The 52,862-nt window shown below is 70.9% G+C and carries 57 protein-coding genes and 1 tRNA gene (1 of these 58 running past the window's edge); 30 read left to right on the top strand and 28 right to left on the bottom strand.

The genetic code is table 11. The features are described from left to right. Positions 1–112: 112 nt before the first annotated feature. On the bottom strand, positions 113–535 hold the full coding sequence (locus tag ACFV3I_RS15055; RefSeq protein ID WP_136034660.1) for an Hsp20/alpha crystallin family protein: 423 nt from the start codon (positions 533–535) through the stop codon (positions 113–115). 124 nt (positions 536–659) lie between these two features. On the opposite strand from ACFV3I_RS15055, the gene ACFV3I_RS15060 reads away from it, so the two are divergent. Together ACFV3I_RS15060 and ACFV3I_RS15065 are read left to right on the top strand one after the other, a co-directional pair. Then, positions 660–974, top strand: coding sequence for a MerR family transcriptional regulator (locus ACFV3I_RS15060; RefSeq protein ID WP_136035688.1), 315 nt, complete (start codon positions 660–662; stop codon positions 972–974). Positions 975–1,004: 30 nt separating this feature from the next. Further along, positions 1,005–2,735, top strand: coding sequence for a sodium:proton antiporter (locus ACFV3I_RS15065; RefSeq protein WP_206252674.1), 1,731 nt, complete (start codon positions 1,005–1,007; stop codon positions 2,733–2,735). Between the two features lie 73 nt (positions 2,736–2,808). Here the strand turns inward: ACFV3I_RS15065 and ACFV3I_RS15070 are convergent, their stop codons facing one another. The 5 genes from ACFV3I_RS15070 to ACFV3I_RS15090 all read right to left on the bottom strand — a co-directional run bounded on the left by ACFV3I_RS15070 (position 2,809) and on the right by ACFV3I_RS15090 (position 6,405). Continuing rightward, positions 2,809–4,239 (bottom strand): dicarboxylate/amino acid:cation symporter, encoded by a 1,431-nt coding sequence (locus tag ACFV3I_RS15070; RefSeq protein ID WP_205812751.1) that lies wholly within the window; start codon positions 4,237–4,239, stop codon positions 2,809–2,811. Between the two features lie 143 nt (positions 4,240–4,382). Next, entirely contained in the window at positions 4,383–4,724 is a 342-nt protein-coding gene (locus tag ACFV3I_RS15075; RefSeq protein WP_136034667.1) for a hypothetical protein, read from the bottom strand. Positions 4,725–4,796: 72 nt separating this feature from the next. Continuing rightward, positions 4,797–5,033 carry a helix-turn-helix transcriptional regulator gene (locus tag ACFV3I_RS15080; RefSeq protein ID WP_136034669.1) on the bottom strand — a complete coding sequence of 79 codons (237 nt, stop codon included), beginning with the start codon at positions 5,031–5,033 and terminating at the stop codon, positions 4,797–4,799. Continuing rightward, entirely contained in the window at positions 5,030–5,782 is a 753-nt protein-coding gene (locus tag ACFV3I_RS15085; protein WP_378823442.1) for a hypothetical protein, read from the bottom strand. Before ACFV3I_RS15085 ends, ACFV3I_RS15080 begins: the two co-directional genes overlap by 4 nt. Next, positions 5,782–6,405 (bottom strand): hypothetical protein, encoded by a 624-nt coding sequence (locus ACFV3I_RS15090; protein WP_378823444.1) that lies wholly within the window; start codon positions 6,403–6,405, stop codon positions 5,782–5,784. The genes ACFV3I_RS15085 and ACFV3I_RS15090 overlap by 1 nt, the downstream gene beginning before the upstream one ends. Before the next feature lie 176 nt (positions 6,406–6,581). Here ACFV3I_RS15090 and ACFV3I_RS15095 point away from each other — a divergent pair, with 176 nt between their 5' ends. The 4 genes from ACFV3I_RS15095 (at position 6,582) to ACFV3I_RS15110 (ending at position 11,188) form a co-directional block, all read left to right on the top strand. Continuing rightward, positions 6,582–9,113 carry an ATP-dependent Clp protease ATP-binding subunit gene (locus ACFV3I_RS15095; RefSeq protein WP_136034677.1) on the top strand — a complete coding sequence of 844 codons (2,532 nt, stop codon included), beginning with the start codon at positions 6,582–6,584 and terminating at the stop codon, positions 9,111–9,113. Between the two features lie 105 nt (positions 9,114–9,218). Beyond that, entirely contained in the window at positions 9,219–9,719 is a 501-nt protein-coding gene (locus tag ACFV3I_RS15100) for an amino-acid N-acetyltransferase (RefSeq protein ID WP_136034679.1), read from the top strand. A 60-nt stretch (positions 9,720–9,779) separates the two neighbouring features. Continuing rightward, on the top strand, positions 9,780–10,424 hold the full coding sequence (locus ACFV3I_RS15105) for a hypothetical protein (RefSeq protein WP_136034681.1): 645 nt from the start codon (positions 9,780–9,782) through the stop codon (positions 10,422–10,424). Positions 10,425–10,777: 353 nt separating this feature from the next. Next, on the top strand, positions 10,778–11,188 hold the full coding sequence (locus tag ACFV3I_RS15110; RefSeq protein WP_136034683.1) for a dehydrogenase: 411 nt from the start codon (positions 10,778–10,780) through the stop codon (positions 11,186–11,188). Between the two features lie 15 nt (positions 11,189–11,203). Here ACFV3I_RS15110 and radA read toward each other — a convergent pair whose 3' ends face one another. Continuing rightward, positions 11,204–12,571 carry a DNA repair protein RadA gene (gene radA / locus ACFV3I_RS15115; RefSeq protein WP_136034686.1) on the bottom strand — a complete coding sequence of 456 codons (1,368 nt, stop codon included), beginning with the start codon at positions 12,569–12,571 and terminating at the stop codon, positions 11,204–11,206. Positions 12,572–12,671: 100 nt separating this feature from the next. Between radA and ACFV3I_RS15120 the strand changes: the two genes are divergently transcribed. Genes ACFV3I_RS15120 through cydC form a run of 5 tightly spaced genes read left to right on the top strand, consistent with a single transcriptional unit; the run spans position 12,672 to position 19,156 of the window. After that, positions 12,672–13,349 (top strand): ArsR family transcriptional regulator, encoded by a 678-nt coding sequence (locus ACFV3I_RS15120; RefSeq protein ID WP_136034687.1) that lies wholly within the window; start codon positions 12,672–12,674, stop codon positions 13,347–13,349. Then, a complete protein-coding gene (locus ACFV3I_RS15125) occupies positions 13,336–14,751 on the top strand; it encodes a cytochrome ubiquinol oxidase subunit I (protein WP_136034689.1) in 1,416 nt (471 codons plus the stop codon). The genes ACFV3I_RS15120 and ACFV3I_RS15125 overlap by 14 nt, the downstream gene beginning before the upstream one ends. A 14-nt stretch (positions 14,752–14,765) precedes the next feature. Further along, positions 14,766–15,794 carry a cytochrome d ubiquinol oxidase subunit II gene (gene cydB / locus ACFV3I_RS15130; protein ID WP_136034691.1) on the top strand — a complete coding sequence of 343 codons (1,029 nt, stop codon included), beginning with the start codon at positions 14,766–14,768 and terminating at the stop codon, positions 15,792–15,794. 30 nt (positions 15,795–15,824) lie between these two features. Continuing rightward, on the top strand, positions 15,825–17,492 hold the full coding sequence (cydD, locus tag ACFV3I_RS15135; RefSeq protein ID WP_378823446.1) for a thiol reductant ABC exporter subunit CydD: 1,668 nt from the start codon (positions 15,825–15,827) through the stop codon (positions 17,490–17,492). Further along, positions 17,489–19,156, top strand: coding sequence for a thiol reductant ABC exporter subunit CydC (gene cydC, locus ACFV3I_RS15140; protein WP_378823448.1), 1,668 nt, complete (start codon positions 17,489–17,491; stop codon positions 19,154–19,156). Before cydD ends, cydC begins: the two co-directional genes overlap by 4 nt. Before the next feature lie 36 nt (positions 19,157–19,192). Here the strand turns inward: cydC and ACFV3I_RS15145 are convergent, their stop codons facing one another. After that, positions 19,193–19,969, bottom strand: a complete 777-nt coding sequence (locus tag ACFV3I_RS15145) for a hypothetical protein (RefSeq protein WP_136034697.1) — start codon at positions 19,967–19,969, stop codon at positions 19,193–19,195. Between the two features lie 140 nt (positions 19,970–20,109). Between ACFV3I_RS15145 and ACFV3I_RS15150 the strand changes: the two genes are divergently transcribed. Together ACFV3I_RS15150 and ACFV3I_RS15155 are read left to right on the top strand one after the other, a co-directional pair. Beyond that, positions 20,110–21,156, top strand: a complete 1,047-nt coding sequence (locus ACFV3I_RS15150) for a hypothetical protein (RefSeq protein ID WP_378823451.1) — start codon at positions 20,110–20,112, stop codon at positions 21,154–21,156. Positions 21,157–21,201: 45 nt separating this feature from the next. Then, positions 21,202–21,292: transfer RNA gene (locus tag ACFV3I_RS15155), tRNA-Ser, on the top strand. A 300-nt stretch (positions 21,293–21,592) separates the two neighbouring features. Here ACFV3I_RS15155 and ACFV3I_RS15160 read toward each other — a convergent pair. Next, complete coding sequence (locus ACFV3I_RS15160; RefSeq protein WP_378823453.1) at positions 21,593–22,351, bottom strand: SDR family NAD(P)-dependent oxidoreductase; 759 nt, start codon at positions 22,349–22,351, stop codon at positions 21,593–21,595. An 80-nt stretch (positions 22,352–22,431) separates the two neighbouring features. Here ACFV3I_RS15160 and ACFV3I_RS15165 point away from each other — a divergent pair, with 80 nt between their 5' ends. After that, the gene (locus ACFV3I_RS15165; protein ID WP_247637752.1) at positions 22,432–22,986 is read left to right on the top strand and encodes a TetR family transcriptional regulator; all 555 of its coding nucleotides are present in this window, start codon (positions 22,432–22,434) and stop codon (positions 22,984–22,986) included. Positions 22,987–23,147: 161 nt separating this feature from the next. On the opposite strand, the gene ACFV3I_RS15170 is transcribed toward ACFV3I_RS15165, so the two are convergent. Then, the gene (locus tag ACFV3I_RS15170) at positions 23,148–24,515 is read right to left on the bottom strand and encodes an FAD-binding oxidoreductase (RefSeq protein WP_378823455.1); all 1,368 of its coding nucleotides are present in this window, start codon (positions 24,513–24,515) and stop codon (positions 23,148–23,150) included. A 122-nt stretch (positions 24,516–24,637) separates the two neighbouring features. Between ACFV3I_RS15170 and ACFV3I_RS15175 the strand changes: the two genes are divergently transcribed. Next, the gene (locus ACFV3I_RS15175; protein ID WP_378823457.1) at positions 24,638–25,840 is read left to right on the top strand and encodes a hypothetical protein; all 1,203 of its coding nucleotides are present in this window, start codon (positions 24,638–24,640) and stop codon (positions 25,838–25,840) included. 217 nt (positions 25,841–26,057) lie between these two features. On the opposite strand, the gene ACFV3I_RS15180 is transcribed toward ACFV3I_RS15175, so the two are convergent. The 5 genes from ACFV3I_RS15180 to ACFV3I_RS15200 all read right to left on the bottom strand — a co-directional run bounded on the left by ACFV3I_RS15180 (position 26,058) and on the right by ACFV3I_RS15200 (position 29,523). Beyond that, positions 26,058–26,780: a CPBP family intramembrane glutamic endopeptidase gene (locus ACFV3I_RS15180; RefSeq protein ID WP_378823459.1), complete on the bottom strand. Its 723-nt coding sequence runs from the start codon at positions 26,778–26,780 to the stop codon at positions 26,058–26,060. 8 nt (positions 26,781–26,788) lie between these two features. After that, the gene (gene bla, locus ACFV3I_RS15185) at positions 26,789–27,721 is read right to left on the bottom strand and encodes a class A beta-lactamase (protein ID WP_378823461.1); all 933 of its coding nucleotides are present in this window, start codon (positions 27,719–27,721) and stop codon (positions 26,789–26,791) included. A gap of 4 nt (positions 27,722–27,725) precedes the next feature. After that, complete coding sequence (locus ACFV3I_RS15190; RefSeq protein ID WP_378823462.1) at positions 27,726–27,971, bottom strand: hypothetical protein; 246 nt, start codon at positions 27,969–27,971, stop codon at positions 27,726–27,728. After that, the gene (locus ACFV3I_RS15195) at positions 27,968–28,582 is read right to left on the bottom strand and encodes a TetR/AcrR family transcriptional regulator (RefSeq protein ID WP_247637747.1); all 615 of its coding nucleotides are present in this window, start codon (positions 28,580–28,582) and stop codon (positions 27,968–27,970) included. The genes ACFV3I_RS15190 and ACFV3I_RS15195 overlap by 4 nt, the downstream gene beginning before the upstream one ends. A gap of 152 nt (positions 28,583–28,734) precedes the next feature. Further along, complete coding sequence (locus ACFV3I_RS15200) at positions 28,735–29,523, bottom strand: DUF4839 domain-containing protein (RefSeq protein WP_378823464.1); 789 nt, start codon at positions 29,521–29,523, stop codon at positions 28,735–28,737. Positions 29,524–29,559: 36 nt separating this feature from the next. Here ACFV3I_RS15200 and ACFV3I_RS15205 point away from each other — a divergent pair, with 36 nt between their 5' ends. Then, entirely contained in the window at positions 29,560–29,862 is a 303-nt protein-coding gene (locus ACFV3I_RS15205; protein ID WP_378823466.1) for a hypothetical protein, read from the top strand. Positions 29,863–29,920: 58 nt separating this feature from the next. On the opposite strand, the gene ACFV3I_RS15210 is transcribed toward ACFV3I_RS15205, so the two are convergent. From ACFV3I_RS15210 to ACFV3I_RS15220, 3 genes are all read right to left on the bottom strand, one after another. Continuing rightward, positions 29,921–30,616: a TMEM175 family protein gene (locus ACFV3I_RS15210; protein ID WP_136035220.1), complete on the bottom strand. Its 696-nt coding sequence runs from the start codon at positions 30,614–30,616 to the stop codon at positions 29,921–29,923. 47 nt (positions 30,617–30,663) lie between these two features. Further along, positions 30,664–31,824 carry a glutathione-independent formaldehyde dehydrogenase gene (locus tag ACFV3I_RS15215; protein ID WP_378823468.1) on the bottom strand — a complete coding sequence of 387 codons (1,161 nt, stop codon included), beginning with the start codon at positions 31,822–31,824 and terminating at the stop codon, positions 30,664–30,666. A 195-nt stretch (positions 31,825–32,019) separates the two neighbouring features. Beyond that, on the bottom strand, positions 32,020–32,637 hold the full coding sequence (locus ACFV3I_RS15220; protein WP_136034717.1) for a TetR/AcrR family transcriptional regulator: 618 nt from the start codon (positions 32,635–32,637) through the stop codon (positions 32,020–32,022). 75 nt (positions 32,638–32,712) lie between these two features. On the opposite strand from ACFV3I_RS15220, the gene ACFV3I_RS15225 reads away from it, so the two are divergent. Further along, positions 32,713–33,093, top strand: coding sequence for a DUF1761 family protein (locus ACFV3I_RS15225; RefSeq protein ID WP_378823470.1), 381 nt, complete (start codon positions 32,713–32,715; stop codon positions 33,091–33,093). A 17-nt stretch (positions 33,094–33,110) separates the two neighbouring features. Continuing rightward, positions 33,111–33,395, top strand: coding sequence for a DUF1905 domain-containing protein (locus ACFV3I_RS15230; RefSeq protein WP_378823472.1), 285 nt, complete (start codon positions 33,111–33,113; stop codon positions 33,393–33,395). 33 nt (positions 33,396–33,428) lie between these two features. Here the strand turns inward: ACFV3I_RS15230 and ACFV3I_RS15235 are convergent, their stop codons facing one another. From ACFV3I_RS15235 to ACFV3I_RS15245, 3 genes are read right to left on the bottom strand one after another with little or no spacing between them, the layout of a single operon-like run. After that, positions 33,429–34,931: a hypothetical protein gene (locus ACFV3I_RS15235; protein WP_378823473.1), complete on the bottom strand. Its 1,503-nt coding sequence runs from the start codon at positions 34,929–34,931 to the stop codon at positions 33,429–33,431. Beyond that, a complete protein-coding gene (locus tag ACFV3I_RS15240) occupies positions 34,928–35,557 on the bottom strand; it encodes an ATP-binding cassette domain-containing protein (RefSeq protein WP_378802802.1) in 630 nt (209 codons plus the stop codon). The genes ACFV3I_RS15235 and ACFV3I_RS15240 overlap by 4 nt, the downstream gene beginning before the upstream one ends. Before the next feature lie 12 nt (positions 35,558–35,569). Continuing rightward, the gene (locus tag ACFV3I_RS15245) at positions 35,570–36,463 is read right to left on the bottom strand and encodes an SDR family oxidoreductase (RefSeq protein WP_378823475.1); all 894 of its coding nucleotides are present in this window, start codon (positions 36,461–36,463) and stop codon (positions 35,570–35,572) included. A gap of 66 nt (positions 36,464–36,529) precedes the next feature. On the opposite strand from ACFV3I_RS15245, the gene ACFV3I_RS15250 reads away from it, so the two are divergent. The 4 genes from ACFV3I_RS15250 to ACFV3I_RS15265 all read left to right on the top strand — a co-directional run bounded on the left by ACFV3I_RS15250 (position 36,530) and on the right by ACFV3I_RS15265 (position 40,227). Further along, positions 36,530–37,183 (top strand): TetR/AcrR family transcriptional regulator, encoded by a 654-nt coding sequence (locus tag ACFV3I_RS15250; protein WP_378802800.1) that lies wholly within the window; start codon positions 36,530–36,532, stop codon positions 37,181–37,183. Between the two features lie 35 nt (positions 37,184–37,218). Further along, positions 37,219–38,385: a sensor histidine kinase gene (locus ACFV3I_RS15255; RefSeq protein WP_378823477.1), complete on the top strand. Its 1,167-nt coding sequence runs from the start codon at positions 37,219–37,221 to the stop codon at positions 38,383–38,385. After that, the gene (locus ACFV3I_RS15260; protein ID WP_378823479.1) at positions 38,382–39,038 is read left to right on the top strand and encodes a response regulator; all 657 of its coding nucleotides are present in this window, start codon (positions 38,382–38,384) and stop codon (positions 39,036–39,038) included. The genes ACFV3I_RS15255 and ACFV3I_RS15260 overlap by 4 nt, the downstream gene beginning before the upstream one ends. Positions 39,039–39,129: 91 nt before the next feature. Next, entirely contained in the window at positions 39,130–40,227 is a 1,098-nt protein-coding gene (locus ACFV3I_RS15265) for a hypothetical protein (protein ID WP_378802798.1), read from the top strand. Here the strand turns inward: ACFV3I_RS15265 and ACFV3I_RS15270 are convergent. Beyond that, entirely contained in the window at positions 40,200–40,649 is a 450-nt protein-coding gene (locus tag ACFV3I_RS15270; protein ID WP_136034738.1) for a MarR family winged helix-turn-helix transcriptional regulator, read from the bottom strand. The two genes, ACFV3I_RS15265 and ACFV3I_RS15270, sit on opposite strands and share 28 nt — an antisense overlap. A 91-nt stretch (positions 40,650–40,740) precedes the next feature. Here ACFV3I_RS15270 and ACFV3I_RS15275 point away from each other — a divergent pair, with 91 nt between their 5' ends. From ACFV3I_RS15275 to ACFV3I_RS15305, 7 genes are read left to right on the top strand one after another with little or no spacing between them, the layout of a single operon-like run. Beyond that, on the top strand, positions 40,741–41,043 hold the full coding sequence (locus ACFV3I_RS15275) for an MFS transporter (RefSeq protein ID WP_378823481.1): 303 nt from the start codon (positions 40,741–40,743) through the stop codon (positions 41,041–41,043). Next, on the top strand, positions 41,034–42,191 hold the full coding sequence (locus ACFV3I_RS15280) for an MFS transporter (RefSeq protein ID WP_378823483.1): 1,158 nt from the start codon (positions 41,034–41,036) through the stop codon (positions 42,189–42,191). The genes ACFV3I_RS15275 and ACFV3I_RS15280 overlap by 10 nt, the downstream gene beginning before the upstream one ends. A 13-nt stretch (positions 42,192–42,204) precedes the next feature. Next, positions 42,205–43,137 (top strand): aminoglycoside phosphotransferase family protein, encoded by a 933-nt coding sequence (locus ACFV3I_RS15285; RefSeq protein ID WP_378823485.1) that lies wholly within the window; start codon positions 42,205–42,207, stop codon positions 43,135–43,137. A 32-nt stretch (positions 43,138–43,169) separates the two neighbouring features. Next, positions 43,170–43,508, top strand: coding sequence for an ArsR/SmtB family transcription factor (locus ACFV3I_RS15290; protein ID WP_378823486.1), 339 nt, complete (start codon positions 43,170–43,172; stop codon positions 43,506–43,508). A 1-nt stretch (position 43,509) separates the two neighbouring features. Further along, complete coding sequence (locus ACFV3I_RS15295) at positions 43,510–44,154, top strand: dihydrofolate reductase family protein (protein WP_206252730.1); 645 nt, start codon at positions 43,510–43,512, stop codon at positions 44,152–44,154. 9 nt (positions 44,155–44,163) lie between these two features. Further along, positions 44,164–44,625, top strand: a complete 462-nt coding sequence (locus ACFV3I_RS15300) for an SRPBCC domain-containing protein (protein ID WP_136034748.1) — start codon at positions 44,164–44,166, stop codon at positions 44,623–44,625. Between the two features lie 55 nt (positions 44,626–44,680). After that, on the top strand, positions 44,681–45,208 hold the full coding sequence (locus tag ACFV3I_RS15305) for a hypothetical protein (protein WP_378823489.1): 528 nt from the start codon (positions 44,681–44,683) through the stop codon (positions 45,206–45,208). Positions 45,209–45,244: 36 nt separating this feature from the next. On the opposite strand, the gene ACFV3I_RS15310 is transcribed toward ACFV3I_RS15305, so the two are convergent. The 6 genes from ACFV3I_RS15310 to ACFV3I_RS15335 all read right to left on the bottom strand — a co-directional run bounded on the left by ACFV3I_RS15310 (position 45,245) and on the right by ACFV3I_RS15335 (position 51,907). Continuing rightward, positions 45,245–46,192: a carbohydrate ABC transporter permease gene (locus tag ACFV3I_RS15310; protein ID WP_378823491.1), complete on the bottom strand. Its 948-nt coding sequence runs from the start codon at positions 46,190–46,192 to the stop codon at positions 45,245–45,247. Beyond that, positions 46,189–47,154, bottom strand: a complete 966-nt coding sequence (locus tag ACFV3I_RS15315; RefSeq protein ID WP_378823493.1) for a carbohydrate ABC transporter permease — start codon at positions 47,152–47,154, stop codon at positions 46,189–46,191. Before ACFV3I_RS15315 ends, ACFV3I_RS15310 begins: the two co-directional genes overlap by 4 nt. Positions 47,155–47,160: 6 nt before the next feature. Continuing rightward, entirely contained in the window at positions 47,161–48,531 is a 1,371-nt protein-coding gene (locus ACFV3I_RS15320) for an ABC transporter substrate-binding protein (RefSeq protein ID WP_378823495.1), read from the bottom strand. A gap of 39 nt (positions 48,532–48,570) precedes the next feature. Next, positions 48,571–50,268 carry a glycoside hydrolase family 13 protein gene (locus ACFV3I_RS15325; RefSeq protein ID WP_378823497.1) on the bottom strand — a complete coding sequence of 566 codons (1,698 nt, stop codon included), beginning with the start codon at positions 50,266–50,268 and terminating at the stop codon, positions 48,571–48,573. A 140-nt stretch (positions 50,269–50,408) separates the two neighbouring features. Next, positions 50,409–51,413, bottom strand: a complete 1,005-nt coding sequence (locus ACFV3I_RS15330; RefSeq protein WP_378823499.1) for a LacI family DNA-binding transcriptional regulator — start codon at positions 51,411–51,413, stop codon at positions 50,409–50,411. 68 nt (positions 51,414–51,481) lie between these two features. Beyond that, entirely contained in the window at positions 51,482–51,907 is a 426-nt protein-coding gene (locus ACFV3I_RS15335; protein ID WP_378802792.1) for a VOC family protein, read from the bottom strand. Positions 51,908–52,011: 104 nt separating this feature from the next. Between ACFV3I_RS15335 and ACFV3I_RS15340 the strand changes: the two genes are divergently transcribed. Then, positions 52,012–52,862, top strand: the 5' portion of a protein-coding gene (locus ACFV3I_RS15340; RefSeq protein ID WP_378823500.1) for an MFS transporter. 466 nt of this gene lie beyond the right edge of the window; only the first 851 of its 1,317 coding nucleotides appear in the window; its start codon is at positions 52,012–52,014; its stop codon lies off the right edge, out of view.

Here is a 52,862-nt window from a genome sequence, read left to right on the forward strand (position 1 = left end):
GGGGGGGGGGGGGGGGGGGGGGGGGGGGGGGGGGGGGGGTTCGTGGGGGGGGGGGGGGGGAGGAGGGGGGGGGGGGGGCGTGGCCGGCGCGGGTCCCCCCCCCCTGCGCGGGTCAGGCGTCGATGGCCTGGCGCTGCTCGCCGGACTCCACGACGATCTTGCGCGGCTTGGCGCGCTCGCTCACCGGGATCACGACCGACAGCACCCCGCTCTCGTAGGAGGCGCTGATGCTGTCGAGGTCGACGCCGTCGCCGAGCGAGAACTGGCGCAGAAACGAGCCGGCGCCGCGTTCGCGGGCGAGCCACCGCACGCCCTCGCGCGTGTCGGCGGTGCGCTGGGCGCGGATGGTGAGCTGACCGCCGTCGAGGTCGACGTCGATCGAGCCCGGGTCGGCGCCGGGGAGGTCGGCGTGGAGGATGTAGCGGTCACCGTCGCGGTACAGGTCCACCGGCATCGACCGGGGTGCGCGAACGGAGTCCAGCACGCTCGCGGCGAAGCGATCGAGCTGGCTGAAGGGATCGAAGGTCAGTGCCATGAGGTTCTCCTTTCGTGCGGCCCGTATGGGCTGAGGTGGTGTGCAGATTATCTGCACGTGGGGTATAGATTTGTTATAGAACGAGATGACCGATCTCGCAACCCCGATCCGAGGACACGTCAGGATGACCGCACGCGACTCGCGCACACCCGTCTACGGCATCGCCGTGGCTGCCCAGCTCGTCGACCTGCCGGAGGCGACCATCCGCCTCTTCGAGAGCAAGGGGCTGCTCGTCCCCGCCCGCAGCGACGGTGGCACGCGCCGCTACAGCGACGACGACATCGAGCGGCTGCGACGCGCGGCCGAGCTCCGCGGCGACGGGCTCAACATCGCCGGTATCGCCCGCGTGCTCGACCTGCAGGACGAGAACGCCGGACTCCGCGACGCGCTCGACGCGGAGACCGCCCGCACGCCCGCGCGGCGTCGCCCCGCCCGCTGACCCGTCCTCGGACGACGCTACGCTTCCCCCATGGAAGCCGGGATCTTCTACGTCCTCGTCGGAGCCGTCGCCGTGGCCGCGTTCGCGCGCTGGCGCGGGTGGCCGGCGCCGCTGCTGGTGACGGTGGTCGCGCTCGCCGCCTCGTTCCTGCCGATCGTGCCCGACCTCCCCATCGACGGGCACCTGCTGCTTGGCCTGGTGCTGCCGCCGCTGCTGTACTCCGCCGCGCTGGATGTGTCGTTCGTCGGGTTCAAGCGCAGCCTGCCGCAGATCCGACGGCTCGGCATCTGGCTCGTCCTGCTCACCGCGCTCGCGGTCGGCCTCGTGGCGTGGTGGATCCTGCCGTCGCTGACCCTCCCCGGTGCGCTGCTGCTCGGGGCGATCGTCGCACCGCCCGATGCCGTGTCCGCCGCCGCGATCGGCCGCCGTCTCGGGCTCCCGCGGCGCATCATGACGGTGCTGTCGGGCGAGAGCCTCATCAACGACGCCACCTCGCTCACGCTGTACCGCGTGTTCGCCGCGATTCTCGCCGGGGCCACCCTGACGGTGTGGGACGGGGTCTGGCAGTTCCTGGTCGCGGTGGGCGTCGGCGTCGCGGTCGGGCTCGTGTTCGGGATCGTGCTCCACCAGCTGCGCATGCGCATCAGCGACCCCGTCGTGATCGGCACGTTCGGGCTGCTCGCGCCGTTCGGGGCGTACGGCATCGCCGAGCACCTCCTGGGCTCCGGTGTGCTCGCGGTCGTGGCGATGGGACTGTACGTGGGGTTCAACGCCCCGCGCACCGACTACACGACCAGGCAGCAGGAGGCGCCACTGTGGCTGTCGGCCGACCTGCTGCTGGAGAGCTTCGTGTTCGCGTACATCGGACTGCAGTTCCCGCGGGTGCTCCGCGACCTGAGCAGCGAGTCCGTGGGGCGCATCCTGCTGCTGTCCCTCGCCGTGCTGGTGGTGGTGCTGCTCGTGCGGCCCCTGTACATCTACCCCACCAGCGCGTGGGCGAACTTCCAGGACCGCCGTCGTCTCGCGCGCATGGACCGGGGGATCGCGTCGGGGGAGTTCGACGAGCGTCGGCGGCGGTCGCGGCGCTGGCGGCAGTACAGCGCGGACGAGCTGCGCACGCAGATCGTGCGGGAGCGCATGGCCGGACTCCAGCTCACGTGGAAGGACAACGCCGTGATCTCCTGGGCGGGGATGCGCGGCGTGGTCACGCTCGCGATCGCGGTGGCCGCGGCCGACCTCGCGACGCTCGACACCGAGGCCTCGCACGCGATCGTCGTCGTGGCGTTCATCGTGACGGTGGGCACGCTGCTGCTGCAGGGGCTGACGCTGCCGCTGCTCATCCGGCGGCTCGGGATCCGGGGCGACGCCGAGCACGCGGAGGACGAGGCCGCGCTCGAGGCGGTCAAGGCCAAGAGCCGGGAGGCGGGCAAGGAGTACCTGGCGCAGAAGCGCGTCGAGTGGGAGCAGAAGCACGGTGCGGTCGACCTGAGCGTGTTCGACGCCTTCACGAAGCGCATGACCAGGGTGGAGAAGGACACCGACGAGGCGCAGCGGGTGGAGGACACCTCGAGCCGTCCGTCCTTCGACGACCTGGTCGCGCTGTCGAAGGGGTGGTTGCAGGTGCGGAGGGAGATCCTGGTCGCCGAGCGCGACGCGGGCAACCTCGACGAGGAGGTCATGCGGGAGCTGCTGACCGCGATGGATGCGGAGGAGTTGGCGATGGACACGCGCGGCGCCACGCGTCAGCAGGGCCGCGTCTGACGCGGTCGCCCCGCGCCCCGCACACGAGAACGCCCCGCCTCCCGGAGGAGACGGGGCGTTCCGGCGTGACGGGTCAGCGGGCGCCGGCCGGCTCCGGCGCGGTGTCCGAGGCGGCGTCGGCCTCGGGGGCGTCGTCGTCGGACGAGTCGTCGGCGAACGGCAGGCCCTCGCGCGGCGCGTTGTAGAGCTCCTCGTTGAGGATGCCCTCACGCTTGGCGACGATGGTCGGGATCAGCGCCTGGCCCGCGACGTTGACCGCGGTGCGGCCCATGTCGAGGATCGGGTCGATCGCGAGCAGCAGGCCAACGCCCTCGAGCGGCAGACCCAGGGTCGACAGCGTGAGCGTGAGCATGACGACCGCGCCCGTGGTGCCGGCGGTGGCGGCGGAGCCCACGACCGAGACGATCACGATCAGCAGGTACTGCACGAAGTTCAGCTCGATGCCGAAGAACTGGGCGACGAAGATCGCGGCGATGGCCGGGTAGATCGCGGCGCAGCCGTCCATCTTCGTGGTCGCGCCGAGCGGCACCGCGAACGAGGCGTACGAGCGGGGCACGCCGAGGTTGCGCTCGGTCACGCGCTCCGTGAGCGGCAGCGTTCCGATGGAGGAGCGGCTTACGAACGCGAGCTGCACCGCGGGCCAGACGCCCGAGAAGTACTGCTTGATCGACAGGCCGTGCGTGCGCACGAGGATCGGGTAGACCACGAACAGCACGAGAGCGAGGCCGATGTAGATCGCGGCGGCGAACCAGCCGAGCGACGCGAGCTTCTCCCAGCCGTACTTGATGACGGCGGAGCCGATGAGGCCGAACGTGCCGATCGGGGCGATGCGGATGATCCACCACAGCACGCGCTGGATGACCTTGAGCAGCGACTCGGTGAAGACGAGGAACGGCTCGGCCTTCTTGCCCGCCTTGAGGGCGGCGATGCCGACGACCGCGGCGACGACGATCACCTGCAGGATGTTGAAGCCCACCGTGGAGGTGAACGCGCCCTCGGTCGCGCCGGGGGAGGTGCTGACCGTGAGGCCGAGGAAGTTCTGGGGGATCAGGCCGAGGAGGAAGTTCCACCACGTGCCGACCGTGTAGGGGTCGCCGGGCTCGAGGCCCTCGCCGGCGCGGTTGCCCGGCTGGATCACGAGGCCGAGCCCGATGCCGATGATGACGGCGATGAACGCGGTGATCGCGAACCACAGGATGGTCTGACCGGCCAGGCGTGCCGCGTTCTGCACGCGGCGCAGGTTGGAGATGCTCGCGACGATCGCGGTGAAGATCAGCGGGACGACCGCCGCGCGCAGCAGCGTGACGTAGGAGCTGCCGATCGTGTCGAGCGTGGCGGACAGACCGGTGGGGTTCTCGGCCGTGGCGCCGAGCTGACGGCCGATCAGGCCGGCGGCGATGCCGAGGACGAGGGCGGCGATGATCTGGAAGCCGAACGAGGTCAGCAGCTTCCGGACCGGCCCGCGGGTGTCTGGCGCCTTCTGGGCGCGTGCGGTGGTGCTCATCGAGGTGGGGACTCCAGAGATCGCGGCGCGCCGGGATGCGCGCCATGAGGCTCAACGCTAGAGCTGGCTGGGAATTCCCTGGGCGGATATGACGAAGCATGACGGCCGCCCCTCCGCAGCCGTCATGCTCCGGGTTCGGGGGGTCAGGGCGCGACGCACTCGTTCAGGTTGTCGGTGATGATCTGCGTCGTGAGCGCCTTGTCGGCTTCGTCCTTCTGCTTGTCTTCGCCGTTGGCGATGTAGGTGAGCGTCTCGTCGCTCAGCTCGGAGTCGACCAGGGCGTCGGCGAGGCAGCTGGCGGCCTCGTCGGTCATCGCCTGCTCCTGGCTCGTGCCGGCGAACACCTTCTGGATCCCCTCGGCCACCTCGTCGGACGACGGGCGGGCCGGTCCGCCGCACGCGGCGAGGGACAGGGCGAGCGCGACGGCGGGCACGAGGGCAGCGAGGCGGGCGGCCGGGCGGGCCGCGGGTGCTGGCTTCTTCATGCGGACGACGCTAGTGCGCCACAGCAGATTCATAGAAGGGGCTTGCGTGCGGAGGCGCATCCATGCTCCGCGTCAGCGGGCCGCGAGCACGAGCAGGTCGCCCACGTCGCACTCCAGCGCCTCGCAGATCGCCCGCAGCGTGGAGTAACGGATCGCGCGGGCGCGGTCGTTCTTGAGCACGGACAGGTTGACGATGCTCACGCCGACCGCGGCGCTCAGCTCGGTGAGGGTCATGCCGCGCTCGGCGAGCAACTCGTCCAGGCGGCAGTGGATGCCGGTGAACTCCTCGTCGCTCTCGGCCGGGCTCACACCAGCCCCTCCGTCTCCTTCTCCAGGGCGGCACGCTGCTGCTCCAGGCGCATGCCCTGCCGGAACACGGCGGCGAGGGCGAGCAGGCCGAGCGCGGCGGCGAACGGCAGCGGCGTCACGGTGAGCTGATACGCCGCGGGGTACCACGGGCTGCCGATCGGGAGGGCCTCCCGCAGGCCCGCCGTGGCGGCGATCCCGTTCGACAGGTCGGAGGCCACGCCGAGCACCACGAGCGCGACCGCGCCGCCGACGAGGGCACGGGTCACGACCAGGGAGAACGCGCGCCCGCGCAGCGTGTGGAAGCAGATGAGGGCGAGGACCACGGCGGGCACCGTGGCGAGCGCCAGGCTGCTGAGCTGTGCCGCCGCGGCGAGGAGGCGGAGTCCGAGCGAGGCGTTGCCCACGGTGAAGTCCGTCAGTTCCGTGCCGCCGCAGGTGAGGGCGGTGTTCGCACCGTCGCCGAACTCGGAGCAGGGGAGGGCGGCGGGCCAGTCGAGGAAGACGACGGTCCGCCCGTGCAGCTCCGCCCAGTCGACCGCGAACGCCTTGACCACGACCGCGATCGCGCCGAGTGCCGACAGGATCACCCACCATCCCGATAGCGTGAGCGCCGCATCGAGGGTGACCGTGCGGCTGCCGCGCCGGCGGCTGTTCCAGACGACGAGGGCGACGACGGCGGCGCCGACGGCGAGGGCGATCGCGATGTTGAGCAGCGAGGGCCAGACGGCCTCCGAGCCGAACGTGATCATCAGACCAGCCCCTCCGTGTCGCGCTGCAGGCGGCGGCCGACGGCGAACACGCCCGCCACGAGGGCCAGGGCGAACGCCCACCCCACGGGTGCCAGGTCGAACTGCACGAGCAGCGTCCACAGCACGTCTTCGACGCCGGGTTCGGTCGCGGCCAGATCCTTCACGATCTCGGCCCGGCCGATGCCGCCGGCGAACTGCCCGAGCAGCGTGCCGGCCATCAGCAGGCAGGCGGCGACCGCGAACATCCACCCGAGCGAGGCGCGGAACGGGCGGGAGCGGATGAGGGACACTCCCAGCCACCAGACCACCGCGCACAGGGCGACCGTGGCGAGCGCGGGCAGCGCCGTCTCCAGCAGCAGCAGCCAGCGGGCGGCGGTGGGCGGCGCGGTGAGGGTGACCAGTGCGGAGTCGACGGTGGCGCCCTCGATCCCGGCCACGCCGTCGAGGGCGGTGAGGTCGACGTCGTGCACGGGCATCGGGATCGTCGGCGACGGCGAGAACAGGGTGGCGGCGGCCTGGGCGACGGCGACGATCGCACCGATTCCGACGCTCACGGCTCCGGTCGCGATCAGTCCGAGGGCGATGCCGTCGGCGAGCGAGGGTCGTCTATCCGTGGCGAGCATGGGCTCCTCCTGGAGATCGGGGGGTTATCGACTTTCGTTAACATAACGACTGTCGATAAACGGGTCAAGCCCCCGCTATGCCCACGGCGAACACGGGCATACCCGGCATTCCTGGTCGTTACTCTCGATGTACAAGCGCTTCATGCGTCTTCGCCCCGTGCGAATAAGGAGTCAACATGTTCGAGAGATTCACGGACCGAGCCCGTCGAGTGGTCGTCCTCGCCCAAGAAGAGGCGAAGATGCTCAACCACAACTACATCGGCACCGAGCACATCCTGCTCGGCCTCATCCACGAGGGCGAGGGCGTCGCAGCCAAGGCGCTGGAGTCGCTCGGCATCTCCCTCGACGCCGTGCGCGAGCAGGTGCAGGACATCATCGGCCAGGGTCAGCAGCAGCCGACCGGCCACATCCCGTTCACGCCGCGCGCCAAGAAGGTGCTCGAGCTCAGCCTCCGCGAGGCTCTGCAGCTCGGCCACAACTACATCGGCACCGAGCACATCCTCCTCGGCCTCATCCGTGAGGGCGAGGGCGTGGCCGCCCAGGTGCTGGTCAAGCTCGGCGCCGACCTCAACAAGGTGCGCCAGCAGGTCATCCAGCTGCTGTCCGGCGCTCCGGGGCGCGAGCCCGCGTCGGTCGGCGCGCAGACCAACGACTCGCCCGCCGGCGCCCAGGGTGGCTCCGCGGTGCTCGACCAGTTCGGTCGCAACCTCACCCAGGCCGCGCGCGACAACAAGCTCGACCCGGTGATCGGGCGCGAGAAGGAGGCGGAGCGGGTCATGCAGATCCTCTCCCGCCGCTCCAAGAACAACCCCGTCCTGATCGGTGAGCCCGGCGTCGGCAAGACCGCCGTCGTCGAGGGCCTGGCGCAGGCGATCGTCAAGGGCGATGTGCCGGAGACGCTGAAGGACAAGCAGCTCTACTCGCTCGACCTCGGCTCTCTCATCGCCGGTTCCCGCTACCGCGGCGACTTCGAGGAGCGCCTGAAGAAGGTCACCAAGGAGATCCGCACGCGCGGCGACATCATCGTCTTCATCGACGAGATCCACACCCTCGTGGGTGCGGGTGCCGCCGAGGGCGCGATCGACGCGGCCAGCATCCTCAAGCCGCTGCTCGCCCGCGGTGAGCTCCAGACGATCGGCGCCACCACGCTCGACGAGTACCGCAAGCACTTCGAGAAGGACGCCGCTCTCGAGCGCCGCTTCCAGCCGGTCCAGGTGAACGAGCCGACGCTGCCGCACGCGATCAACATCCTCAAGGGGCTGCGCGACCGCTACGAGGCGCACCACAAGGTGCAGATCACCGACGGCGCGATCGTGGCCGCGGCGAACCTCGCCGACCGCTACGTCTCCGACCGGTTCCTCCCCGACAAGGCGATCGACCTGATCGACGAGGCCGGCGCGCGCCTGCGTCTGTCGATCCTGTCGAGCCCGCCCGAGCTGCGGGAGTTCGACGAGAAGATCGCCGCCGTGCGCGAGCAGAAGGAGCTCGCCTCCGAGGAGCAGGACTTCGAGAAGGCCGCGTCGCTGCGCGACGAGGAGAAGAGCCTGCTCGCCGAGCGGCTGCGCCTCGAGAAGCAGTGGCGTGCGGGCGACGTCGCGACCCAGGCGGTCGTCGACGAGGGCCTGATCGCCGAGGTGCTCGCGCAGGCCACGGGCATCCCCGTGTTCAAGCTGACCGAGGAGGAGTCCAGCCGACTCGTCTTCATGGAGAAGGCGCTGCACCAGCGCGTCATCGGTCAGGAGGAGGCCATCGCGGCCCTCTCCAAGACCATCCGTCGTCAGCGTGCGGGCCTCAAGGACCCGAAGCGCCCCTCCGGTTCGTTCATCTTCGCCGGCCCTACGGGCGTCGGAAAGACCGAGCTGGCCAAGGCGCTCGCGGAGTTCCTGTTCGACGACGAGGCCGCGCTCATCTCGCTCGACATGAGCGAGTTCGGCGAGAAGCACACCGTCTCGCGGCTGTTCGGTGCCCCTCCCGGGTTCGTCGGTTTCGAAGAGGGCGGTCAGCTCACCGAGAAGGTGCGGCGCAAGCCGTTCAGCGTGGTGCTGTTCGACGAGATCGAGAAGGCCCACCCCGACATCTTCAACTCGCTGCTGCAGATCCTTGAAGAGGGTCGCCTCACCGACGGTCAGGGTCGGATCGTGGACTTCAAGAACACGGTCATCATCATGACCACCAACCTCGGTGCACGCGACATCGCCGGCGGCCCCGTGGGCTTCCAGATCGAGGGCAACAACGCCACCAGCTACGAGCGGATGAAGGGCAAGGTCAACGAGGAGCTCAAGCGGCACTTCAAGCCCGAGTTCCTCAACCGTGTCGACGACATCATCGTCTTCCCGCAGCTGAGCAAGGACGAGCTGGTGCAGATCGTGGATCTGTTCACGAAGCGCCTCGGCGAGCGTCTGCTCGACCGCGACATGACGATCGAGCTGTCGCAGGCCGCCAAGGAGCGTCTGATCGAGATCGGCTTCGACCCGGCTCTGGGCGCCCGGCCGCTGCGTCGCGCGATGCAGCACGAGATTGAGGACCGTCTGTCGGAGAAGATCCTGCACGGCGAGCTCGACTCGGGCGACCACGTGAAGGTCGACGCGAAGGACGGGGAGTTCCTGTTCGAGCACGGTCCGCGCGGCGAGAAGGTCGCGGTCGGTGTCAACACCGGCGGCGGCGCCATCGCCGGTACGCCCGACCTGGCGATCACCGGCAACGACTGATCCCACCCGGGTCGTGAGCCCGGACGTGAAGGGGCGGATGCTGCGGCATCCGCCCCTTCCTCGTGTCTGGGAGGCGCACGGAGGGTGCGGTTCTAGGCTGGTCGGGTGAGCGACTACATCGTCCGGCCCGCCCGCAGCGCCGATATCGTCAGCATCCGCAACCTGCTCCAGCCGCTCGTGGAGCAGCGCATCCTGCTCGGCAAAGACCTGGCGGTGCTGTACGGCGCGGTGCAGGAGTTCGTGGTGGCGGAGGCCGACGGCGAGCTGATCGGCTGCGGCGCCCTGCACGTGATCTGGGAGGACCTCGGCGAGGTGCGCACCCTGCTCGTGCGCGACGACTGGCTGCACCACGGCATCGGTCGCGCGATCGTCGAGCGCCTGGAGGAGAACGCGCGCGCACTCGGACTGACGCGCCTGTTCTGCCTCACGTTCGAGGTGGATTTCTTCGGCCGCCGCGGCTTCACCCCCATCGGCGAGCAGGTCGTCGATCCCGACGTGTACTCGCAGCTGCTGCGCAGTGGAGACGCGGGTGTCGAGGAGTTCCTCGACCTGGCGCACGTCAAGCCGAACACGCTCGGCAACACCCGGATGCTCAAGGTGCTCTGAGGCCCGACGGGCGCACGACGCCTCCCAGGATCGCGGGGGTCGATCGCTTAACCTGGAAGCATGCCCCGTCGTTCCGCCGCCGTCTACCGTCGTCGGCGTCTGGTGGTGCTGCTCGGGCTGATCCTGGTCCTCGCGGTGATCGGGGTGTCGGTGTGGCTACTGGTCGCGCGCCCCTGGGCCGCCGCGACCGATGCGACCCCGGCGCCGACGTCCTCCTCGACGACCGAGACCACGCCGCCGCCCACGGGTTCCGCGAGCCCGGCGCCCACTCCGAGCGCCTCCGAGACGCCCGCTGTCGTGGCCTGCCAGGCGAAGGACATCGAGGTCACGGCTGTCACCGACGCCGACACCTACGCGGCGGGCGTCACCCCGCGCCTGTCGATCTCGCTGACGAACAAGGGCACCACGGACTGCACGATCGACGTGGGGTCGAGCACCCAGGTGTTCACGGTGTCGAGCGGCGCGGACGTGTGGTGGCGGTCGACGGACTGCCAGGAGAACCCGAGCAGCATGATCGCGACGCTCACCGCCGGATCGACCGTGGTGAGCAAGGAGCCCGTGGTGTGGGATCGCACCCGGTCGAGCGTGGAGACGTGCGCGCAGGAGAACCGGCAGCGAGCGCCCGGTGGCGGCGCGTCGTACCATGTGGCCGTGTCGATCGGCGGCTTCCCCAGCGCCACGACGGCGCAGTTCCTGCTCTACTGATCGCACGCTACGGCTTCGCGGGCGATCCGGCCGTGCGGCTTCGGATTGCTTCGTCTGCTGCGGCAACCGATCCGAATTGCGGCGACCTTCGCGTCGGAGGGCCTCTTGTGCTGACACGAGTCGTTCTTTGGGATACCATAGACATGACTCTCCGCCTATGCGGCATAAGCCATCCCCAGTGGCGTCGAACTACAGCGTCCCCAGCGCTTCGACACCGCCGCTCGAGAGTCCGAGGGCCCTCTCGAGTACCCCAGTCCCCAATGGAGGACTCGAGAGGGCCCCAATCTTTTTCCGGCGCCGGCCGGAGGTCGCCGCGGAGCCGCGATCGTCGTGTCGATGCCTAAGCTGGAGACATGGCTGCGAAGAAGGCGAAGTCCGGCAAGAAGAAGCCCGCACCCGAGGACTTCCGGTCCGAGGCGCTGGCGGTGGCCCTGGAGAAGCAGGACGTGGCCGCGGTCGCCCTGGCCCTGCGGCACGGCACGACCGTCGTCCCGCTCATCAAGCCCGGTGCGCGCGACAACCCGCTCGACGGCGGCGAGGTGTGGACGTACCGCGACCCGAACACGGGCGACCTGGCGCTGCTGCTCTTCAGCGACGCGAAGAACAAGCCGGCCAACCTGCCGCCCGGTGTGGGCATCTACGACGCGGCCTGGCTGCGGCGGTTCCTCTCCGCCCACCCGATCACGACCGTGTTCCTCGACATCGCCGGTCCCCATCCCATGCAGGCGGATCCGGTCGAGCTGCTCAAGGCGCTCGACGCCTGATCGCGGCGCCGCGGCTCAGAACGGCGGGATGTCGCGGTCGGGACGCCGGGCCGCGTTCCGCGAGCGGATGTCGCCCAGGGCGGCGCGCAGCGTCTTCGACCGGTCGTCGACCACCTGCTCGTAGCCCAGCCGCGCCGCCTCCGTCCGGCGCTGCGCGGCCTGCGTGACCGGCCGCACCTCACCCGCCAGGCTGAGCTCGCCCACCGCGGCGACCGTGCGCGGCACCGAGATCATCTGGATGGACCCCGCCACCGCGATCGCGATCGCGAGGTCGGCCGCGGGCTCGGTGAACCGCACGCCGCCCACCGTGGAGACGTAGACGTCGAGGCTGCCGGTGGGCACTCCGGCCCGGCGCTCCAGGATGGCCAGCACCATCGCGACACGCGAGGCGTCGAGCCCGTGCACGATGCGCCGGGGGTTCGGAGCGTTGCTGGGCACGGTGAGCGCCTGCACCTCCACCGGCAGCGCGCGGCGGCCCTCCAGCGAGATCGCGACGCACGTGCCGGGCTCGGACGCCCCCTGAGACAGGAAGAGGCCGGACGGGTCCGGCACCTCGGCGATGCCGTCGCCGGTCATCTCGAAGCACCCCACCTCGTCGGTCGGCCCGAAGCGGTTCTTGAGCGCGCGGATGAAGCGCAGCGACGTCTGCCGGTCGCCCTCGAAGTGGCACACCACGTCGACCAGGTGCTCCAGCACGCGGGGACCGGCGACCTGCCCGTCTTTCGTGACGTGACCGACGATGATGATCGGCAGGTCCCGCTCCTTGGCGACGCGGATGAGGGTCGCGGCGACCTCGCGCACCTGGCTGGGCTGTCCTGCCGCGCCGTCGGTCAGTGACGACGACACCGTCTGCACGGAGTCGACGATCACGAGCTGCGGCTGCACCTCGTCGATGTGACCGAGGATCGTGGCGAGGTCGGTCTCGCTCGCCAGGTACAGCTCGTCGTGCAGCGCGCCGGTGCGCTCGGCGCGCAGCCGCACCTGAGCGGGGGACTCCTCGGCGCTCGCGTACAGCACCCGCCGCCCGGCACGTGCCGCCTGCGCGGCGACCTCGAGCAGCAGCGTGGACTTGCCGACGCCCGGCTCGCCGCTGAGCAGGATGGCGGCGCCGGGCACGATGCCGCCGCCCAGCACGCGGTCGAACTCGCCGACCCCGCTCGTGCGCCGGGGTGCGTCCTGTGTCGTGATCTGCGTGATCGGTCGGGCGGCGCGATCGGCGGTGGGTGCGAGGGCGTTCACGCGTCGGAGGATGCCGGTCTGGGCGGCCTGCTCCTGCACGGTTCCCCACTGCTGGCACTCGCCGCAGCGGCCGACCCATTTCGCCGTCGTCCACCCGCACTCCGTGCACACGTACGCAGGGGGAGCGGGTTTCCGAGTGGCCATGCCCCCAGGCTATCGGCGGGATCAGACATCCCTATCGCCCGGGTGATTATTCACGGCCCGGTGCCCCAACAGGGGTGTGGATCGCCAGAATAATGGAGACATGTCCAACGGCGGGTCCGTCTGCGGACCGATCTCGAGCTACTCCCGGGTGCGCATCCTGCACCTGCTCTTCGAGGCGGGGGTGACCGGTGCGTCCCGGCACCTCACGATCGGCGAACTCTGCGCGGCCACCGGCCTGCACGCCAACACCGTCCGCGAGCATCTGCAGCGCCTCATCGAGGGCGGCTACGTGATCCCCGAGGTGGAGCACCGCACCACCCGCGGCCGCCCGCGCACGCTCTACCGCGCCGCGACCGGTGCGTCCGACGCATCGAGCCCGGTCGCCAGGGACAAGGCCAAGGCGGCCGCCCGTCGCGGCGACCTGCTGCGCAGCGTGGTGCCCTCCGCGGCCCCGAGCGCCCTCGGCCGCGACGCCGTGCACCAGCTCGACGCCCTGGTCGAGCACCTGGAGGAGAGCGGCTTCGAACCGGTCGTCGACGACCGGGTGCTGACGGTCGACCTGAGCCCGTGCCCGCACGCCGCCGGCCGTCCCGAAGACCGCCCGCTCCTGTGCCAGGTGCACCTGGGCCTCATGCAGAGCGTGCTGACCGAGGCCGGGGGACCGCTCGTCGCCGCGTGCGTGCGCGACGCTCAGAGCCCATCGGAGTGCACGGTGCAGCTGCGCGACACCACGACGCAGCAGTCCGACAGAAGAGGAGTCGCGCATGGAATGGCTTGATCCGCTCGTCCTGTCCCGATGGCAGTTCGGGCTGACGACCGTCTACCACTACCTCTTCGTGCCGCTGACGATCGGCATGGCCCTGGTGGCCGCGATCTTCCAGACGGCGTGGGTGCGCACCGGCAAGGTGCAGTACCTCCACCTCACCCGCTTCTTCGGCAAGATCTTCCTGATCAACTTCGCCATGGGCGTGGTCACCGGCATCGTGCAGGAGTTCCAGTTCGGCATGAACTGGTCGGACTACTCCCGCTTCGTCGGCGACGTGTTCGGAGCCCCGCTGGCCTTCGAGGGTCTCCTCGCCTTCTTCTTCGAGGCGACCTTCATCGGCCTGTGGATCTTCGGCTGGGACAAGCTGCCGCAGAAGCTGCACCTCGCGACCATCTGGTGCGTCTCGATCGGCAGCATCCTGTCGGCGTACTTCATCATCGCGGCGAACGCGTTCATGCAGAACCCGGTCGGCTACACGTTCAACGAGGCGACCAACCGTGCCGAGCTCACCGACTTCTGGGCGCTGCTGACCAACCCCGTGGCGCTCGCCGCCTTCCCGCACACCATCTTCGGTGCGCTCATGTTCGCCGCCGGTGTCGTCATCTCGGTCTCGGCCTGGCACCTGGCGCGGGGCCAGCACTTCGACACCATGCGCGTCTCCCTCAAGTTCGGGCTGTGGGCCATGATCTTTTCCACCGCGGGCGTGGTGCTCACCGGCGACCAGCTGGGCCTGGCGATGTACGCCGCGCAACCCATGAAGATGGCGGCCGCCGAGGCGACGTTCAACACCGTGTGCGGACCGGACGCCTCCTTCAGCCTGTTCACGCTCGGCACGCCGGACGGCAGCTCCGAGCTGTTCTCCATCCGCGTCCCGTACCTGCTGTCGCTGCTGTCGACGCACACGCTCGACGCGTGCGTGCACGGCATCAACGACCTCAACGCCGAGTACGCCCAGACCTACGCCGCCACGGGCCTGACCGACTTCGCCCCGATCCTGTGGGTCACGTACTGGTCGTTCCGCTGGATGATCGGCCTCGGCATGGCCGCCGCCCTCGTCGCGGTCGCCGGCCTCTGGGTCACCCGCAAGAACGCCAAGAAACCGGTCGCCCCGTGGATGTGGAAGGTCGCGATCTGGTCGTTCCCGCTCGCGCTCGCCGCCAACATCATGGGCTGGGTGTTCACCGAGATGGGTCGGCAGCCGTGGATCGTGTTCGGGCTGATGTCCACGCGAGACGGCGTCTCGCCCGGTGTCAGCGGTGTCGAGGTGCTCATCTCGCTGATCGCCTTCACCGCGATCTACGCCGCCCTCGCGGTGGTCGAGGTGCGGTTGATCGTGAAGGCCGCCCAGAAGGGGCCGGACACCGATGAACAGCCCCATGAGGAGACGGCTCAGCTGCCGTCGGTCGTGTACTGAGAGGAAGGAGCATCATGGATCTCGCAACGCTCTGGTTCTGGATCGTCGCCTTCCTCTTCGTGGGGTACTTCGTGCTCGACGGATTCGACTTCGGCGTCGGCATGTCGCTGCCGTTCCTCGGCAAGGACGACGTCTCCCGCCGGCAGGTCATCAACACGATCGGCCCGGTGTGGGACCTCAACGAGACGTGGGTCATCGTCGCCGGCGCCTCGCTGTTCGCGTCGTTCCCCGAGTGGTACGCCACCCTGTTCAGCGGGTTCTACCTGCCGCTGCTGCTCATCCTGCTCGCGCTCATCCTGCGCGGCGTCTCGTTCGAGTACCGCCATCAGCGGGAGAGCAGGAAGTGGAAGCAGGGCTTCGACCGGATGATCGTGATCGGCTCCGTCGTGCCCGCGCTGCTGTGGGGCGTCGCCTTCGGCAACATCGTGCAGGGCGTCGCGATCGACGAGAACCACATCTACGTCGGCGGCTTCTTCTCGCTGCTCAACCCCTACGCGCTGCTGGTCGGCGTGACCACCCTGCTGCTGTTCTTCCTGCACGGCGTGCTGTTCGTGGCGCTCAAGACCGACGGGCAGGTGCACGCCGATGCCCGGAAGCTCGCCGCCCGCGCGGCCGTGCCCACCGTGATCGCCGCCGCCGCGACCGTGCTGTGGACCTACTTCCTCGCCGCGGGGCGGGAGGCGCCGCTGCTGTGGCTGGTCGCGGGTGCCGGTGCCATCGCCGCGGTGTCGCTCATCGCCGCGATCGTGCTGTCGCTGCGGGGCCGAGACGGCCAGGCCTTCACCGCGGGCATCGTCACGGTGCTGACGGCCGTGGTGATGCTGTTCGCCGCGCTGTTCCCGTTCGTCATGCCGTCGACCATCGACCCGGCGTTCAGCCTGACGATCGCGAACGCGTCGAGCACCCCGTACACGCTGCAGATCATGACCTGGACCGCGCTGATCGCGCTGCCGCTCGTCATCGCGTACCAGACCTGGACATACTGGGTGTTCCGCAAGCGCGTCACCCGCAGCTCGATCGAGGGGGCGCCGGCCCACGCGTGACCCTGCCCCGCCCCCGATGATCGCCCCCGCATGAAACCCGTCGACCCGAGACTGCTGCGCTACGCGGCCGCCGCCCGTGGGTACCTCGCGGCCTCCGCGGTGATCGGCGTCGCCCAGACCGCGGTCACGATCGCGTTCGCGTGGCTGCTGACCGAGGCCATCACGGGAGCGATCGCCGGCCGAGACGTCACCGTGGTGCTGCTCACGCTGCTCGCGACGGCCCTGGTGCGCGGGCTGCTGATCGCCGCGTCCGACGCCGCGGGTACACGGGCGGCCGCGCGCACGGGCATGCAGCTGCGGTCCGCGCTCGTGGCGGCCGTCGGGCGCCTCGGGCCGGGGTGGCTGGCGCAGCGGAACCAGACGGCGCTCGCGGTGACCGCGGGGCACGGGCTGGAGGCGCTCGACGCCTACTTCGCCCGGTACATCCCGCAGCTGGTGCTCACGGCGATCGCGACACCCGTGCTGGTCGCGGTCATGTGGTGGCAGGACTGGCCGAGCGGGCTCACGGCCCTCATCACCCTGCCGCTCATCCCGCTGTTCCTCATCCTGATCGGCATCGCCACCCGCACCGTGCAGAAGCGGCAGTGGCAGACGCTGCAGCGACTGGCCGCCCGGTTCGCCGACACCGTGCAGGGACTGTCGACGCTGCGCCTGTTCGGCCGCGACGCCCGGGCGGCCGACCGCATCGAGGCCACCGCCGACGACTACCGCCGCGAGACCATGAAGGTGCTGCGGTTCTCGTTCCTGTCGGGCTTCTCCATGGAGCTGCTGTCGTCGCTGGCGGTGGCGCTCATCGCGGTCGCGGTGGGGTTCCGGCTGCTGTCGGGCGAGCTCACGCTCGAGGTCGGGCTGTTCGTGCTGCTGCTGGCGCCCGAGGCCTTCCTCCCCATCCGGCAGGTGGGCGTGCAGTTCCACGCGGCGGCGGAGGGGGTCGCCGCGACCGAGGACGTGTTCGCGGTGCTCGACGAGGCGCGGGGCGACGGCTCCGGCGTACACGACTCGGGAGCGCCTGCCGCGGTGAGCGCCTCCGGCGCGGTCCCCGGCGCAGCCGCCGTCCGTTCTCCGGAGTCGCGAACCCGCACGGACGGCGCCCTCGTCGTGGATCAGCTGCGCGTGCGCGACCTGCCGCCCGTGTCGTTCACCGCCGAGCGCGGCACCATCACCCTCATCGAGGGGCCGAGCGGCGCGGGCAAGTCGAGTCTGCTGGCGGCCCTGCGGGGCGCGGTGCCGTTCGCGGGCGAGGCGACGTGGTCCGGGCGTGACGTCCGCGGCCTCGCGTCGTCGGAGTGGCTGGCGTGGGCGGGCCAGTCGCCCGGACTCATCCGCGGCACGGTGGCGGACAACGTCGCCCTCGGCGACCCGGAGCCCGATGCCGAGCGGGTGCGGAGGGCGCTCGACGCCGCCTGCGCCGAGGGCATCGACCCCGCGCGGGAGCTCGGCGTGCAGGGCAGCGGCCTGTCGGGCGGGCAGGCGCAGCGGGTCGCGGTGGCGCGGGCGCTCTACCGCCAGGCGGGGATGCCGCACGCCGTGCTCGCGCTCGACGAACCCTCCAGCGCGCTCGACCCCGCCACGGAGGAGCGGCTGTGGTCCTCGCTGCGCGCGCGGGCGGACGCCGGAGCGACCGTGGTGCTGATCTCCCACCGCCGGTCGGCGCGCGACATCGCCGACCGCGTGGTCGCCCTGGGGGTGAGCGCATGAGCGAGACCACCAGGGCCCGGCGGGTGCGCGAGGTGCTCCGCCTGGCGCAGCCGCCCGTCGCGCGGTTCCTGCCCGGCCTGATCTGGGGCGTGCTGTCGGCGGGCGCGGCCGTGAGCCTGCTCGCGGTGAGCGGCTGGCTGATCGTGAGCGCCTCGATCGTGGACTCGCTCGTGCCGCTGTCGGTGGCCGTGGTCGGGGTGCGGTTCTTCGCCGTGACCCGCGCCGTGACCCGCTACCTCGAGCGGCTCAGCGGGCACGATGCGGCGCTGCGGCAGCTGGCCTCGACGCGCTCCGACCTGGTGCGCCGCCTCATCCCGCTCTCTCCCGCGGGGCTCGGCGCGACCGACCGGGGACAGGTGCTCGCGGCGCTCGTCGACGACGTGGAGAATCTGCAGAACCTGCCGTTGCGGGTGGTGCAGCCGCTCGCGGTGTCGGCGCTCGTCGCCGTGGGAGCCGTGGGGTTCCTCGCCTTCGTGTCGCCCGCGGCCGCGCTGACCCTCGCCGTGTGCCTGGTCGTCGCCGCGCTCGCCGCGATCGGGCTCGGGTGGGTGTTCGGCTCCCGGGCCGAGTCGGCCGTGTCTGCCCGTCGCGCCGAGGTGTCGGCGGCACTGGTCGACTACCTCGGCAGTCTCGACGTGCTGCTCGCCTACGGGGCGGAGGGCCAGGCGCGCGAGCGCATCCGGGTGGCCGACGCCGCCCTGCGCCGGGTCGTGAGCAGGGCCTCGGTCGCCCAGGCCGTCGCCGCGGGCACCGTGTCGCTCGTGGCGGGGGCTGCGTCGGTGTGGGCGCTCGCGGCGGCCGCGCCGGGACTCGCGACCGGGGCGATCGATGCGCCGTGGCTCGCGGTCGCGGTGCTCGTGCCGATGGTGGTGTTCGAGGTGTTCGGGGTCGTGCCGATCGCCGCGGCCTCATGGCGCAGCGTGCGGGCGAGCGCCGAGCGCATCGTGGACGTGCTGCCGGAGCGCATGCCGTCGGAGCTGCGGACGGACGCGGGGGAGGATGTCGCGTTCGACGGCACACCGCGGGTCACGCTCCGCGGGGTCGCGGCGCACTGGCCCGGAGGGGTTCCGGCACTGCGCGGCGTCGACCTCGACCTCCGGCCCGGGGAGCGCGTGCTCGTGACCGGTCCGAGCGGTGCGGGCAAGAGCTCGCTCGCGGCCGCCCTGGTCGGGTTCCTCCGCGTGACAGGGGAGTACCGCATCGACGGGCGCGACGCCGCGGCACTGTCGGGTCCGGCGCTGCGCCGCACGATCGGCCTGTGCGAGCAGCACCCGCAGCTGTTCGACGAGGATCTGCGGCAGAACCTCCTGTTCGCCAGGGACACCGCGACCGACGCGGAGCTCCTCGACGCGCTCGACCGCGTGGGGCTCGGGGCGTGGGCGCGCGAGCGCGGGGGCCTCGACGCCAGGGTGGGCGACCGCGGGGCGCTGGTGTCGGGCGGCCAGGCGCAGCGCATCGCCCTCGCCCGCGCGCTGCTCCGGGGGTTCCCGGTGCTGGTGCTCGACGAGCCGACCGCTGGCGTGGACCCCGACGCCTCGGACGCCCTGCTGCGCGACCTGCTCGACGCCGCGGGCGACCAGACGGTGCTGCTGATCTCGCACGTGGATCCTCCCGCGGGAACGGTGGACCGGGTGGTGCGGCTCGACGGCGGTCGCACGCTCTGAGGCGTCGCGCGACCGGCGCGGCGGTGGGGCCCCTGGTCAGACGCTCATGTCGACGGGCGGCTCCATCACGATGCCCTGCGCCTCGAACGCGCGGCGGCGCTCCTCGATGCGGCGGTGCATCTCCACCTGCGCGGCCTCGACCAGGCGCGGGTCGAGCTCGACGGTGGGCGGGTGCGGGTCTCCGTGGTGCGCGGCGATGTAGGCGTCGAGCTCGGGGCCGCTGGTCCACGACGTGATGAGGGCGTACCGCGGGGCCGTGCCGCGGTGCCACACGGCGTGCCAGAACCGCTGCGTGTCGATCACGATGCGGGAGCCGGCGTGCAGGGGCAGACGCACCTCGGTCGCGGGGTCGAAGCGGTCGGAACGGAGGATGAGCATCGACTCCGTGTCGTCGGTGAGGTTGACGTAGCCGCGCACCACCCAGCCCGTGCCCGGTTCGTTGAGCCGGTTGTTGTCGTCCTGGTGCAGGTTGTAGATCGCGTCGGCGTAGTCGTTGGGCTGCAGCTCGATCACGCGGCACCGGCCGATGCCCGCGCCCGGCTCCAGCGCCCGGCTCTGCAGCGTCGGCGCGATCGCGACCTGCGCGTCGATCCACACGCCGTCCTTGTCGGTGCGGGGAGGCGTGCGGTTCCAGAAGCCGTTGCAGTCGATGTCGCCCGCGTAGCTGGTGAGCGGGGCGAAGCGGGTGATGCCGGACGAGCGCCAGCCGACGTACTCCAGGTCGCGCCACTCGGCGGGATCGATGGGGCTCGTGTCGTCGTCGAGGACGACGTAGCCGGTGTCGGCGAGAGCCTCCGAGGTGATGAATGCCATGCTGCTGTCCTTCCCGTCGATGCCACCCCAAGACGGCGGGTTCTTAGGCAATCCTAACCGGCTGGTGCGGAGGTGCCGGGCGCCACGACCGGGCAAAAGGCGCGGGCGGTCGCGCCGCACCCCACCGATATCCTGGGGCGATGACGCAGCCCCAGGGTGCCCTTCTCGTGGGCAGTGTGAACTACGACGACGCCGAGACCACCATGCGCACGGCGGCGGAGCTGCTGGGCGACCGCCTGCGCCGCCTCCCCGACGGCGAGGTCGGCAAGCGGTTCCACTGGATCATGTTCCAGCCCGACGTGATCGGCCGGGCCGACGGCATCGAGCGGATCGGCGACGAGCCCATCCCGTTCCCGGCCGGCATCGACGCGCGGGGGCTCCGCCTCGCCGAGGGCGTCGACCCCGCGCGCATCGAGCTGCCCCCGCTCGGGTATGCCGAGGCCGCTCTCGAGTCGTACGCCCTGTTCACCCGGCTCCGCGAGGAGGGTGCCGTGGCGCCGGGCACCCGGTTCCAGGTGTCGCTGCCCACGCCGCTCGCCGTGATCTCCTCGTTCTTCCACGGCGACGACCGCGCGGCGATCGAGCCGGTGTACACCGCGGCCATCCTGCGCGAGCTCGATGAGATCCTCGCCGGGATCCCGCACCACGACCTCGCCGTGCAGTGGGACGTGGCCAGCGAGATGGGCATCATCGAACGCGCGTCGGGCTACGGCGCGGTCATGGAGGCGTGGTGGCCGGGCGATCCGTTCGACGGGCTGGTGTCGCGCCTCGCCGCCCTCGTCGACGCGGTGCCCGCCGACGTCGAGGTGGGGGTGCACCTCTGCTACGGCGACGCGGGGGAGAAGCACTTCTTCGAGCCGTCCGACGCCGGGAACCTCGTGCGCTACGCGAACGCCGTGGCCGCCGCGAGCTCCCGACCGCTCACGTGGCTGCACCTCCCGGTGCCGATCGCCCACGACGACGCGGCCTACTTCGCCCCGCTCGCACAGCTCGAGCCCGTGGACGAGCTGTACCTCGGCCTCGTGCACCGGGAGGACGGCGAGGAGGGCGCGCGTCGACGGATCGCCGCAGCGACCCCGTACGTGCCGGCGTTCGGCGTCGCCACCGAGTGCGGCATCGGCCGCGCACCCGCCGGCTCGACCGAGGGCATCCTCCGCACCCACGCCGCGGTCGCCGCGGCCTGGTGACCGCTCGATTCGCGCGGCCGCCCCGTGTGTCGTAAACTGATCCGCGGTGACGTGTCCGAGCGGCCGAAGGTGCAACTCTCGAAAAGTTGTGTAGGGTAACCCCCTACCGTGGGTTCAAATCCCACCGTCACCGCCACCACGAAGGCCCCGACTCCCGTTGATATGACTGGGATGCGGGGCCTTCGTCATGTTCGACGAAGCGGTTGCGGTAAGCCCAGTCTCTCCACTCGCTCGGGCTCAGGATGGATGACATTCACTCGCAGACTCCGTGGCTGGCGGGTTGCTCGTGCGGGTGAGGTCGGCGGTGGCAGTCCGGACGCCGAGGGCGCTGCCGCCGGTTCGGCGGCTGATGGCCAGGACATCCTTTCCGTCACGTGCGAGGCGGTCGACGATGCGGCGGCCGGTCTGCCCGGTGGAGCGAAGACGGCGATCGTGCTCACAGGAGGACTCCACCGGAGACCTCGAGGCGCTCACCTGTGACCCACCGCATGCCGGGCGCGACGAGCGCGACGATGGCATCGGCGATCTCCGCCGGTTCGCCGACCGCGCCGAGCGCGGTCTGCTGGCTCAGCCCGGCGCGCAGTTCTGCGTCGTCGCGCATGGCGCCGCCATTGAAGTCGGTGGCCGTCGGACCGGGGGCGATCGTGTTGATGCGGATGCCGCGTCGTCCGAGCTCGAGCGCGAGACTCCGCGACAGGGCTTCGACGGCCGCCTTGGATGCCGCATAGACGGCGGTGGCGGGACTCACATGACGACTCAGCGAGCTCGACAGGTTCACCACCCGTCCGCCTCTGGCGAGGTGCGGTGCGAGTGCCTGGATCAAGAGGAACGGCCCGCGGACATTGACGGCGAACGTGTCGTCGAAGTCGGCGGCACCCACCTCACCCAGAGGGGCGAAGCGTCCGATCCCCGCGTTGTTGACGAGCACCGAGAGGGGAGACCCCGGCCACCTCGCGGCGACCGCGGCGAGAAGTGTCGTCGTCGCGGAGTCGATGGACTGCGGGTCCCCGATGTCCAAATGCAGCGGCAGCGCCTCGCCACCGGCTTCCTCGATGCGGCTCACGACGGCGCGGGCCGACGCCGCGGAGCGGGTCGCCACGACGACGCGGTATCCGTTCTCGGCGAGGGCCAGCGCGGTCGCTTGCCCCAGCCCCCGGCCTGCGCCGGTGACGATCGCGATCTCTGGATGATCCATGCTGACTCCTCGATAAGTAAATAACTACTTACTGATAACGTAGAAGCGCGGTCGGAGATCGTCAAGTCGAAGGGCAGCGCATGAGAGACGCGGAAGCCACCCGGTCACGGATCCTGGCCGCGGCCATCGAGGAGTTCGCCGCGCACGGTTTCGCCGGCGGCCGGGTCGATCGGATCGCGCGGGGCGCCGAGAGCAACGTGCGGATGATCTACGCGTACTTCGGGGGCAAGAGCGGTCTTTTCGATGCTGCACTCGAGACCGCGTTGCGCACGCTCGCGAACGATGTGCCTCCGGATCCCGACGACCTGGCCGGATGGGCGGGGAGAGTGTTCGACCATCACCAGGAACGTCCTGACATTCTCCGCCTGAGCATGTGGGCACGGCTGGAGCGACCTTCCGCGCTGTCTGAGCCCAGCGACGTGTATTCCGCCAAGGTGGAGGGGGTGCGGGCGGCGAGCCCGGGCGCTCTGTCGCCGGTCGACGTCCTCGTCTTCATCTACGCGATCGCGCAGGCCTGGCAGCTCTCTCCGACCGGCCTCACGGGCCTCGAGGGTGCGCACGACGATCCTCGCCGAATCGCGGCGCATCGGCGCGCGGTCGTCGCAGCCGTCGAAGGCATGCTCCGAGACGCGTGAAGCCCTCGGGCGCGAGCGAGTCGCATCCGAGGTAATCGTGACGATCACGACGGACGGTCGGCTGGGCCGTTCAGGGCCGGGGTGCGTGCAGGGCCGGTCCTCCGCGTGATCCACCACACGGCAGCGGTGATCAGGTCAGACGATGTCGTGCTTCCCCGGTGTCATCGACCGCGAGGAGTCGACCCGATGGGGATGCCGGTGAACCTGCCTGTCGGGTCCACGTCTCGTTTCACGGCGTCGAGGCGGGAGATGTTGTTACCAAAGGTCGCGGCGGCACGTGCGGTGTCGCGGGGTGGGAGAAGGTTCGGGTAGGCGGCAGGGAGGGCGAGGGGGTGGAGCGCGTCGAGAATGCGATCCGCCCAGGCGATCTGCTCGTCGTGACCGTCCGTGTCGGCGGTGGCTGCGATGATCTCGACCATGAGGTGCGGTTCCCGGAGCGCCCATGCGGAATGGTCGGCGCTGATGCGGGTGGCGGCGCCGTGGAAATGGTGGATGTTGATCGCGCTCAGAGGAGACGTGCGGCGTCGCTCTCCGTCCGCCAGGACCTCGATGACCTCGGGTGTGAGGCCGGTCACGGACGCCGTGCGGAGTGTGTAGTGACGCCCGGAGGGGAACATGCCGTCGAGCGCGTGGAGCGCCTGCTGTGGCGTGGCGGGTCCGATCGTGGATGCCAGAGGCGTTCCCAGGCGTTCGATCACTCGCACCCACTCGGAACCCTCGTCGGCTTCGCCGCTCCAGTGCAGCGTCACGAGCAGCGCGGCGTGGCCGTCGGGGCTGCTGCCGATCGCGGGGCTGACGGCGAGCTGATCGGGGAAGGTGGGGAGGGCTCGGTCGAGGGAGGCGAGCACTTCACTCATGTCGGCCGGCGAGAAGACGACGGTCCCGGCGAGCATGGTCGGGACTTCCTCGAGGGAGATCTCGAGAGAGGTGACGACGCCGAAGTTCCCGCCCCCTCCGCGAAGTGCCCAGAGGAGGTCCGCGTTCTCCGCGTCGGAGGCTGCCACGATCGACCCGTCGGCAAGAACGACTTCTGCCGAGATGATGGTGTCGGCTGCGAGGCCGAGAATCCCGAGATAGGGGCCGTATCCGCCGCCGAGGGCGAGCCCGGTGAAGCCGACCTCATTGACCGTGCCCACTGCGGCGACGAGGCCGTGTTCCCCTGCGGCATTGATCACGTCCTCCAGGCGGGCCCCGCCCTGGACCGTGGCGGTTCGTGCCGTCGCATCGATCCGGACGCCGCGCAGCTGCGAGAGGTCGAGGGTGAGGCCGCTCTCCGCCCGCGCTCGGCCGACCCAGTCATGGCCGCCGCCTCGGACGGCGATCGGCACGTCGTCCGGGACCGATTCGAGCACGTATCGGACATCTGCAGTGCTCGCGACTCGGGCGATGATCTCCGGGCGATGCGTCGGGTGTGCGCTCCAGAGTGCGACGGCCGTCGCGAACGAATCGTCTCCCGGCTGGAGCACCCGCTCTCCCATCACATCGCGCAGACGGCTCGCCAATGCGTCCCAATCGATGTCTCTCGTCATCGTCTCTCCTCTTCGTTCGAGCGGGTGGAAACCGAGTCGAGCGGCAGGCCCTCCCCTCCGCGAGCTAGCACGCCGTGCTAGCTTCTGAGTACGCTAGCACGCCGTAATAGACCGGAGAGCCGATGAACATGCCCCCCACGTCCACCCTTCGCCCGTTGGGAGCGTTCGAGCGGATCATCGATCTCTACATCTCCCGCAATCCCGTGCAGTTCTCGCTCGCCGTCGAACTTGCCTCGCCGATCTCCCCGGGACGGCTGAGGCGCGCGCTCTTCGAGCTGCAAGCTCTCCATCCGCTCCTGACGGCCCGCATCGACCGAGGTGACGACCGCCCGACCTTCCGCCGAGACCATGCCCCGATCCCCGTGAACCACGTGTGGGAGAGCGATTGGCAGACCGAAGCCGCCGCCGAACAGACCCGCCCCATCGACCCCGAGGGCAGCCCGCTGGTTCGTGCCACGTTGATCACCGACGCCGGGCCGACGCGCGCCTCGTCGGTGGTGCTCACGTTCTCTCATCAGATCAGCGACGGACGCGGAGCCCTCCTCGCCGTTCACGATCTGGTCGCCCTGCTGGCAGGACGAACGCGGCGCGCGCGCACCGTCCCGGACGCTCAAGAGGATCACGTGCAGCTCTTGCCTTCCGCCGAAACGCCGGCGGTCGGCCTGTCTGCCGACGAGGAGGCGCCGAGGCCCGCTGCCGTCCGACCCTTCGATGCCGCATCGCCCACGATCGACGTCGCCGAGCTCGACGACGTCACGACGGGACGCCTTCGTGCCGCTGCCCGAGCGAATGATTCGACCGTTCAGGGGGTCCTGTGTGCTGCTGCGGCATTGGAGCTGCTCGCGGGCTCACCGCAGGAGCAGGTCCGCATCAACGTGCCCATCGACCTGCGTCCGCTCCTCGGGCTCGACGATGCCGTGGTCAATCGGTTCGTCGCGACCACCGTGATGCTGAGTGCGAACGCGGAAGACGACCTGTGGTCGCTGGCGCGGCGTGCCTCCATGCAGCTGCGGTCTGCCCGGGAGCGCGCGGCGGAATCGATCGCGATACTCGCGTCGCTCCCGCCCGGCGACGCGGCGGCGGCCGAGGCGGCGATGCTCACCGCGACGGCCGCCGACCTGGAGATCAGCAATCTCGGTGTCTCCGCCGACGAGGGCTCCGGCGTGCTTTCGATCTGGGGTCCGACGATGACCACGCAGGTGAGAGGCGAGCGCATCCTCGGTGTTCTCACGCAGGGGGGTCGTCTTCGGCTCACCCTCACGACGCACGAGCAGATCGGAACACTCGTCGCCGGCATCGTTCGCAGGGTGACGTCTGCCGTCTAGCGCGACCGCTCCTCCTATAGCGTGGGGGTGATGCCGACGTCGACGCGGTACTCGGCGCCGGTCAGCCACCCCGCTCGATCCGGAGGGCACGAGATGCCTGCTCTCGTTGCGGACCGTGGACCTCGAGAAGCGGTTCCCCGGTCTCGTCGACACCGTGGGCACGCTCGTGCAGGGGGCGAAGGCCTAGACACCACGATCCCCGCGGACGGACGTGCCTTCAGCCGGCGATGAGGTGGACGTAGACGACGGAGACGATCGATGAGGACGCGTTGTTGACGGCGTGCACGACGACTCCGGGCCAGACCGACTTCGTCTTGTGCATCAGCCAGGCGGACGCGAGGCCGACGATGACGGCGACCGGCGTCGACAGGTTGAGTCCGTGGCTGAGCGCGAAGACGATGCTGCTGAGGATCGCCGCGAGCCAGACGCCATAGCGGGTGAGCAGGGTGAAGAGCACTCCGCGAAACAGCAGCTCCTCGCCGATCGGGGTGAGGACCGCTCCGAGGAGGATGGCGCCGAGGAACCCGCCGATGCCGCTGGTCGCCGCGGACTGGTAACCGCTCTGGAGATTGGCGGCGTCCGTGGTCATGCTCACCAGCGTCGTCACGGCCAGGTTGAGAGCGACGACTCCGATGCCGATCATGAATGCGATCGCGAGCCATTTCGGCGCCACACGCGTGATGCCGAAGAGCGCTGCCGGACGCCTGCGAAGGGCGATCATGACGAGTACTCCGCCTGATGGCGCGAGCCCCGAGATCGCGAACAGCGCCAGGCCCTTGGCGCCCGCGTCATCGTCCGGCATCTGGAGGTAGAGCAGGATCCCGATCGCGTAGAGCGCGATGGCGACGCCGGCGGCCAGCCAGAGGTCGGGCCAGGTGACCCGACCGTTCCTAACGCTGTCATGCAGGTTGGCGGCGGTGGTCCGATCGCTGTGCGACATTCTTCTCCTCAGGTGCTGCGGTCGAGTGCGTGCAGGGCGATGGAGGCGGCTCCGGCCACGAGCGTGTTGTCGAAGTCTGCATGTGGATCGTTCCGCGACGTCAGCACCGTGATGATGATGGGGTCTTCTCCGGGTGGCGTGACGAGGGCGATGTCGTTGCGGATCGGACCTGCGCCTCCGGATTTATCGGCGACCGTCCAGCCTGCTGGTGCACCGGCGCGGATGAGGGCGTCTCCGGTGCGGTTGTCGCTCATCCAGTCGACGAGCAGCGCCGTGTCCGCAGCGGACAATGTAGAGCCGTCCAGGATCCTCGCGAGCGAGGCCGTGAAGGCGGCAGCGGTCGTGGTGTCCTCGGCGCTGCCCGGTTCAATCGTGTTGAGGGTCGGCTCGTCGTTCACGACCTCCGTGGTGGCATCGCCCAGCTCGGCGAGTGCATCGTCGAGGGCTGCGGGACCGCCGATCCGGTCGAGGATGAGATTGAGAGCCGCGTTGTCGCTGACGCGCACGGCGGCTTCGGCGAGCTGCGCGTAGGTCAGGCCGTCCTCGACGTATTGCGAGGTCACGGGTGCATGGCCGGCGGCGGCGGCTTCTTCCGTCGTCCACCGCACGATCTCGTCGCGGGCTGCGCCCGACACGGACTGGAGGAAGACCGCCGCGGCGAAGGCCTTGATGGTGGAGGCGAAGCCGAAGCGACGGTCCTCGCCGTACGAGACGGATTCACCGCTTCCGGTGTCGACCGCCATGACGCCGACGGTCGCGTCGTACTCCCGTTCGAGACCCGCGAGTTCGTCTGCCACGAGCGCGTCGAGGTTCGATGAGGTCGCACGGGCCGGAGGAGACGCCGGGGCGGATTCGGCGGCAGGCGGAGGCGCGCCCACGCAGCCCGTGAGTGCGAAGCCGGCGAGAAGGCAGCAGAGGCCGAGGGTCAGATTTCGGCGCATGCCCTCACGCACCTCCGAACGCCCCGGTGGGCGCGAAGACGAGGTCGGCGAAGCGTGTGCCGATGAGGCGGTGGGTCTCGCTGTCCGGGTGCAGGGAGTCGGATGGTTGCGCCTCCATCAGGCGCAGCTGAAAGTCGGCGTCACGCTGATACACGTGTGAGGGGAGCCTGTGCGGCCTCATCCCGCGTTCCACCTTCTCGAGCCGCGCCACGCCGTCGACGAGTTCGGGTGTGATGGGGGTGGTGATCATCGCGCGACGGGCCACTCGCTCATGACCGCGTGCACGGCGAGCCGCAGACTCGCCATCTCGGCGTCGACGCCCACGGCATCGGAGGGCAGCGCACGTTCGGTCATGAGCCCCGCCAGCACGGTCGAGAGGAATCGCGCTCGCTCCTCGACCCGACCTCCGGAGATCGCACCCTCGTCGATCAAGGTGGTCAGCCATTGCGCGATGCGATGCCGCCCCATGCGGTCCAGCGCGATGTAGGTCGCTGCCTCGTCCTCGGATGGAGCCGTGGCCACATACGCCTCGTACAGCGCCCCCCATTGCTTCCGGACGCTCTCGCCCACCCCGACCTGACGGAGGATCAGCTGTAAGCATGCGATGAGTCGTTCCTCCGCCGTCGAGGAATGATCATTGATCGGATCATCGGGGATCTCCAGGTCATACATCGCGGCCACCACCGTGTCGATGAGTTCCCGCTGTGTCGGGAAGAAGTGGCGGAGCGAGCCCGTGCTCACCTGAGCGCGGGCTGCCACTGCTCTCACACTCAGACGTGCTGTGGGGTTCTCGCCCAGCATGGTTGCCGCAGCGATGAGTATCTTCGCCCGCGTTCCCGGTTCCTTCGATGCTTCGTCCATTTCCCTCACGAGCCATCCGTCTATAACAGTGTGCTAGTTTAGCCGACTTTGACTATCACACTGTATTAGATTTCGGGAAGTCGAGATGGCGGCGGGAACTGGACGCGTGGGAAGCGAGCCATGGCAGTGCCCCTGGCTACCGGGCGGAGACCTCAGCGCACGCTGGTCTGCACCGGCGTGAGAAGGAAGAGCTGACCGTCGGTCGAGCCGACGCGAGCGATGACGTGGAGGTTGTCGCCGACGCCGATCGTGTCCGGCGAGTCATCCGTCAGGTGCAGGTCGTTCGTGATGGAGACGTCGCGGAACTGGAAGCTCGGGCCACCGTTCGAATGGGTCTCGCTGTAGTCGCCGCTCGCGATGAGGATGTCGTAACGGGTCGTGGAGCCCTCATGGCGGTTCATCGCCCCGATCGCGCCGTCGAACTCGATCAGCTGGCCCGCGTACTGCGCGGCGAAGGCCTCGACGGTCGGGCCATCCTGGGGACCCGTGAGCAGAGCCGCGAGGTCGGCGTTGTTCTCGACGGTCAGCGGACTCTCCTCAGCGGGAGCCGGCGCGGTGGACTCCTGGGGCTCCGTCGACGACTCGTCTTGCGGCGCGACGGCTTCGGAGCGGGGAGTGTCCGCCGGTGCCGGGCTGCCCTCTTTGTCATCGCCGGTGACCGCGACCATGATCCCGATGAAGATGCCGAGGACCACCAGCACGCCGCCGATGATCGCGAGCGGCTTCCACGGGAACGCAGGCTTGGGGCGGCGGAAGACGAGCTCGGTGCGGACCTTGCCGGTGTTCTGGGTGACGAGCTCCCAGCCGTCTTTCTCCCACTTCGCGGTCATGAGCTTCTCGGTGCCACGGACTGTCTGAACGCTCCTGGTCTCGTACTCCACCGTCTCGGCGGCAGCGTCGGATACCCTGGCGAGGATCTGAGGGGCGAACTGCCCACGCATCTTCCCTGGCATCGCTCATGCGAGATGGACGACACGGTGAACACTCACGACCGGCACGAGATCGACCCCGAAGAGACGGGTGAGTTGCGGCGGCAGCTCGAGGAGATCCGCATCGAACTCGAGAGCATCTCGCGCGATCGAATGCGATGGCCGGAGGGGTCCCCCCTCCACCTGCAGGATCGCTCGGAAGAGCTCGAGTCCAAGGCAGACGCGATCCGAGCGCGGCTGGGCATGCCACCGGCGACCGGCAGGCCCCCGAAGGGGAGTTGGTGGGGATGGCCCGCGTTGATCGGGGTCACTGCGGCGATCTTGGCCGGTGTCCTCTTGTTCACGCGCTGATGATGCGTGGCCCAGGACGGGGGTCACAGCCCACCGTCACCCTCGTCCCGTCCTGGGGTCAACGCTCGTCCTGCTTCCCCCGGGGGAAAGGCCGGGGCGCCCGGTCGTGCCCGTGGCTGGTGATGCCGTAGAACACGGGGATGGCGAGGAAGATCACGGACGCGACCAGCGGATGCACGAGGACTCCGAGCAGCCCGGCGGCGAGGTAGAGGGCGACGCCGATGAGCGCGCGCGGTCGCTCGTGCGCGAAGTACGAGTCCTCCACGTCGTCGTTCGTGAGGTCGGGATGCCGCGCCAGATGCGAGAAGAAGACGAGCCAGGCCGAGCACAGCAGTGCTCCGATGAGGGCATACAGCGCGACCGCGACCCGCTCGTCGGTGAGGTTGCCCGTCCGCGCCGTCTCGGCGATCACCGCGGTGGGCCACGGGATCAGGGCCAGGGCTGCGAGGATGCCGAGGTTCGCCCACTGCAGACCGCGGTCCATCTCGCGGATGCGGGTGAAGGCGGCCTTGTGATTCAGCCAGATGACGGCGAGGTAGGCGTATGACGCCGCATAGGCCAGGTAGGTCGGCCACTCCTCGAGCAGCGCGGTCAGCAGCTCGCCCGGCTCCGCTCGGGGTGGTCGGAGGTCGAGCACGAGGAGGGTGATGACGATCGCGATGATCGCGTCGCTGAACGCCACGGCGCGTCCGGGTTCCGCGCGCGTGCTGCGGCCCTTCTGCGGTCGGGGCTCCGGTGCGCCGCTCGTCGCCATCGCCTCACCCTCCTGTTCGACTCCTGCTGCGACTCAGTCCCGGTCCGTCACGCCGCGTCCGGTGCCTGGTCGGGGTGGAGGACGACCTTCGTCCAGCCGTCGTCGCGCTTGTCGAAGTGCTCGTAGGCCTCCGGGGCCTCTTCGAGGGAGAGGTCGTGGCTGACGATCCGTGACGGCGTCGCCTTCTCTCCGGCGATGAGGTCGCGCAGCGCCCGGTTGTACTTCTTCACCGGGCACTGGCCGCTGCCGAGCTTCTGGCCGCGGAACCAGAACTCCCCGAAGTCGAAGGCGAGCTTGCCCTGTTTCGCCAGCTCGTCCGAGGCGCCGGGGTCCTGCGGGATGAACACCCCGACCACGCCGATCTCACCGGTGAACCGCACCGACTTCACGAGCCGGTTCAGCGTGAGGGTGGGATCCTCGGCGCCGCCGGGGTCGTGGGCCTGATAGCCGACGCACTCGCATCCGTTGTCCGCGCCGAGCCCCATCGTCATCTCGGTGACCGCCTCGACCGGATCCACCGCCGAGTCGTCGATCGCGATCGCTCCGATCTCCTCGATCTTCCGCAGGCGGTCGGGGTGCCGGTCGACGACCATGACCTTGCCGGCGCCCTTGATGATCGCCGAGTATGCCGCCATGAATCCGACGGGCCCCGCTCCGTAGATGACCGTCTGGTCGCCGGGCTTCACGTGCGCGAGCTCGGTGGCGTGGTAGCCGGTGGGGAAGATGTCGGCGAGCATCACGTAGTCGTTCTGCTTCTCCTCGGCATCCTCTCCCAGTCGCAGGCAGTTGAAGTCCCCCCACGGCACGCGCAGGAGTTCGGCCTGCCCGCCCGCCCACGGACCCATGTCGGCGAAGCCGTACGCGGCACCCGCCCATTCGGGCACCGGCTGCGCGGTCAGACAGTAGTTGGTGAAGCCGCGCTCGCAGTTCTTGCAGTGCCCGCAGGCGACGTTGAAGGGGATCGCGACGTAGTCGCCCACGCTCACCTTGTCGACTCCGTCGCCGACCTCGATCACCTGGCCCAGGTTCTCGTGACCGAACCATCGGCCGGTCTCGAAGCTCGTGCGGCCTTCGTACATGTGCAGGTCCGACCCGCAGATGTTCGTGGTGGTGATCCGGACGAGTACGTCCGTCGGACGTTCGATCCGTGCGTCCGGTACGTCGGTGACGTTGACCGAGCGCGGACCCTCGTAGACGACTGCTCTCATTTCCTCTTCCTTTCAGCGATGTGAAACGTCGATGGGGTGTCGCAGTGAATCGGGGTCGGGCTGATCACCTCGCTTCGTCCGTGTCGTGACGTGGCTCTCGGGGCTGCGGAGAGCCCGGCCAGCGTGGCCCCGCACCCGGGGGCGAACTGAGGGCCTTTCCAGATCCGCGCCGACGGAGGACAATGCAGGCGCGGGTCAGGGCCGTCCGTAGCGGGCGAGGAACGCGTCCACCGCGCGGGGCGCTGGGCCGCCCGTCTCGTCGACCCCCAGCAGTTGTGCGTTCAGGGCGGGCCCGATCACGAGCCACGTGAACTCGGAGGCCGCGGCGTGCGCATCGTCGATCTGCAGCCCGCGGTCGACGGGGAGCTGCGCGAGCGTGTCGGCGAGGTTCTGGATGTTCCGGTTCCAGCTCTCCTCGAGGTAGAGCCGCGCGACCTCGGGGTGGGCCGGGGCCTCGGCGATCACGAGGCGTCGCATCCGCAGCACGGGCTCGCTCAGGATCCCCGCGCGCATGGTCTCCGCGAGCTCGGTGAGGCCGCGGCGCACATCGTCGTCGGCGGCGAGCCGTTCGAGCGCCGGGCGCATCGCGTCGCGGCCCGCGGCCGCCCACTGCCGCACGACCGCGGTGTACAGCTCGGTCTTGGAGGAGTGGTCGCGGTAGAGCGAGGCCTTGGAGATGCGGGCCCGTCGGGCGACCTCCTCCATGGACGCCCCGGCGTATCCGTGCTCCAGGAACACGTCGCGCGCGGTGGCGAGGAGGGCGTCGCCGGTGAGTCCGGGCGGGCGGCCGGGGCCGGAGGCGCGCGAGGTCATACCGCCCACTTTAGTACTTGACAGTTCTCTATGCCGAGCGTAGTTTCGTACCAATCGGTACTAAAGGAGCCGCTCATGATCGTCCTCGGCATCGCCCTCGCCACGGTGGCCTCGTTCCTCGCCAGCGCCGCGCTCTACGCCATCCCCGCGGTCTCGACGCTCATCGCACGGACCAGTACCCCGCGCCCCGGGCTCCCCGTCGCCGTGCAGATGCTCACGGTCGTCGTCCGCAGCCTGCTCGCCGCCGGGCTGATCGCCGGGCTCATGGCGACCGCGGGGTGGCACGGCGCCGGAGCCGGAGCGCTGCTCGGGCTCGCGCTCTCCGTGCTTCCCCTCGCCCTGCTCTCGGGCGGCGTGATCCACGAGAACACGGCCGTGCCCGCGGCCGGTGTCCACCTGCTCGACTGGGTCGTGAAGCTCGTGCTCACCGGCGCCATCGTCGGGCTCTTCCTCTGAACGGCACGGGAGCGACCATGACGAACAGCACTCCGCTCGACATCACCTTCACCGCGACGCTTGGCAAGGTCCGCGACGGCGACACCTGGACGTGCGTGCAACTGCCCGACTCGGCGACGGTCTTCGGAACGCGCGGCCTGGTGAAGGTCGCGGGAACGGTCGACGGCGAACCCTTCCGCGGCGCGTTCATGGCCCTCGGCGACGGCACGCACAAGCTCCCCGTAGCGGCCGCCATCCGCCGGCGCATCGGCAAGTCCGACGGCGACAGCGTCACGGTGCACCTGACCGAGCGCCTGAACTGACCGCGGGTCTCGGCGCGGCCCCCACCGGTGATCCTAGTACCGGTGGCGCCAGCGGCGCACGCAGAGCCCGATCAGGACGACCGCGGTCCCCAGTGCGAGACCGGGCGTGACGGCGATCATCGCGGTCGCGGCGCCCGCGAGCCCCGCGAGCAGCACCCCCTGGAGTGCCCAGGCGAAGCGCACGGCGCCACCGAGGTCGCCCATCGGCGTCGGCATCGGCGCGAGCAGCGCGGGCGGAAGCGGCCCCTGGAGTGCGGTCGCCAGCCGCGTGAGGACCCCGAACAGTCCGAGGAGCAGCACTCCGAGGACCGGTGGCCAGACGGTCGACCCCGTCGCGGCCGCGCACACGGCCGCCACCACGAGCAGCACGGCGGTCGAGACGGACACCGGGAAGAGGGCGTGTCCGGCGAGGAGTCGTTCGTCGCTCATCCCATAGAGCGGCAGATCGGCGGCCGCGGCCACGGCGTGCCGGATCCCGTCGGTGAGGGGACCGAGCCCGGCGAACAGGAGCACGCCGGCCGCCGCACCCCAGGCCCACTGCTGCCCCGACGCGCCCACGGCGAACGCGCCCAGCACGCCGGCGCCGGCAACGGCGACCACACCGAGGAGGAGCCGACCGGGCGTGCGCACGGCTCCGATCGCGTCGCTGCGCAGCACCACGACCGCGGACCATCGGTGCGGCCGCACGGCACGAAGCCGTCGACCGAACCGCGGGGGAGTCCGGTAGACCGCGGCCGCGGCCCCGAAGTCCATCCCCGTCGCCCGCACGGTCGCCGAGTCCCAGCGCAGCGACTGGGCGAGCAGGTCGGTGAGCTCCAGCCGATCCAGCAGCATCGGCACCGTCGCGGACAGCGCGGTGGCCAGCGCGCTCAGCGCGACCAGCGCGGCGAGCGCGGAAAGTGCGTCGCCGGCGGGGAACGCGAGCCCGGCCCAGCCCCAGGGCGTGAACGGCCGCAGACCCGGTGTGGCCGTGGTCGCGGCGCCGAGGGCGACGACCGCCGCCGCACCCGGCAACGCCGCGCGAGGAAACACCTGGCCGATCAGCCACAGGATCGTCGCGATGACGCCGACCAGCGCGCCCGCCACGACGAACACGGTGACATCGAGCATCCCCGTTCCAAGGCTCGCGGCCACGGCAAGGCCCACCATCGCCGCCGACGCGGTGGTCAGGGTCGCGACGACGACGCCGGCCCGCAGCACCGGACCACGGAACACGTCCGCGCGGGCGAGCTCGGCGGAGGCGAGGGCATGCGTCAGGAACGGTGCCCGCAGTGCCGGTCCCCTCTTCGGGCCACAGAGCAGGGCCCCGCCCCACAGCCCGGCGACGATCGCGACGGTCGCGCCAGGCGCTTCGCCCGAGGTGAGCGCGAGCGTCGCCTTCGGACCGGTCAGACCCAGCCACGCCGCGCGGACGAGGGGGACGACCGCCACCAGCGCCACCAGGAGCCCGAGGTACGCGGCGTACGCGTGGTCGGCGCGGGTGCGGGCGCTCCGAGAACGCCAGACCCGCACGGCCGCGGTGACGCGGGTGCTCACGCTGCCGCGTCCAGCCAGAGCGTCTGGTCGGCGATCGCCTCCGCGAGCGTGGGGCTGTGCGTCGACACGACCACGGCGGCACCGTCGGCGCGGCGCGCCCGCAGCACGCCGATCATCGTCTCCAGATGCTCAGGGTCGAGGCGCTGCTCCGGCTCGTCGAGGATCAGCACCTCGAACGGCCGCGCGAGCACGAGCGCGATGCCGAACAGCTGCGTCTGACCGGACGACAGCTCGTGGGGGAAACGTTGCTCGAGGGGGGTGAGCCCGAGCTCGGCGAGCACGCGCCGCGCCTGCTCCGCGGCGCCGGCGGCATCGGCCGTCCACGTCGTCGCCACCAGGAGGGCGTGCTCGAACACCGTGAGGTCGGGCGCGGTCGGCGGCAGGCCGATCATCGCGGCGACGCGGCGGCGGAACCCGGGATCACGCGGCGCCACCGGCTCTCCGCCGATGCGGACACGGCCGTGCGAGGGCATGCGGGTGCCCGCCAGCACACGCAGCAGCGTCGACTTGCCCGAGCCGTTCGCCCCGCGGATCACCAGCGCGGAGCCCCGCTGCGCGGACACCGTGACGGCCGGGAGGAGGGTCAGGTCGCCCGTGCGCACCGTGACACCGTCCACCTCGATCATGGACACATCCTTTCAGCTGCCCGCCCCCCGAGCGGGGTCCGGGCGGGTCGGCGACGGCGGCGCGCTGAGCCGGCGCGACTCCCGCAGCAGTGTCCGGATCTCGCGGGGGCGGTAGCGCAGGAAGATCCGCTGCGGTCGGGTGCCCCGCGTCAGGGCATCGGTCCCGCCGTCACAGTAGATGACCTGGCCGGTCAGAAAGCGGTTCTCGGCGGACACGGCATGGGCGAGCAGGGCGGCGACGGATGCGACCGGCCCCGGTGCCCCCAGCGGCTGCGGCAGCGCCGTCTCCAGCAGGCGCCGCTCGCGCTCCCAGTTCCGCATCACCAGTTCCGTGGCGATGATCCCCGGTGCGACCGCGTTCACGACAATGCCGCGACCCGCCCACTCCGGCCGCACGGAGGCGGTCCGGATCCACTGGTTGAGAGCGATCTTGCTGGAGCGGTAGAGCTGGCTGCCGCGGCGCGTGCGGATGAGCCTTGCGGCCACGCGCCGCGCGGTCGCCTCATCGCCCCGCAGGCACGCCCGCACCAGTGCCCCGCTCCCGCGGTTCAGCGTCGACGACGAGGACACGACGGCGGCGGCGGGGGCGGCTGACCGGGCGAGAAGCGGCCGCAGGTCCTCCAGGACGGCGACGGCGCCGAAGTAGTTGAGGGCCACGGTCTCCACCCGCGGTGCGCCGATGCCGGCCGCCGCGACGACGCCGTCCACGCGGCCGCCGCTGCGCGCGTCGACCTCGATGCGCAGCCGCGCGCGGCCCTCGGGCGTCGCCAGGTCGGCACGGACGTCGACCGTGTCGCCGATGCCGCACGTGATCACCCGGCCCTGAGCGGAGAGCCGGTCGGCGACGGCGCGGCCGAGGCCGGAGTCCGCTCCGGTGACCACGTACAGGCGGGGGTCGGCAACCATGATCACAGCATGGACGAAAGATTGCAGATCTGCAAACTTATGGCGGGGCGACGCTAGGCTCGACCCATGCGAGAGGCGCACGAGAACGGGCACGAGGCCCGACGCCGGCGGACCAGACAGGCCGTGCTGGCCAGCGCGTCCGAGCTCTTCCACGCCCAGGGGTACGACGCCACGACGGTCGCCCAGATCGCGCGCCACGCGAACGTCTCGGAGCGCACCTTCTACGTGCACTTCCCCGCGAAGGAGGACGTGCTCTTCGCCCACGTGCACGACTTCACGGCGCTCGCCCTGGGCGCCGCCCACGACAGTGCCTCACCGCACGCCGCCGACCGCGTGCAGGAGGCCCTGCGAGTGCTCATCGACGCCTCCACCACCGACGAGGCGCTCGCTCGGCAGGCATCGATCCGCGCGGCCCTCGGGGCTCGCGGCGAGTTCCCGCGCGCCCTCGCCACTCAGCTCCTGGCGCTGGCGCGCGCGCTCACCCGGGAGATCTCGGCGCGCACCGACGCGGGCGCCGCCGACGTCGCGCCGATGGTGGGAGCGGCGCTGGGAGCGGTCGAGGGCGCCGGAATCGACGCCGCTCTCCGCGGCGTCGACGGTGAGGGGAGGCGCACCGCGATGCGCGGGGCGCTGGACGCGGCCCTCCGCGGGTTCCGCCCATCCGCCGCGACACCGGGTGGGCACGGCGGCGGAGGCCGCGGAACTCACCCGTCCGGGTGAGCCGCGCGAGCCCGCGGGATGGAAGCATGAGGACGATGAGGTCGGACACCAGGGCGGTCGAGTCGACGGGGCGCGCCTGGGTGCGCGTGGACCTCCTCGTCGCCGTGATCGCCGCAATCGTGCTGCTGCCATCGAGCCTCGCCGTGCTGGGGGACCCGGCGTTCCGCCCCGAGCCGTTCGCGTTCGCCATCGTCGTCACCCTCTGCCTGCTCGTGCATGCCGCGACCTTCGTCGCGATCCGTCATCCCCTCGCCGCCCTCGCCGCCGCCGACGCGGTCGTGCTCGTCCTCGTCCTCCTGTCGCAGACCGCCGCCGTCCCCACCGCCTTCCTGCCGTCGGCCGCGGCCTACCTGCTGGTGGTCGGCCAGGTGGCCGCGCGCTCGCGTCGGCCGTTCCCGATGCTGGCGCTGGCGGGCGGCATCGGCGGCGCCGCCCTCATCGCGGTGGTCGAACCGCACCTCGGCGACTTCCGGCTCGGCACGTTCGTCGGCCTCTGCGGCGCGATCGCGGCCGCCTGGGCGCTCGGCCTCGTCGTCCGCGTGCGCAGGGATCAGACGGAGGAGCGCGCCACGGCCCGCGTCGCGCGTGCGATCACGGATGAGCGCGCCCGCATCAGCCGGGACCTGCACGACGTCGTCGCCCACGCCGTGACCGTCATGATCGCCCAGGCGGAGGTCGCTCGGCTGACGCGCGACGACGATCCCGCCCGCAGCGACGCCTCCCTCGCGATCGTCGTCGACACCGGCCGGGAGGCGCTGCGCAGCATGCGGTCGACCGTGGCACCGGAGGCGCCGCGTGAACCGCTGCCCACGGTCGACTCCCTCGCGGCCCTCGTGGAGAGCGTGCGCACTCCGTCGGTGCGGGCGCTGCTCGAGGAGTCGGGCGAGCGGGGTCCGCTGCGCGCCGACGCCGCCCTCGCGCTGCATCACGCCGTGCGGGAGGCGCTCACCAACGCCCTGCGGCACACGTCGGCCCCGGTCGTGATCGACGTGCGCCTCCGCTGGCTCCCCGGCCGGCTGCGGGCGACGGTGACCGACGACGGCGGCACTGGTCCTGCCGAGTCCGACCTCGGCAGCGGCATCGGGCTGATCGGGATCGCCGAACGCGTGCGGCTGGCGGGTGGCACGCTCACCGCACGACCCCGGAGTCCCGCGGGCTGGTGCGTGCAGGTCGACCTCCCTGTGACGCGGAGCGCGGCATGAGTGTGCGGGTGTTGCTCGTGGACGACCAGGAGCTGCTGCGCACCGCGATCGCGCTGGCCCTCGAACGGGACGCGCGCATCGCGGAGGTCGTCGCCGTCGCGTCGGGCGAGGCCGCCGTCGAGCACGTCCGCGCCCACGCCGTCGACGTGGTCCTGATGGACATCCGCATGCCCGGGATGGACGGGATCGCCGCGACGCGCGAGATCCTGCGCATCCGTCCCCGCCTCCGCGTGCTGATCCTCACCACGTTCGACCTCGACGAGTACGTGTACGCCGCGATCCGCGAGGGCGCGAGCGGCTTCCTCACGAAGGATGCGACACCGCAGGCGCTCGCCGACGCCGCGGTCACGGTGGCCGAGGAGGGGTCCGTGCTGTCGCCGCGCGCGACGGCGGCGCTGCTGGGGTTCGTGCGTGACGGGGCACCGACGGTCGATCCGGCCGAGGTGCTGGCACAGCTCAGCCCGCGGGAGCGGGAGGTGGCGCGCGCGCTGGCCACCGGCGCCTCGAACGACGACATCGCGCGTCGGCTCTTCCTGTCGGCGAACACCGTGAAGACGCATGTCAAGGCGGTGCTCGCCAAGCTCGACGTGCCCGACCGCGTGCACGTCGTCATCTGGGCGTACGAGAACGGGCTGTTGCGTCCGCGCGGGTGACCGGGCGGGCCCGGAAGGATCACCCGGACGGGTGAGGGTGACGCCTCCTGCGGGCGAGGTCGGGGGATCCGCGGATTCCTAGCGTGGAGGCATGTCACCTCTGAGTCGCCCCGTCACTCTCTGCACTCTCGTCGCCGTGGCCGCCGGCGCCCTGGCCGTCGCCGCCTTCACCCTGGCGACGATGGTCGTCCCGGGCATCGATCCGCTGCCTTCCAGTCTCGCGGGCCACCTCGGCGCCGGGGTCGAACGCGCCCTCTCGCTCATCGGTGCGCTGGCCGCGCTCGTCCTCTCGGTCGGTGCGCTGGTCGCCAGGGCGGTGTTCCGCAGTGTTCCTCCGTGGCTCGTCCGCACGGCGGCGCTGGTCGCCGCGCTGCTGCTTGCACTGACGACGCCCGGCGGCATCATCCCGGCTGCGGGGTACGCCTTCGCGGTGAGCGTGGTCGGGGGAATCGTCGCCCTGGTGGTGTTGGTGGCGCTTCGCCGTCCCTGGAGGGGGCTTCTGCTCGGGGCTGGGCTGATCGGTGTCGCCGCGGCGGCGCTCGCGACCGGATCGGGCGAGCTCGTGCCGCGGGTCGCGGAGGCACTCGGTGCGATGCTCCCGGGCGCCGCCGTCCCGCTCGTCCACGTCGTCGCGTCCGCCGGTCTCTTGATCTGGACCATCGGCGAGGCCGCTGGTGCCCGGGGGCGGCTGGCCATCGCGGTGCTCCGACACCGCCGGTCGCTCACGGTCGCCGCGGGGGCCTGCGCCCTGCCCTATGTCGTCGCGCGGGCAAGCTGGCTGACGCCGTGGCCGCTCTTCGGGGGGAGCGCGGAACTCTTCGCCGCAGAGCCCACCGTCCGGGTGGTGGGTCTCGTGCTCGGTGCGGGGATGCTGGCGGGCGGTGTGCTCACGCTGGGCCTCATCCGTCCGTGGGGTCTACGGTTCCCGCGCAGCCTCGCCGGCCTCGGAGGGCGACGGGTCCCGCCCGCGCTGGCCATCATCCCCGCGAGCGTCGTGAGCGTCCTGTTCACGGCTGCCGGGCTGCAGTTCGCGGTCGAGGGGACGGGATCGATCGGTGAGACCGGTTATCTGCTGCTCATGTTCCCGTTCTGGCTCTGGGGTCCGCTGCTCGGTCTCGCGACGTGGGGATACGCGATGGTCAGGGCCACGCGACCGGCCCGTCAGCCTGCGACGGCGTCCGCCGGCTGAGGCGACGGGGCCTGCGTGAGCCGGGACAGGGAGCGCAGGAAGGGCTCCCTGTCCTCTTCCGGGAGGCGGTCGAGCAGCGACGAATAGAGGTCGTCGAGGGCGCCGGCGGTGGACGACACGATCGCGTGCCCTCGGTCGGTGACCTCCACGATCCGCACACGGCGGTCCTCCGCCAGGACGCGCCGCTCGGCCAGTCCCGCGCGTTCGAGGGCATCGAGGGTGTTCACCATCGTCGACTTGTCGAGGCAGGCCAGTTCCGCGAGTTCCTTCTGCGTCTTCTCGCCGGCTGCGGCGCAGAGGAGGACGCTCACCGTGCGCAGCGTGGTGTCCTGCGTCTCCAACTGCGCGGTGGCCTGCTGTTCGATCGACCGGGTCAGCAGCTGCAGCTGCACCACGAGGTCGCTCACCGTGCGCGCGATCATGTCGACAGAATAGCATCGCACTTATATCGTCTAGAAATAGATCATCTGCTACTGTCTGACCACCTCACTTCCCTATCGAAGGGCCACCACCATGAATTCCGCCCGCGCCCGCTGGACGGCGCTCAGCGTCCTCTGCATCGGCACCCTGATGACGGTCCTCGACGAGACCATCGTCAACGTCGCGCTGCCGGTGATGCAGCGCGAACTCGGGTTCACCCAGGCCGGGGTGTCCTGGGTGATCAACGCCTACCTCCTCGCGTACGGCGGTCTGCTGATCTTCGCCGGACGCCTCGGCGACCTGATCGGGCATCGGCGCGTGCTGCTGATCGGCGTGTCCGTCTTCACCGTCGCCTCGGTGTCGGCGGGCTGTCGTCGAACGCCACGATGCTCGTGATCTCGCGCTTCGCCCAGGGCGGCGGCGCTGCGATGATCACCGCGGTCACCCTGGCCCTGATCGTGACCATGTTCACCGACCAGCGGGAACAGACGCGGGCCATCGGGTTCTACAGCTTCACGTTCGCCGGGGGCGGTGCGCTCGGGCTCCTCGTGGGCGGGGTGCTGATGCAGCTGACCAGCTGGCAGTGGCTGTTCTTCATCAACCTCCCGATCGGACTGCTCAGCCTCGTCGTCGGTTGGCGTCTGCTGCCCCGCGGTCGCGGCCCCGGTCTGACCGCCGGACTCGACATCCTCGGTGCCGGTCTGCTCGTGTCGGCGGTGTCGCTGTCGGTCTACGGCGTCATCACGGCCGAGCACCTCGGCTGGGGCGGCCAGACCCTCGTTGCCCTCGGCGTCGCCGTCGTCCTGCTGATCGCGTTCGTCGTGCGGCAGCGCACCGCGCGGGTACCACTGCTCGCCCTGCGCATCCTGAAGGATCGCGACGTCGCGGGAGCGAACGTCGTGCAGTTCCTGGTCACCGGCGCCCTCTACGGCTCCTTCTTCCTCGCGACCCTGCTTCTGCAGCAGGTGCTCGGATACGCCCCGATGCAGATGGCGCTGTCGTTCGTTCCGCTGACGGTCGTCACCGCGATCGCCTCGATCCTCCTCGCCCCGTTCGTCACGGCGCGCTTCGGCGAGCGGATCGCGCTCGTCCTGGGACTCCTGGTCTTCCTGGCGGGTGCGCTGCTGCTCTCGCACGTGCCCGTCGACGGGGGCTACCTGGCGGACGTGCTCGTTCCGCTGCTCCTGCTGGGCCTCGGCATCGGCACCGTGCTCCCGCCGATCATGGGCCTCGCGATGTCCGGCGCCGCGCCGGACCAGGTCGGCGTGGTGTCAGGGCTCGCCAACTCGACCGGGATGATCGGCGGTGCGGTCTGGACGGCGGTCGTCGCGTCTCTCAGCGGGGCGGTCACGTCGACGCTCGTCGCTGCCGGCGCCGACGAGCGGGTCGCACTCCGCGACGGGCTCGCGGTCGGAGCCCTCGCGATCGCGGGCGTCCTCGGCGTCGCGCTCGTCGTCGCGGGGGTCGTGCTGCGGCGACGGATCCCGGAGGAGGCCCAGGGGTCCGCGGACCGGGATCGACGCGACGTGCCGACCGCGCTGTGATGGACTGGCGAGCATGACCAACGAGGACCGACTCGCTCTTCCGCGTCCGATCCGCGAGCGGTTCGAGGCCGGCGACGCCGCGACCAGGGAGTGGGTGAGCGCCGTCCCCGCGGTCGCGCGCGAGCTCTTCCAGCGGTGGGTGCTGCGACCCGACGGCGAGGTGCGGGCGGGGGAGGCGGGCCTCGTCGTGCCGGTGCGCGACGAGGAGGGCGCCCCGGCCGCGCTGAAGCTGCAGGTGCCGCGTGCCGAGACCACGGCGGCGATCCTCGGTCTCACCCGCTGGGACGGACGGGGTGCCGTCCGCCTTCTGGACAGCGACGAAACCCGGGGTGCCATGCTGCTCGAGCGCCTGGATGCCGAGCGGCCTCTCGCCGCGATCGACGACGACGACGAGGTCGTCCGGGTCATCGGCGACCTGCTGTCGCAACTGCATCGCGCACCCGCCCCGGAGGGGCTTCCGCGTCTCGGGGTGGTCGCGGCGGAGATGATCGAGGCGGCGCCGGCCGCGGCGCGGGTGCTCGACGGCGACGACCGCACGCGGCTCGACCGGTGGGTGCGCACCGTCGCGGAGGTGCAGCCCGAGCCCGGAGATCGCCTCCTGCACTGGGACCTGCACGACGGCAACGTGCTCGCCGCCGACCGTGCACCGTGGCTGGCGATCGACCCCGAGCCGCTCGTGGGTGATCCCGGATTCGACCTCTGGCCCGCCCTGGACAGCCGGTGGAGTGCCGGCGGGGCGGCCGATGCCGGGCGTCTCGTGCGCCGCCGCTTCGACATCCTGACCGAGATGCTCGACCTGGATCGCCGCCGTGCCGCCGCGTGGACGCGCGCGCGGCTGCTGCAGAACACGCTGTGGGACATCGAAGACGGTCACACCGCCGTCGGTGTCCCGGCGAAGGTCGTGGACGAGGCGCTCGCCTCCGTCGGCGTCGGCGAAGGGTCTTGACGGGAGAGGCGCCCCGCCCAATACTTAGGTACATGCCTAGGTATCCCGACGACCTCGACGCCGTGCTCCGCGCCCTCGCGGACCCCACGCGCCGGGCGATCGTCGAGAGGCTCGCCTCATCGCCCGCCATCGTCTCGGAGCTCGCGGCGCCGTTCACGATGACGCTGCCCTCGCTGCTGCAGCACCTCGGAGTCCTGGAGGCCGCGGGGGTGATCACGTCGGAGAAGCAGGGCAGGGTCCGCACGGTCACCCTGCGCCCCGGCGGCCTCGACGTGCTCCACCTCTGGCTCGGCCAGCAGCGCACACCGGCCGAGCACAGGGCCGACCGGCTGGGCATCCACCTCGCCCGCACCGCCCCGAAGGAGCACTGACATGACCCGCGTCCGCATGGACCTGTTCGCCTCCCTGGACGGCTACACGCCCTCCGACCTCACACCCGACAGCCCCATGGGGGAGGACTGGGGGCGCCTCACCGCGGCCTACGCGGGCACCCGCACGTTCCGCGAGAGGATCTTCGGCGACACCAGCGGCGCCGGAACCACCGGTGTCGACGACCGCTACGCCCGCGCGTTCTTCCAGGGCGTCGGTGCCGAGATCATGGGCGCGGGGATGTTCGGCCTCCACTCCCACCCCGACGACCCCGACTGGAAGGGATGGTGGGGCGACACCCCGCCGTTCGGCACGCCCGTCTACGTGCTCACCCGCACCGCGCCCCGCCCGTCGATCCCGATGGACGGCGGCACCACGTTCCACTTCCGCGACGCCGCGATCGAGGACGTGCTCGCCGAGGCGTCCGACGCCGCGGGCGACCTCGACGTGCGCATCGGCGGCGGGTACCGCACGGCGCAGGCGTTCCTGCGCGCGGGACTCGTCGACGACCTGCACCTCCTGGTCGCGCCGCTCTTCCTCGGCCGCGGATACCGCCTGTGGGACGACCTGACCGGCTTCGAGAACACCTACACCGTGACGACGGAAGCGGCCGAGAGCGGCGTCGTCCACGTCACCCTGACGCGATAGGACACCGCGATGACGACGGAGCACCGGCTCGCGCACTCCGGATTCACCCTCACCCGCGACTACCCCGCTCCACTCGACCGGGTGTGGGCCGCGTTCGCGGACGAGGACCAGAAACGCGGATGGTGGGGCGACGCGGACGCCATCGAGGAGCGGGAGTGGGCGTTCGACTTCCGCGTCGGCGGGCGCGACGTCCACGAGGGGCGGTTCCACGACGGACCCGTGTCGCGGTACGTAGCCACCTACACCGACATCGTCGACCGGGTGCGGATCGTCACCGCGTACGACATGTGGCTGGACGGGGAGCACATGTCGACCTCGGTCGCATCCCTGGAGTTCGAGGCGGTCGACCTCGGCACGCGCTTCACCCACACCGAGCACGGCGTCTTCCTCGACCGGTTCTGGGACGACGGACCAGGGCGCGAGGCCGGGACGCGCGGCCTCCTCGACGCCCTCGGCTCCTTCCTCGCCTGAGCCCGAGGCCACCCAGGCCGCCTGAACGCCGTCCCGTGTTGGTAGCATCCCGCACATGAGCTCGCCGGAACCCGCCCCCTCTCGGCCGCCGCGCGACGAGGCCGTCGAGCGGGCCGCGCTCAAGGAGCGCGTGTACGCCACCTTCACCGGGCTCGCCATCGTGCTCGTGCAGAACGCGAACGCAGAGCACACCAGCGCCGCGCGGGCCACGGTCACCCTGCTGGTCGGCATCGTGGCGATCGCCCTCGCCGGGTTCGCGGCCGACCTGATCGCGCACCTCGCGACCCACGGCCGCTTCCCGCGCGGGGCTGAGCTGACGGAGCTGCTCCGGCTCACCGGCACGGCCATCGGCTCGGCCGCGGTTCCCCTGCTCGTCCTGCTGGCGGCGGTGCTGGGCTGGGTCGAGCTGCAGACGGCGCTCACCATCGCGTCGGTGGTGTACCTGGCGATCCTGGGACTCATCGGCTACGTCGCGGTCCGCCGTACGGGCCTGAGCGGATGGAAGCAGCTGATCGCGATGGGGATCCTCGTGGGGCTCGGCGCCCTCGTCGTCGTCGTGCAGCAGCTCGCACACGGCCACTGAGCGACGGTCGCGGCGCCGGCCCCGTCGGGGGCACGGTCAGCCCTTGACCGCGCCGCCCAGTCCCGCCGAGCGCAGGAACACCGACTGGAACAGCAGGAACATCGCGATCGGGATGAGCGTCGCGATCGCGAGGGCCGCGAGGAACACGTCGAGCTCGGTCTGCGACTGCACCGCCGGGAGCCGCACCGACAGCGGCTGCACCGCGGGGTCGGGCAGCACCAGCATCGGCCACAGGTAGTCCTTCCACGCCGCGATGATCGCGAACACTGACACCACGCCGAGGATGGGCTTCGACATCGGCAGCACGATCGACCAGAACAGCCGGAACGGCCCGGCGCCGTCGGTGCGTGCCGCCTCGAACACCTCGCGCGGCAGCGAGTCGAAGAAGCGCTTCACCAGCAGGATGTTGAACGCGTTCGCCCCCATCGGCAGCCACACCGCGAGGTAGTTGTTGAGCAGGTTCACGTCCCCGGGCAGCGGCGGGTTCACGATCGTCAGGTACAGCGGCACCAGCAGCACGATCCCGGGGATGAACAGCGTCGCCAGCACGAGCGCGTTCAGGATCGGCGCGTAGCGGGGTCGCAGCACCGACAGTGCGTACCCGGCCGTGGTCGCGACGAACAGCTGCACGAACCACGCGCCGAGCGCGATCACCACCGTGTTCAGGAAGTACTGGTCGATGTGGATGTCGTTCCAGGCGGTCTCCAGGTTCGCCCAGTCGATGCCGTTCGGCCACAGCGCGAACGGCTGCTGCAGGGTGTCCTGGGTGGGGGTCACGGCGGACTTCGCGAGCCACAGGATCGGCCCGAGACCGGCCACCACGAGACCCACCGCGAGGAACACGTGCGTGAGGGTGAGGCCGACGCGGATGCCGGGGCGCCGACGCTCGGAGGCGGAGATCACGGTGCGGTCGCCCACGGCGTCGGCGGCTCGGGCGGCCGCTCGTTCCGCGGCGCGGGAGGACAGGCGGGTAATGAGGCTCACGTCGTGCTCCAGCGGTCGGTCAGTCGGAAGTAGAGCCAGGACAGGACGGCCAGCACGATCGCCAGCAGCACCGAGACCGCCGTGGCCTCGCCGTAGTCGCCGCCCAGGCTGTTCCGGAACGCCTTGTCGTAGATGTAGAGGAGCACGGTCTTGGTCGCGCCCGCCGGCCCGCCGCCCGTGAACAGGAACGGCTCGAGGAACACCTGCGCGGTGGCGATCACCTGCAGGATCAGCATGATGAAGAGGATGCCGCGCAGCTGCGGCAGCGTGACGTGCCACACCTTCTTCGCGATGCCGGCGCCGTCGACCTCTGCCGCGTCGTACAGCTCAGGCGGCACGCCGAGCAGCGCGGCCAGGTAGATGATGATCGATCCGCCGGCCCCGGCCCAGGTGGCCTCCAGCACGAGAGACGGCATCGCCTGCACCGCGTCCTGGATCCACGGCTGCGGCGGGATGCCCACCCACCCGAGCACGGTGTTGAACACGCCGGACGGGTCGGCGCTGTAGAAGAACTTCCACAGCAGCACCGCGACGACGGGCGGGATCACGACAGGGAGGTAGGCGAGGGCGGAGTAGATGCCCTTGCCGCGGCGCACCTCGCTCATCAGCACCGCCATCAGCAGCGGCAGCGGGAAGCCGAACAGCAGCGCGAGCACCGCGAACCAGAGCGTGTTGAGCACGGCGCGGCCGAGCTCCGGGTCGCCGATCACCGTGAGGTAGTTGTCGAACCCGACCCACTCGGAGACGATCAGGTTCGTCTTCTGCAGGCTCATGATCACGGACTGCACGATCGGCGACCACGAGAAGAACACGAACACGAACAGCATCGGCAGCACGAACACGAGGTTCGCGAGCCCGCCGCCGCGCAGCCACGTGAGCGGCGAGCGGCGACGGGTCGGGCGCACAGCGGGCGGCGGAGGGGTGTCCGCCGCCGCCCGCTGCTCGGGGAGCGTCATCGTCATGGAGCGTTACTCGTCGAGCTTCGCCTGGGCGTCGGTCTGCGCCTGGGCGAGCAGGGCGTCGATGTCGGCGTCCTGCTGGGTGAGCACGGTCTGCACCACCGCGTCGAGCAGCGCGTAGACCTCCTGGGTCTTCACCTTCGGCTCGCCCACGGGCGTCTGGTCCCAGATGCGGTCGCTGAACGGCTTCATCTGGTCGACCGGAACGTTGATGTAGTCCGCGATCCACACCTGCGACTCGTCGTACAGCTCACGGCTGAGCACCGGCAGCAGCGGGGTGCCCACGGCCTGCCCCGACTCGTCGAGGGTCTTCGCGTCCTGCACGGCCGCGTCCTCGTCCATCAGCTTCTGCATGTAGTACCAGTCGATCCAGGTGACAGCGGCGTCCTTGGTGGCGTCGTCGACCGTGGGGCTGATCACCGCGATGTCGCCGCCGCCGAGCGTGCCGGGGTCGTCGCCCTCCATTGGCACGACCGTCATGCCGTAGATCTCCGAGTCCATGCCGAAGTCGCGCACCAGGGCGGTGTAGATGTCGGAGCCCGAGGTGTACATGCCGATGTTGCCCGCGGCGAACTCCTGGTTGATGGTGCCCCAGTCGAGGTCGACCTTGGAGCCGAACGCCCCGTCCTCCCACTTCACGTCGTGGAGGAACTGGAGGGCGGCCTTGGTGGCGTCGTTGTCGATCGTGGACTCGGCGGTGCCGTCGCCGTTGTCGGTCTGCGTGCGGCCGCCGCGCGCGACGGTCTGCGAGGTGAGCTGCCAGCCGCCGGTGTTGTTGATCGCCATCTGCGCGTAGCCGGCCTTACCGGTGGCGTCGGTGATGGCCTTGGCGGCCTCGCGGATCTCGTCCCACGTCTGCGGCGGGTCGTCGGGGTCGAGTCCGGCCTGCTCGAACAGGTCGCGGTTGTAGTGCAGCGCGGCGGCGTAGGCCTGGCGGGGGAAGCCGTAGATCTTGCCGTCGTCGCCCGTGACGCCCTCGAGGATGATCGGGTTGAACTTGTCGGTGTACCCGAGCTCGTCGATCGCGTCGGTCACGTCCATGAGCTGGCCGTTCTCCAGCAGCGTCTTGGAGTCGGTGAACGGCACGGTGAACACATCGGGGAGGCTGCCGCCCGCGAGCTGCACGGCGAACGTCGGACCCTCCCACTCGTACTCGACACCGATGATGTCGATGTCGGGGTGCTCCTTCTCGAACTGCTTCTCCTGGGCGGCGAACGCGTCGTACGCGGCGGCGTCGGCGCCGGGCGGGAACGTCGCGACGCGCAGCTCGAGCCTGCCGTCGGAGCCGGAATCGGCGTCGTTCGCGGAGCATCCGGCCAGTGCGCCCGCCGTGGCGAGCACGGCGATCCCGGCGACCAGGGCCTTCTTCGGTGACTTCATCGTCTGTCCTTCCATGTGATGCGGATCGGGTGGTGCGGGTCAGTGGGGCGCGCGACCGGTGCGCGCCGGGCGCAGCGTGAGCCACGCGGTGGCGTCGGCCGGCAGGGTGCCGTCGAGCGGCGTGCTGGACAGCAGCACCGCGTGGTGGGCGGGGAGCGGGATCGGCGTCGCACCGAGGTTGGTGATGCTGACGGTGTCGTCGCCGCGGCGGAACGCGAGCACGTCGGATCCGAGCTCGAGCCACGACAGCTCGCCGTTCGCCAGGTCGCGCACCTCGCGGCGCAGCCGGATGGCCGCGCGGTAGAGGTGCAGGGTGGACGCGGGGTCGAGCTCCTGCGCGTCGACCGTGAGCCCGGCCCAGTCGGCGGGCTGCGGCAGCCACGGGGCACCGCCGAACCCATACGGGCTCGCGTCGCCCGCCCACGGCAGCGGCACCCGGCACCCGTCGCGGCCGGGGTCGACGCCGTGCGACCGGAAGTGCATCGGGTCTTCGATCGCGTCGAGCGGCAGCTCCACCTCGGGCAGCCCCAGCTCGTCGCCCTGGTACACGTACAGGCTGCCGGGCAGCGCCGCCACGAGGAGGGCTGCGGCGCGCGCTCGCCGCAGCCCGCGCGCGGTGTCGGTCGCGGTGCCGAAGCGCTTGCGCTCGAACGCGAACGACGAGTCGGCCTGCCCGTAGCGGGTGACGGGGCGCGTGACGTCGTGGTTCGACAGCACCCAGGTGGCGGGGGCGCCGACCGGTGCGTGCTCGGCGAGGGTGCGGGTGATGGAGGCGCGCATGGCCGCGGCGTCCCACGGCTGGGTCATGAACCCGAAGTTGAACGCCGTGTGCATCTCGCCGGGTCGCAGGTACCGCGCGAAGCGCTCGGCGTCGTCGAGCCACACCTCGCCGACGAGCACGCGCTCTCCGGCGTATTCGTCGGCCACGGCCCGCCACTCGCGGTAGATGTCGTGCAGCTCGTCGCGGTCGATGTGCGGGTGGCCCTCCGCGGGGGCGGAGCCTGCGGGCAGGTCGGGCAGCGCGGGGTCCTTCGCCGGCAGGGCGGCGGAGTCGATGCGCACACCGGCGACGCCGCGGTCGAACCAGAAGCGCAGCACCTCCTCGTGCTCACGGCGCACGTCGGGGTGGTTCCAGTTGAGGTCGGGCTGCTGCGGCGTGAACAGGTGCAGGTACCACTCGCCCGGTGTGCCGTCGGGGTTGCGCGTGCGCGTCCAGGTCTCGCCCTGGAAGCTCGACACCCAGTTGGTGGGGATGCCGGAGCCGTCGGCGCCGCGGCCGGGGTGGAACCAGAACCGTTCCCGCTCCGGGCTGCCGGGGCCGGCGGCCAGTGCCTGCCGGAACCACTCGTGGCGGTCGGAGATGTGGTTGGGCACGATGTCGACGATGGTGCGGATGCCGAGCTCGAGTGCCTCGGCGATCAGCAGCTCGGCCTCCTCCAGGGTGCCGAAGCGCGGGTCGATGGCGCGGTAGTCCTGCACGTCGTAGCCGCCGTCGGCGAGGGGGCTGCGGTACCAGGGGGTGAACCAGAGGGCGTCAACGCCGAGGCTCTTCAGATACCCGAGGCGGGAGCGGACGCCGGCGAGGTCGCCGATGCCGTCGCCGTTCCCGTCGGCGAAGCTGCGCACGTAGATCTGGTAGATCACCGCGGTGCGCCACCAGCCCTCGTCCGTCGGGGGGACGGGCCGGGAAGCGGGGGCGGTGCTGCGCAGAACGTCGGTGTCCACGGGTCTCCTCATCGACGGTGATGAGTTGAATGTAGCTTTTCGAAAAGATCGACGCAAGAACCAAACAAAACAATGAAAAACAGAAAGGACTCGAGGGCGTGCGAAAGCCCCCGGGGGAGCCCGCGGGGGAGGAGCGGCGGAACGCCGCCGATTCAGTGCAGCGGACCGGTGGAGGCGCGCAGCACGAGCTCGGGCTCGAACAGCAGCTCGTCGGCGGCCTGCGGCGTGCCCGCGATCTGCGCGAGGAGCAGCTCGATCACGGCCCGGCCCATCGACTCGATCGGCTGGCGCACGGTGGTCAGCGGCGGCTCGGTGCAGCTCATCAGCGCCGAGTCGTCGAAGCCGACCACGCTCACGTCGCCCGGCACGGACAGCCCGGCTCGGCGGGCGGCGCGCACGGCCCCGAGCGCCATCGGGTCGCTCGCGCACACCAGGGCCGTGGCTCCGGCGGCGAACAGTCGCGCGGCCCCCGCCTGGCCCGACTCGAGCGAGTAGAGGCCGCGCGCCACGAGCTCGTCGCTGAGCGGAGAGCCGAGCTGGTCGAGCAGCCGGCGGGCGGCGTCGAGCTTGCGGCGCGAGGGGATGTGGTCGTCCGGCCCGAGCAGCAGACCGATGCGCCGGTGCCCGAGCTGATGCACGTGGAGCACGGCCTGCTCCGCGGCCGCGACGTCATCGGTGGAGACGGTGGGGAACGGCAGCTCCGGCACGCGCGCGTTCACGAGCACGGTCGGCAGGTTCACCGCCCGCAGCCGCTCGTAGTGCTGGTGGGAGGCGTCGGCCTGGGTGTAGTTGCCGCCGAGGAACACCACGCCCGACACCTGCTGGGCGAGCAGCAGATCCACGTAGTCGGACTCGGTGACCCCGCCGGCGTTCTGCGTGCAGAGCAGGGGCGTGTAGCCGTTCTGGGTGAGCGCACCGCCGACGATCTCGGCGAACGCGGGGAAGATCGGGTTCTGCAGCTCCGGTAGCACGAGACCGACAAGGCGCGCCCGCTCGCCGCGCAGTTTCGTGGGCCGCTCGTAGCCCAGCACGTCCAGCGCCGTGAGCACGGCCTGCCGGGTGGCGTCCGAGACGCCGGGCTTGTCGTTGAGCACGCGGCTGACCGTCGCCTCGCTCACGCCGACCTTGCGGGCCACCTCTGCCAGACGCTTCGACATGCGCTCAGTGTACGCAAGTCCTTGCAAGATCGCGCAAGCCGGTTGCGCTCACCCGCCGGGGCTCGCGCTCACTCCGACGTTGCGCCCGCGGACGTTCCGCTCTCGCTGCCGTTGGACGGTTCCCCCGCGAACGCGATCGCGCCCAGGAAGTTGTCGCTCGGGTCGCAGAACTTCAGGAACCGCGCGAAGCCCAGGTCCTCGATGCTGGCGATCTGCGTGTCGGACGCCCGCAGCCGCGCGGCCAGGTCGTCGAAGCGCTCCGTCTTGAGGAAGAGGGCCGGCTTCGTGTCGCCGTCCACGGTGACCCGCATCGGCGTGTACTCCGCCGCCTCCCAGAGCATGAGGTCGAGGCCGGGGTCCAGGCGCAGCATGGCGTAGGTCCCGTAGTGCGTGAGCACGCGGAAACCGAGCACGTCCGAGTACCAGCCGATGGCCTCGTCCAGGTTCTTCGCGGGCAGCTGGACATGGTCGAGGGCGGTGACGACGGGGGTCATGGGTGTCCTTCCGGGTGGGACTCCCAACCTATCCGCGGCCGCCGTGGGGAATGCCGCGTCCGATACCCGCCAGAACCTCGGGCGGCGGACTGCTGGCTGAGGGGATGCACCCGCGATCCCCCCGCCCTCCGCTGCCTCCGGCGTTCACGCGACTGTCCTGGTCGAGCGTCCTCACCCAGTTCGCCGAGCAGATCGCCTTGGTGGCCGTCCCGCTCACTGCCGTGCTGCTGCTGGGCGCCGACGCCGCGGGCACGGCGCTGCTCCAGGTCGCGCAGACCCTCCCGTTCCTGCTGCTCGCCATCCCGTTCGGGCTCCTCGTCGACCGTTCGTCTCCGCGCCGGCTCCTCCTGCTGTCCGAGGCGCTGCGCGCGAGCACGCTCGTGGCGGTGATCGTCCTCCTCGCCCTCGACGCCCTGCGCTTCGAGTCGTTGCTGGCCCTCGGTTTCGCGGGAGCCGTGGGCACCATGGGCATCAGCGTCGCGGTGCCCGCCGCCGTTCCGCGCACCGTCTCGCGCGATCGCCTGGTCGACGCGAACCGGTGGCTGGAGCTCGGGCGCAGTGCGGCGTTCATCGGGGGGCCGGCCGTCGCCGGTGCCATCGTGTCGCTGGGCGGCGCCGACACCGCGTTCGTCGTGGCGACCGTCGCCTGCCTGGCCGCGCTGGCCGTGCTCGCGCGCACCGACATCCCCGCCCGCGTGGCCGCACCCCGCACGACACCCTGGCGCGACATCGGCGAGGGACTGCGCTTCGCGTTCTCGCATGCGCTGCTGCGGCCGATGATCGTGACCTCCTTCGTGTTCAACGTGGGGTGGTTTCTGCTGCAGTCGGTGTTCGTGGTCTACACGCTCGACCGCCTCGGCATGACCCCCGCGACGGTCGGCGCCGCGATGGCCGTGTACGGCGGCGGCATGGTGATCGGCGCACTGCTCGCCCCGGTGCTGTCGCGACGGTTCGC

This window comes from Microbacterium sp. NPDC059771 (assembly GCF_042732495.1).
In the GTDB taxonomy this organism is placed as follows: domain Bacteria; phylum Actinomycetota; class Actinomycetes; order Actinomycetales; family Microbacteriaceae; genus Microbacterium; species Microbacterium sufflavum.

What these genes read in the sequence shown, in the direction of transcription:
- ACFV3I_RS15170 (WP_378823455.1), bottom strand. Translation starts at nt 24,515, where the DNA reads ATGACGAGAGACATCGATTGGGACGCATTGGCGAGCCGTCTGCGCGAT.
- ACFV3I_RS15110 (WP_136034683.1), top strand. Translation starts at nt 10,778, where the DNA reads ATGGCTGCGAAGAAGGCGAAGTCCGGCAAGAAGAAGCCCGCACCCGAG.
- ACFV3I_RS15280 (WP_378823483.1), top strand. Translation starts at nt 41,034, where the DNA reads ATGCTCGTGATCTCGCGCTTCGCCCAGGGCGGCGGCGCTGCGATGATC.
- ACFV3I_RS15120 (WP_136034687.1), top strand. Translation starts at nt 12,672, where the DNA reads ATGTCCAACGGCGGGTCCGTCTGCGGACCGATCTCGAGCTACTCCCGG.
- ACFV3I_RS15070 (WP_205812751.1), bottom strand. Translation starts at nt 4,239, where the DNA reads ATGAGCACCACCGCACGCGCCCAGAAGGCGCCAGACACCCGCGGGCCG.
- ACFV3I_RS15265 (WP_378802798.1), top strand. Translation starts at nt 39,130, where the DNA reads ATGTCACCTCTGAGTCGCCCCGTCACTCTCTGCACTCTCGTCGCCGTG.
- ACFV3I_RS15245 (WP_378823475.1), bottom strand. Translation starts at nt 36,463, where the DNA reads ATGGTTGCCGACCCCCGCCTGTACGTGGTCACCGGAGCGGACTCCGGC.
- ACFV3I_RS15215 (WP_378823468.1), bottom strand. Translation starts at nt 31,824, where the DNA reads ATGAGAGCAGTCGTCTACGAGGGTCCGCGCTCGGTCAACGTCACCGAC.
- ACFV3I_RS15125 (WP_136034689.1), top strand. Translation starts at nt 13,336, where the DNA reads ATGGAATGGCTTGATCCGCTCGTCCTGTCCCGATGGCAGTTCGGGCTG.
- ACFV3I_RS15305 (WP_378823489.1), top strand. Translation starts at nt 44,681, where the DNA reads ATGAGCTCGCCGGAACCCGCCCCCTCTCGGCCGCCGCGCGACGAGGCC.
- ACFV3I_RS15105 (WP_136034681.1), top strand. Translation starts at nt 9,780, where the DNA reads ATGCCCCGTCGTTCCGCCGCCGTCTACCGTCGTCGGCGTCTGGTGGTG.
- ACFV3I_RS15195 (WP_247637747.1), bottom strand. Translation starts at nt 28,582, where the DNA reads ATGGACGAAGCATCGAAGGAACCGGGAACGCGGGCGAAGATACTCATC.
- ACFV3I_RS15065 (WP_206252674.1), top strand. Translation starts at nt 1,005, where the DNA reads ATGGAAGCCGGGATCTTCTACGTCCTCGTCGGAGCCGTCGCCGTGGCC.
- ACFV3I_RS15175 (WP_378823457.1), top strand. Translation starts at nt 24,638, where the DNA reads ATGAACATGCCCCCCACGTCCACCCTTCGCCCGTTGGGAGCGTTCGAG.
- ACFV3I_RS15060 (WP_136035688.1), top strand. Translation starts at nt 660, where the DNA reads ATGACCGCACGCGACTCGCGCACACCCGTCTACGGCATCGCCGTGGCT.
- ACFV3I_RS15165 (WP_247637752.1), top strand. Translation starts at nt 22,432, where the DNA reads ATGAGAGACGCGGAAGCCACCCGGTCACGGATCCTGGCCGCGGCCATC.
- ACFV3I_RS15285 (WP_378823485.1), top strand. Translation starts at nt 42,205, where the DNA reads ATGACCAACGAGGACCGACTCGCTCTTCCGCGTCCGATCCGCGAGCGG.
- cydB (WP_136034691.1), top strand. Translation starts at nt 14,766, where the DNA reads ATGGATCTCGCAACGCTCTGGTTCTGGATCGTCGCCTTCCTCTTCGTG.
- ACFV3I_RS15300 (WP_136034748.1), top strand. Translation starts at nt 44,164, where the DNA reads ATGACGACGGAGCACCGGCTCGCGCACTCCGGATTCACCCTCACCCGC.
- ACFV3I_RS15325 (WP_378823497.1), bottom strand. Translation starts at nt 50,268, where the DNA reads ATGAGGAGACCCGTGGACACCGACGTTCTGCGCAGCACCGCCCCCGCT.
- ACFV3I_RS15335 (WP_378802792.1), bottom strand. Translation starts at nt 51,907, where the DNA reads ATGACCCCCGTCGTCACCGCCCTCGACCATGTCCAGCTGCCCGCGAAG.
- ACFV3I_RS15230 (WP_378823472.1), top strand. Translation starts at nt 33,111, where the DNA reads ATGACGAACAGCACTCCGCTCGACATCACCTTCACCGCGACGCTTGGC.
- ACFV3I_RS15290 (WP_378823486.1), top strand. Translation starts at nt 43,170, where the DNA reads ATGCCTAGGTATCCCGACGACCTCGACGCCGTGCTCCGCGCCCTCGCG.
- ACFV3I_RS15240 (WP_378802802.1), bottom strand. Translation starts at nt 35,557, where the DNA reads ATGATCGAGGTGGACGGTGTCACGGTGCGCACGGGCGACCTGACCCTC.
- ACFV3I_RS15255 (WP_378823477.1), top strand. Translation starts at nt 37,219, where the DNA reads ATGAGGTCGGACACCAGGGCGGTCGAGTCGACGGGGCGCGCCTGGGTG.
- ACFV3I_RS15260 (WP_378823479.1), top strand. Translation starts at nt 38,382, where the DNA reads ATGAGTGTGCGGGTGTTGCTCGTGGACGACCAGGAGCTGCTGCGCACC.
- ACFV3I_RS15320 (WP_378823495.1), bottom strand. Translation starts at nt 48,531, where the DNA reads ATGAAGTCACCGAAGAAGGCCCTGGTCGCCGGGATCGCCGTGCTCGCC.
- ACFV3I_RS15090 (WP_378823444.1), bottom strand. Translation starts at nt 6,405, where the DNA reads ATGCTCGCCACGGATAGACGACCCTCGCTCGCCGACGGCATCGCCCTC.
- radA (WP_136034686.1), bottom strand. Translation starts at nt 12,571, where the DNA reads ATGGCCACTCGGAAACCCGCTCCCCCTGCGTACGTGTGCACGGAGTGC.
- ACFV3I_RS15275 (WP_378823481.1), top strand. Translation starts at nt 40,741, where the DNA reads ATGAATTCCGCCCGCGCCCGCTGGACGGCGCTCAGCGTCCTCTGCATC.
- ACFV3I_RS15250 (WP_378802800.1), top strand. Translation starts at nt 36,530, where the DNA reads ATGCGAGAGGCGCACGAGAACGGGCACGAGGCCCGACGCCGGCGGACC.
- ACFV3I_RS15225 (WP_378823470.1), top strand. Translation starts at nt 32,713, where the DNA reads ATGATCGTCCTCGGCATCGCCCTCGCCACGGTGGCCTCGTTCCTCGCC.
- ACFV3I_RS15150 (WP_378823451.1), top strand. Translation starts at nt 20,110, where the DNA reads ATGACGCAGCCCCAGGGTGCCCTTCTCGTGGGCAGTGTGAACTACGAC.
- ACFV3I_RS15200 (WP_378823464.1), bottom strand. Translation starts at nt 29,523, where the DNA reads ATGCGTGGGCAGTTCGCCCCTCAGATCCTCGCCAGGGTATCCGACGCT.
- ACFV3I_RS15145 (WP_136034697.1), bottom strand. Translation starts at nt 19,969, where the DNA reads ATGGCATTCATCACCTCGGAGGCTCTCGCCGACACCGGCTACGTCGTC.
- ACFV3I_RS15180 (WP_378823459.1), bottom strand. Translation starts at nt 26,780, where the DNA reads ATGTCGCACAGCGATCGGACCACCGCCGCCAACCTGCATGACAGCGTT.
- ACFV3I_RS15295 (WP_206252730.1), top strand. Translation starts at nt 43,510, where the DNA reads ATGACCCGCGTCCGCATGGACCTGTTCGCCTCCCTGGACGGCTACACG.
- cydC (WP_378823448.1), top strand. Translation starts at nt 17,489, where the DNA reads ATGAGCGAGACCACCAGGGCCCGGCGGGTGCGCGAGGTGCTCCGCCTG.
- ACFV3I_RS15220 (WP_136034717.1), bottom strand. Translation starts at nt 32,637, where the DNA reads ATGACCTCGCGCGCCTCCGGCCCCGGCCGCCCGCCCGGACTCACCGGC.
- ACFV3I_RS15190 (WP_378823462.1), bottom strand. Translation starts at nt 27,971, where the DNA reads ATGATCACCACCCCCATCACACCCGAACTCGTCGACGGCGTGGCGCGG.
- ACFV3I_RS15270 (WP_136034738.1), bottom strand. Translation starts at nt 40,649, where the DNA reads ATGATCGCGCGCACGGTGAGCGACCTCGTGGTGCAGCTGCAGCTGCTG.
- ACFV3I_RS15075 (WP_136034667.1), bottom strand. Translation starts at nt 4,724, where the DNA reads ATGAAGAAGCCAGCACCCGCGGCCCGCCCGGCCGCCCGCCTCGCTGCC.
- ACFV3I_RS15330 (WP_378823499.1), bottom strand. Translation starts at nt 51,413, where the DNA reads ATGTCGAAGCGTCTGGCAGAGGTGGCCCGCAAGGTCGGCGTGAGCGAG.
- ACFV3I_RS15315 (WP_378823493.1), bottom strand. Translation starts at nt 47,154, where the DNA reads ATGACGATGACGCTCCCCGAGCAGCGGGCGGCGGCGGACACCCCTCCG.
- cydD (WP_378823446.1), top strand. Translation starts at nt 15,825, where the DNA reads ATGAAACCCGTCGACCCGAGACTGCTGCGCTACGCGGCCGCCGCCCGT.
- ACFV3I_RS15210 (WP_136035220.1), bottom strand. Translation starts at nt 30,616, where the DNA reads ATGGCGACGAGCGGCGCACCGGAGCCCCGACCGCAGAAGGGCCGCAGC.
- ACFV3I_RS15095 (WP_136034677.1), top strand. Translation starts at nt 6,582, where the DNA reads ATGTTCGAGAGATTCACGGACCGAGCCCGTCGAGTGGTCGTCCTCGCC.
- ACFV3I_RS15160 (WP_378823453.1), bottom strand. Translation starts at nt 22,351, where the DNA reads ATGGATCATCCAGAGATCGCGATCGTCACCGGCGCAGGCCGGGGGCTG.
- bla (WP_378823461.1), bottom strand. Translation starts at nt 27,721, where the DNA reads ATGCGCCGAAATCTGACCCTCGGCCTCTGCTGCCTTCTCGCCGGCTTC.
- ACFV3I_RS15055 (WP_136034660.1), bottom strand. Translation starts at nt 535, where the DNA reads ATGGCACTGACCTTCGATCCCTTCAGCCAGCTCGATCGCTTCGCCGCG.
- ACFV3I_RS15085 (WP_378823442.1), bottom strand. Translation starts at nt 5,782, where the DNA reads ATGATCACGTTCGGCTCGGAGGCCGTCTGGCCCTCGCTGCTCAACATC.